The following is a 57,671-nucleotide window of genomic DNA, read 5'->3' on the forward strand; positions in this document are numbered from 1 at the left end:
GCCAACTTCATGGGATTCGTCAAACTCGCAGCCATCGCCATCTGGCTCAAATAGCTAAATCGTCACTACCGCCTAGAGCACTTCCGGTAAACTCGGGGTCATTCTGACGGAGCGATTTTGTGACGAGATCAGGCCGAGACACGAAGGGCATATCCTTTGATACTGTCGAGTGGCTCGGCGCCGGTATCGGCGCAAAAGCGCCCGTCCCACCGATCGCTTCGCTTCGCTCTGGCGAAGCGGCAAAGGCGATCGGCAGGTTTGTCCGTGTGCGCGTTTGCCAAAGGCAAACGGCGCGGCGGGGTTTCCGATTGGCGGACGCCCGACGGCGAACCGGTCTTGCCCGATGCGGGAGCATCGAACTTCACCCGTTTCACCACCGGATCGCATGCGCCAATCGAGAAACAGAACTGACCCGGAGTTTGCCGGAAGTGCTCTAGAACTCGAATGAGCGGCGCAACGGAGCGCTGAATCGTTTCACAAAATCTCTCCCGATATCCGTCGGAAGCGTATCCGCAACGTGGTTATTGTTGTGTAGAGTTTGTCGCCGTTATTGGCTTTCCAACACGATACCTGCTGCGCTGATGCCAGCCAATCTGCCAAATGCGGTCGCACTCAACAGGCCGTTGCCGGACAGATAGCCGTAGTTGGAATGGCCAGACACGCCACGGGCCGCACCACCACCCGCCATCAGGTTCGGAAGCGGCGTTCCGTCCTCGCGTAGCACTCTGGCCTCCGCATCAATGACCAGCCCACCCTGGGTGTGGAACAAGGCACCGTTCACCTTGACGGCGTAGTAGGGCGGCTTGAGCAGTTGCTCCTGCGAGAAATTCCGCCCGAAGCGATCCGGCTCACCCGTCTGCGCGGCGAGTTCAACCGCCTCCAGCTCAGCCGCGACCGCCTCGAGGGGAAGACCGGTCACGGCGGCCAGCTCTTCCACGCTGTTGGCGGTCTTGACCACGCCCAGCTTGCGCAATTCCCGATAGTCGTGGAAGCCCATGGCGGCCTCCTCGCCGCCGGAACCGTATATATCCCAAGCCACATTCCCTGGCTGGGATGCCACTTCCGCCGCATTTTCCGAATAGCCGCGCATTTCGTTCGAGAAGCGGCGACCTTCCAGATTGAGCAGGATTCCGCCTTTGGTGATGACAGCCCAGGTCAGCGGCAGACCATGCGGATGGGCCACAGAACCGTGGCCCTGATAGGCGCCCATATCGGCCAGTCCCGCACCAAGTGCTTCGCCCCATTTCACGGCATCCCCGGTGTTGGAAAGGTGGCCGCAGCATTCCGCATCCGCAATCTCTGGAATGTATCGGCGAACCATTTCAGCATCGCCTGCAAAGCCGCAGCAGGCCAGAACCAGCGCCTTGCAGCCCAGCATTTCTTGCGCGCCGTTAGGTCTGCGGAAACGAACGCCGGCCACGCGGCCAGCGGTATCGACATACAGATCTTCGACAGAGGCCCCGGTGATGAGATCGATGCCCGCATTGGAAACGGCAGAAAGCAGGTTCTGCTCAAGATCCGCACCTGTACGGCTTTTCGGCCCGTGCATGCGCAGGCGCGAATGGCCGGGATAGAGAAAGCCTCTCACCAGCTCGAACTCGACCTGATGCTTCTCCATCAGCCAGTCGATCATTGGCCCCGCCGCCCTGGCTGCCGCCAGCGCTTGATCGTAAGGCGTGTGATCGTGCGTCTTGGCGACGAGATCCTGCGCGAAGAGTTCCGGACTGTCCTCGATACCGGCCTCTTTCTGCAGCCTGGTGCAGGGTGCCGGAATGAGACCTGCCGAAAGCGAGGTGGAGCCGGTCGGGTTCTCATCCCGCTCCAGAACCAGGACCTCCTGCCCCTCATCATGAGCGGCAAGGGCCGCCACCAGCCCGCAAGCCCCTGCCCCGACGACGACGACTGGAACTTCGAAATCGAACTCAACGCCTTCAGCGGAAAGTACGGCCATGATCATTCTCCTCCGCTTATCGTATCAGTAGGTCGTTCGGTTTTCTTCCGGCGTGCCGTACCGCGCTTCCAGCTCCTGAATTTCCGGCATGCGGGCCATGTCGAAGAACTCCTTGAAGTTCATGACATTAGGCGCGATCGAAGCGATCGTTTCCTCGGTCTTCAGCACTTCCAGCGTCTTGCGGGCAGCTTCGCAGGCCGAAAGCAAAAGCCAGTTCGGATAGATGATCAGCTTGAACCCAAGCGCTTCGATTTCAGAGCGGGTCAGGAACGGCGTCTTGCCCGAGGTCGCCATGTTGTAGAGCAGCGGAATACCTGGGAAGCGCGGCGCGATGTGCGGAAGATCGTCCGGGCCGGGGCTTTCAACGAAGATCACGTCGGCTCCAGCCTCGCGGTACATCTCGGCGCGGTCGAAAGCGGCGTTTCGTCCATGAAGTGCCAGCGCGTCAGTGCGGGCAATCACGACGAAATTTTCGTCGATGCGCGCATCGACGGCAGCCTTCACTTTGGCGACCATGTCCTCCGCAGAGATCAATTGCTTGCCCGCCAGATGGCCGCAACGTTTCGGCAGCACCTGATCTTCCAGATGCACGGCTGCGACGCCGCCACGCTCATAAAGCTGGATGGCGCGACGCACATTTAGAGGCCCGCCGAAACCGTTATCGGCATCAGCAATCAGTGGAACATCTGAAGCATCGGCGATGCGGGTCGCGTTATCCACCATCTCGGTCATGGTCAGCAGACCGACATCAGGATAACCGAGCCGCGTGGCAGACGTTCCAGCGCCAGTCATATACATGGCCTGAAAGCCAGCTTCCGATACAAGACGCGCATACATGGCATCGACCACGCCAGGGGCCATGAGGGCTCGTTCGCCTGCGAGAGCCTGTCGCAGGCGTTGGGTCCGGGTAAGAGACATCGTATTCTCCGTTTCTCCGTAAAATCAGAAGGTTCCGGCCAAGCTTTAAGAGGCCGGAACCCCGTTCACATTCCGAGATAGGCCTGACGCAGCTGCGGATCGGCCAGTAGTTTGGCGGCCTCCCCCTGCATCACGAACCGGCCTTGCTCGATCACATAGGCACGTTTTGCGACCGTCAGCGATTGCATGACGTTCTGCTCGACCAGCAAAACCGCAACGCCTTCGGCATTGATCTTGGTAATCAGCCCGAACATTTCCTCGACCATCAGCGGGGACAGTCCGAGTGACGGTTCGTCCAGGATGATAAGTTCCGGCTCGGACATCATGCCGCGCCCGATAGCCAGCATCTGCTGCTCACCACCGGAAAGCGTGCCTGCCAACTGATCCAGGCGCTCTTTAAGGCGTGGGAAGATCGCGCAGATATGCTCGAAATTCTTCTTCACATTGCCGGAAGCTCGACGGAATGCACCGAGCTTCAGGTTTTCTGCGACCGAGAGGTTCGGAAAAATCTTGCGGCCTTCCGGTACATGGGCAATGCCCATCGAAACCACGTCGCGCGGCTTTTTGCCGGTCAGCGTCACGCCCTTGAAGGAAACGCTGCCCGCCGTCGGGCGAATGAAGCCGGAAATGACATTGTTCAACGTCGTCTTGCCGACACCGTTGGAACCGAGAAGCGCGACGATCTCGCCCGCTTCCACCCGCATGTCGATGCCCTGAAGAACGGACATCGAGCCGTAACCAGCCTTGATGCCGGAGATCTCAAGCATGATTTTCCTCCTGCAGGCGTGCGGCGGCGCCATGGCCGAGATAGGCTTCCACGACGGATGGATCTCGCACCAGTTCACGTGGCGGACCGTGGGCAATCATCTTGCCCTGGTTCAGTACATAGGCCGTTTCAGCAAGGCTCATCACCGCCTGCATGACATGTTCAATCATCAGGAACGTATGCCCCTCGTCGCGGATCTGACGGATGATGCCGACGATCTCGGTGATCTCAGAGGGAATGAGCCCTGCCATGACCTCGTCCAGAAGCAGAAGCTTCGACCCTGTCGCCAGCGCGCGTGCCAGTTCCAGACGCTTGCGGCCTGCTATGGTCAGCGAGGACGCGGGCCGATCCAGCATCGCGCCCATGCCCAGACGTTTGCCCACATCGCGTGCCACAGACATGGCTTCGTTACGATTGTGGTGGTGGAGATAGGCTCCGACCGCAATGTTTTCCTGCACCGTCAAACCGGCAAAGGGCTGCACGATCTGGAATGTGCGGATCATGCCGAGTGCACAGATGCGGTGCGGCGGCAGGCCGGTGATATCCTGGCCCTTGAAGCGCACAGAGCCTTCATCGGCCTTGGTGAAGCCTGCAATCATGGTGAAGCAGGTCGTCTTGCCCGCACCGTTCGGTCCCAGCAGACCGACAATCGAACCTTCCTGAACATCCAGCGAGGCATCGGTGACGGCCTTCAGGCCGCCGAAGCTCTTCGAGAGATTGCGAACCTCAAGCATCTTCTGCCTCCTTTTTCTTCGTGAAGGCACCAAATTTTCCTGCAAGTCCGACCAGACCCTGCGGCAGGAAGCGCAGTGCACAGATGAGCACCACCGCATAAAGCACGAAGTTCAGACCCGGTGCGTTTGGCAACAGGTGCTTTGCGCCTTCGCCCAGCAGATGCAGACCAAGCGTTCCCAGCAGCGGACCCCAGACGGTACCAGCGCCGCCGATGATCGGGCCAATCAGCGCTTCAACGGAAATCGCGCTGCCATAGACAACCGTGCTGTCGATGAACAGCCAGAGCTGAAGATAAAGGACGCCCGCCAGACCACCAAAGGCACCCGAGATGGCCATGGCCTGCACCTTGATGCGGTAGGTATCGATCCCCAGAGCGCGCGCTGCATCTTCATTTTCGCGCACGGCGATGAGATAGGCCCCGAAGCGGGAATATTTGATGAGGGCGGTCAATATCATCACGACGGCGACGACCACCAGCAAGGCGGTGTAAACGACAGTGCGATCGGCAAATTGCAGGTTGGCAAGACCGGGGGCGAGCTTCAGCTGAAGGCCACTGCCGCCGCCGGTAAATTCGAAGGATGATGCGCAGATACGCAGCACTTCTGCGAAAGCCAGGGTGACGAGTGCGAAATAGGAGCCGCGGAGACCATAGCGGAACGCCAGAGCCCCAATGAAGGCACCCATGGCGGCACCAGCCAGAATGCCAGCGGCAAAGCCGACCCAGGCATTCACGCCATACTTCACCTGAAGGATTGCCGAGGCATAGGCACCCGTGCCGTAAAGCGCCGCATGACCGAAGGAGGAAAGACCTCCGAAGCCGCCGGTAATGTTCCATGACATGGCCACGACGGCGATGATCAAGGCATTGATGGTGAAGCCCATCCAGACCGGAGATGAGGCGAAATAGACGCCAATGAGATAGGCGACAGCGGCGGCGGCAAGCGCCAGCTGGCCGATGGATTGGGATTTCATCAACGCGCCCTCCCCAGAAGACCTGACGGTTTGAACAGAAGGATGAGGATGAAGGCGAGGAAGATGCCGATCTGGCCAAGGCTTTCACCGAGAAACAGGCCGCAAAGGGATTCGATGACACCCAGCAACAGACCTGCAATCAGCGCACCGGGCAAACTGCCCATGCCACCCAGAACAACCGTGGTGAAGGCAACGAGTACGAAGGTATAGCCAACCTGTGGCGTGATGTAGAAGGTCGGCAGCAGCAGGCAGGCGGCAAGCGCCACGCAGGCCGTGCCAATGCCGAAGCAGATGGCATAGGTATGGTTCACATCAATGCCGACGAGTTCAGCGCCACGCTTTTCGATTGCAACCGCGCGAATGGCCGAGCCGGTTTTCGTGTATGCCATGAAGCACCATAGCAGCGGTGCGACAGCAATAGCTGCGCAGAACGCAATCACACGACCAAGAGGCAGGAATGCACCCAGGATCTCAACTGTGTCATAAGCATAGGCAATGTCAGCGGTGCGGGTGTTGGAGGTCCAGAAGTAGAGGGCCAGATTGTCGATGATCATCGAAATCGCGAGCGTAATCAGCAGAACATTCTGCTCGGAGCCGCTGCTCATCGGCGCAATCAATCCACGTTGCAGCGCATAGCCCAGTGCGAAGAAGGCTGGCAGTACGATCGGTATCGCCAGATAGGGATCGATGCCCAGATGATACCAAAGAAAATAAACCGCATAGAGCGCCAGCATCAGCAGGCTTCCATGCGCAAAATTGATGATGTGGAGCACGCCGTAAATGAGGGTCAGGCCCAGCGCCACCAGCGCATAGACTGCTCCCATCATCAGGCCGCTCAACACAGCGGGAAAGATCAGACTCGACATCAGGGCTCGCCTCTCCGTCTCAGGAAGAACGCCTCCGGCCAATGCTGTTGACCGGAGGCGGGATCACATCACTTCTTCGCCGGGATCGGGAAGACGGCTTCTGCGCTTGCATACTGCTTCGGGAAGACGAGCTCGATCTTCTCGCCGCGGATCTGCGTGTTGACCGGCTGCGAGTTCACGTTATCGCCGTTGACGAACTTCGTCGGGCCATAAGGCATGATCGACTTGTCGAATGTCGAGGCAGAGAGCGCTTCGATCATCTTCTGGCGATCATCCGTAGCGGCGCGCTCGAGTGCATCGGCAATGACCTGGATGGTGGCGTAGGACACCATGACGTCATAGGTCAGGTCGAGCTTGGCCTCTGCCACCTTGGCAGCCAGTGCCTTGGACTCGTCCTTTGTCGGATCGTACCAATGGTTGCAGTCCATCACATACTGGGCGACTTCATTGTTCTCGCGAACAAACTTGATGTTGGATGCCGCGCCACCGAGGATCGAATAGATTGCCTTCAGCTCGACACGCTGCTGATTGAGCGCACGCGCCATCAAAGTGTATTCGTTCAGGTAGTTGGACGGGATCAGAATGTCGGCCTTCGACGCCTTCACGCGCAGCGCGATGTTGGAGAAATCGCGCTGTGGGGTTGGGTGCGAAATGGTTTCCACAACCTGGATGCCCTGCTTTGGAAGCTGTTCGGTCAGGATCTTCGCCATGTTCGAACCGAAAGGTCCGTCTTCATGAACGATGGCAGCAGTCTTCACCGGATTGCCTGCGCCCTGGTTGAGCAGCTTCAGGTTTTCAAGCGCCACACTCGTGCACTTGTTCACACCCGGCGTGAAACGGAATACGTTTGGTAGGCCGCGAGATACGACGGTTTCAGCCGTACCGATCGAGAAGACCTGAGCAAGATTGTATTTCGCAGCAGCCTGGGATGAGGCAAGACCGAGAGCGGAGGCTGTTGCACCGGTGAAAGCGCAGGCTCCTGCCTGAACAAGCGTATCAACGCCGGAGGCTGCGGCTTCCGGACGGCTCTGCGCATCCACGACGACCAGTTCGATCTTGCGGCCACCCATGCTCTTGATACCGCCGGCAGCGTTGATTGCTTCTGCGGCAAACTTTGCGCCGGCAGCACTCTGGGTGCCGTTATAGGCAAGGTTGCCCGTCAACGGCTCGATCACGCCAACCTTGATGGTGGATGTTTGTGCACGCAGGATGGAAGGTGCGGCAAGGCCTGCAACCAGTGCGCCGGATACCTTCAACAGGTCGCGGCGATCAATCTTGTAGCTCATCTTTTTATGCTCCCAGTTTTTTTTATGACGGCGAAAGTTACCTGCTGATCCGCCCGTCAACGGGCCAGCCAGGCATGCGAAGCCATTCGTTCTGTCTCGAACGCCTTGATTTTTTCCATGTAGGTGAAGGTCATCTCGATCTCGTCGAGACCCTGCAAAATGCATTCCCGTGCAAAAGCATCTATGACGATGGGATGACGGCGCAGATTGCCCGGCAGAACGAGTTGAGCATTCTCAAGATCAACCGTCACTTCGGCATCAGGAAAGCGCGCGAGATAATCCGCCAGACCGTCGCATTGTTCAGCAGACAGGCGAACCGGCACCAGCCCGTTCTTCAGCGCGTTATTGAAAAAGATGTCACCAAAGCTCGGTCCAATCACCGCACGAATGCCATGGTCCACCAGCGCGTAGACCGCACCCTCTCTCGACGATCCGCAGCCGAAATTATCCTCGACCAGAAGAATGGTCGAACGCTCGGCACCTTCCCTATTCAATGGAAAGGCTGGATCGAGTTCACCCGCCTCATCGCGCCTGATGTCGTGAAACAGGAATTGACCATATCCCTGCGCACGGTCTGCTTTCAGAAAACGGCCGGGGATGATCTGGTCCGTATCGCAATTCACGCCGGGGACGGCGACAACGGTAGATGTCTCTTTCGTAAAAGCCTTCATCACCATCTCCTCACACCCGCCGAACATCGGTCAGACAGCCTGTAATGGCTGCCGCCGCCGCCATTGCAGGGCTGACGAGATGCGTGCGTGCGCCCGGTCCCTGTCGACCCACGAAATTGCGGTTGGAGGTGGAGGCACAGCGCTCGCCGGGTCCAACCACATCGCCATTCATGGCAGCGCACATGGAACAGCCGGAATCGCGCCATTCGAAGCCTGCCTCGCGGAAAATCGCTGCGATGCCTTCTGCCTCAGCCTGTTCCTTCACCTGGGTTGAACCAGGAACAACGATCGCCTGAATCTTCGCCTTGCGCCCCTTGAGGATGGCAGCTGCCGCACGCAGGTCCTCGATCCGGCTGTTGGTGCAGGAGCCGATAAACACCTTGTCGAGCTTCAGGCCGGAAAGCTCTGTTCCCGGTGCAAGCTCCATATATTCCAAAGACTTGGTCGCGGCCTTGCGTTTGTCCGCATTGTCGAAGGTGGATGGATCCGGCACGCGGCCCTCAATGGATACCGCATCTTCCGGGCTCGTGCCCCAGGTCACCATCGGCGCAATATCAGCGCCTTCGAGCACAACTTCCCGATCGAACACCGCATCGGCATCGCTCACCAGCTGACGCCAGTGGTTGACTGCTGCGTCCCACTCCTGCTCGTTCGGCGCAAAGTTGCGCCCACGCACATAGGCGAACGTCGTCTCATCCGGTGCCACCATGCCGAAGCGGGCTGCCGCCTCGATGGACATGTTGCAGAGCGTCAGCCGCCCTTCAATAGACATGTCCCGGACGACCTGTCCTGCGAATTCTATGGCATGACCGCCAGCACCGGCAGCACCAATCTTGGCAATCAGCGCCAGCATCACGTCCTTTGCGGTAACGCCCTGCCCCAGTGTCCCATTGATCGTGACCCGCATGGTTTTCGGACGCAGCTGCCAGACGGTCTGCGTGGCAAGTACATGCGCGTTTTCGGACTGGCCGATGCCGAAGGCAATCGCACCCAGTGCCCCTTGCGTCGACGTATGGCTATCGGAGCAGACTATGGTCAGGCCGGGAAGCGTTATGCCCTGTTCCGGTGCAACCACATGCACGATACCCTGCGACCGGCTGGAGAGACCGAAGTGGCGAACGCCGCCCCATTCCATGTTCTCGTCGAACGTATCGATCATACGCGCAATGGCTGGGCTGGCAGCATCCTTGGAGGTGCGGCCAAGCGTCGGGACATAGTGATCCGCCACGCCGAAAATCTGCTTGGGCCGGCGTGGCTTCAATCCACGCCGCTTCAGGTCGGCAAACGCGTGGAAGCTGCCTTCATGGATCATGTCCCGGTCGATATAGAGCAATGAGGGGCCGGAGGGATGACGCAATATCTCATGCTCATCCCAGATTTTGGCCAGCATTGTTCGTGGTGCATTCATATGCGCCATGTTCAGATCTTTCGGTTCTTTATCGTAGCTCCAGACCGGGCGTTGCCATCCGCGCCTGAGCGGTCAGGCCGGCTGACCAGCCTTCATGAAAGCGGCACAGATTTCGCCAGCCGGCGCGTTCCACACGCCTTCGTGCGAGAGAATGTAATCAAGCACTTCCCGCAGATATTCGACGCGGTAGGGCATGCCGGAAACCCAGCTGTGGATCGGCAGGCTCATCACACGACCGCCGTAATCGGCACTTTCGCGATAGAGCACATCAAAGCGATCCTTGACCTGCTGAACCCAATCCGCTTCGGACTGGAAGTATTCGTCCGCGACCACCCGGTCGTCGGTTTCATATGCCATCGGCATGGCAATCAGCACGCCGTTCTTCGTACGCATCTGGTAAGGCAGATCGTCGTTCGCCCAATCGAGGCCATAGGTCACGCCGTTCTTCGCCAGCAGATCCGGCGTATTGAACCCTTGCGCGCGGCCCGGAGAAAGCCAGCCTTCAACCTTCTGGCCGCTGGCTTGTCGCAACAGGCCAAGCGCTTCGGCGATGATGGCGTTTTCGTCCTCTTCAGATAGACCGGAATGGTGCACCTTGCCCATATCGAGCCCGTGGGCGACCACCTCGTGCCCGCCTTCAACCACTGCATCCAGCAGCGCCGGATAGCGGCTTGCGATAATGCCATTGATGGCGAAGCTTGCCTTCAATCCCTTCTCGCCCAGCAGCCTCAGAATGCGGAAGATGCCGACGCGATTGCCATAATCGCGGTTGGTGTAATAGCGGAAATCCGGATAGGGCATCGAAAGCGCGCCCGGAGCCTTGAACGGCTTCGAGGGCATATCGAGCGGGAAGTGCTGCACATGCGTGACAATGGAAAGCGCAATCCGGGCACCATTCGGCCAGACAACGGGAGCACGCTGAAACAGGTCGCTCCAGTCGTAACGGTCGTGATCCATGCCATAGTGGCGCTCAGGATATTTCAGATAATCCTCGGGCATCGACATCAGCGTGTCTCCTTCCCAGCACTTTTTGGCCCAGCATCTTTTGGCCCAGCATTATACGCAGCGATCGCTGCGCTCATCGCGTCATATGCTCCGGTGGAGTGATAGGCGGCTGCAATCTCGCGACCCGTCGTCTGCCAGACACCGTCGTGACCTGCGATATATTCGATAGCTTCGGCAAAGGCGTCGATACGATGCGGCTGACCAACGAGATAAGGATGCAGCGGAATGCACATGACAGTGCCGCTCTCATCGCCTTCCTTATAGAGTTGGTCGAACTGCCGCTTGATGATTTCGCCATAGTGGCGCGGCGTGACCTTTTGCGTGTTATAGACGATCACGTCATTCATCTCGAGCGAATAGGGCATCGAGATCAGCTTGCCAGACTTCACCTTGACCGGCATCGGCTGGTCATCGTGGAACATGTCGCAGGTGTACTGAATGCCCGCCTCGGACAGGATATCCATGGTCCAGAAATTGTTGGAAAGCGCCGGTGAAAGCCAGCCCGCCAGTTCCTGCCCCGTATGCTTGCGCACAGTATCGAAAGCATCACGGATGATTTCCCGCTCTTGCTCGATATCGAGATTGTAGACATAGCGGGTGTTGTAAATGCCGTGGGAGAAAAACTCCCAGCCGCGATCGGCGCAGGCCTTGATGATTTCCGGATGGTGATCGCAGAGCGCCACGTTCAGAGAGACGGACCCACGGAAACCGGCGCGATCCATCGCCGCCATCATCCGCTGCCAGCCCGCACGGTTGCCATAGTCGCGGTGCGAATACTGCAGCACATCCGGGTTGGGCCGCGCCCAGGGCGTGCGGGTCGGATTGTTCGGTGGGTTATACTCGTAGAATTCGATGTTCGGGGCGATCCACACCGCGATCTTCTTGTTGCCCGGCCAGACGATCTTCGGGCGGTTTGGCCACGGAAGATAATCATAGAGCCCAAGATCGGATTTCATTGGTTCGGCAGACATATCAGCGCGCCTCCGGCTGATAGGCCTCGTACCAGGCAATGGCATCCGCTACCGGGATCACGTCGCCGTATTTGATCGCGATATCATAAAGGTTGGCGAAGTGCGGGCTTTCATGCTTGTCGGCGACGCATTCTTCCGGAACGATAACGCGATAGCCACGGGAAATGGCATCCACCACGCAAGCACGCACGCAGCCAGATGTTGAGCCACCCGTCAGCACCACCGTGTCGCACTGGTGCCAGACCATCAGCGACTGCAAATTGGTTTCGTGGAAAGGAGAGGCCATGCGCTTGTTGATGATGATGTCCTTGACATGATCGATCTTCAGACGCGGATCGAACTCTGCGCGACGCGAGCCAACCTTGATGTTCTGCAGAGAGTCCGGCGTATTTGTCCGGGTGCCCCACACGCCGCAGTCCTCGCCGGACTCCATATAGGCAACATAGGTCCAGGTGACCGGCAAACCCTTTTCCCGCGCCAGACCAGAAAGTGTATTCACATAGTCCAACTGCCTGGGATCAGTCTCATAGGCCGTTACGAACTCGCCGAGGCTGGTATAGGCGCATTGCAGATCTATGTTGATCAGCATCGGCTTTTTTCCAAACCCGAACCGCTTGCGCGTAGGGTTGGCCTTGGCCTGCTCATACAGTTGACGAGCGGTAAGCGACGACAATTCCATTTGGGCCTCCTGCATTTCATGCGCCGTCCGCATCATTGCCCATTCGGGCTTATCCCCAACGGATTGGCCTTTCATCAATTCCTATTGTTATCACGTTATATCATTTGTAAAGTCTGTTTTGAGTTGCTGATGTCGCGTTCTTCGGAGTTGCTCCCGCTGGTGCAATTGCTAAAGGAAAAGCTTCGCTTTGCCGCCCATTTCAGCAGGCAGGCACCTAGAAGGAGAAGCAAAAAGGATTACGCTTTCACCATGTCCACCACTTGGCGATGACCAGTGACCCAATTCGGTCGAAGACTTGCGTTCAGGTTTTGCCGGGCATTTGAACGCCTACCGAACCATGGCACACAATGCCGCACTTTTGTGGGCGTGCGCTCCGTTGCGCCAGCATCCGGTCAAGGAAGTCCGCTGGGGCCTCAGCGTTCCGATGTAGTCCTTCTTCGCACGGGCCACCGCCTCGGCTCGGATTACGAATGGGCGCATAAGCGGCGATGGCGCGCTGCAAAGATCCGCTGCTCAGAGCTCAGACGACAAGGGTACCAATTTGATTGCCAAAGGCCCACGGTCAAGAAGGAACCAGCAGCCAAGCGAGGAACAAGTTGAGATGCCCGCCTCAGCACGGGCACCGGAGGTACTGTCTACTGGTACGACCACTGTCCCCAGTCAGAACTCTTCCCAGCTTTCTGCTGCCGCGGACGCACCAACGCCAACCCCGACAGCGCCAGCAACCTTAGCAAGCATACGACGGGCCGGTGAGACAATTGGCTTGTGATTTGACTTGGCAGCCACTGGCCTGCCCAGGTCCGCCTCGCCGTTAACACCGATGCGGAAATCGGAGATGATGTCGCGCAGACGCTGAACTTCGCTGGCGAGAGATGCGCTGGCTGCGGTGGACTCTTCGACCATCGCCGCGTTTTGTTGCGTAACTTGGTCCATCTGGTTGACGGCTGAATTGACCTCAGCCAGACCAGTAGACTGCTCCCTTGCTGAGGTTGCGATTGCATCAAGTTGACTATTGATCGTGACGACATGTTCCTCGATGATCTTCAAAGCATGGCCGGTTTCTTCCACCAGCTTAACGCCTGTGCTGACCTCCTCGACTGAATTGCGGATAAGATCCTTAATCTCCTTGGCGGCCTGTGCCGACCTTTGGGCGAGTTCGCGGACTTCCTGAGCAACCACGGCAAAGCCCTTGCCCGCTTCGCCGGCACGTGCGGCTTCGACACCGGCATTCAAGGCCAAAAGGTTGGTCTGAAACGCAATCTCGTCGATGACCCCGATTATGCTGGAAATCTGGTTCGACGACTGCTCGATACGCTGCATAGCGGTGACCGCATTTTGGACCACCTCTCCGGAACGGCGCGCCGATTTGTTGGCCTCAATAGCGACATGACGCGCTTCCTCCGTGCGCTGCGAAGAATTTGCCACATTTGTTGTAATCTGGTCGAGTGCAGCCGCTGTTTCCTCAAGCGATGCGGCCTGCTGTTCGGTGCGTTTGGAAAGATCTTCAGCACTATGGCTGATTTCACGGGCACCACTGTCGATAGAACCTGTCGCATGGGCCACTGACGACAGACTCGCAGCCAACTGGTCGACTGTCGCGTTGAAATCCGAACGCAAGGCTTCAAAGTCTCTGGCAAAGGGCTCAGTCAGACGAAAAGTAAGATCACCACTGGAAAGGTGCTTCAGGCCTTCGGCAAGCCCCGATGTTGCCTGCGCCATTTCCTTGGCACGCTGGCTTTCCTGCTCGGCGATCCGTAGGCGCTCCGCCTCGCTAACAGACCTTGTTCTGGCGGCTTCCTCTTCGAGCGCAAGGGCACGCAGACTATTGTCCTTGAACACCTGGACGGCCTTTGCCATCGCCCCTAGCTCATCGCGTCGGTCCGTACCGTCAACATTTGCGCTGAGATCGCCATTGGCAAGGACATTCATGGTCGCGCAGGTCCGCTGGATTGGCCGAACCAGCCAAACACGAATTGCAAGGAAGCCAGCGAAGAGAACTATGATCAGACCAATCACAACCGCCGCCGAAGTGGTTGATACGGTATTGCTGGCTTGAGCGGAAAGCTCATCGCTTTCCGTCGCGGCGGCATCAACCATTTCGGCGGTGATCGCTTGGAGCTTCGGTGCAATCGCTGCGAAAGCTGGCTGACACTGAGTTAAAAAAAGCTGCTGAGAGGCCACCACATCCGCCTCAGAGGTCGCGTTGCGTGCTGCAGCAATGGTCGCGCCGCATGTACTATTGATAACCTGAAGGCCTTCCTGCTTGAGTTGGGGAATTTCCGGGCGCTGGGGTATCGCTGCGGCTACACGGTCCATAAACTCAACGAAGTCGGTTGTAGCCGCTTCGATATCCTTCGCGGAGTGCTCGTTTAAGTCTGCCGAACGCGACATCAAAAGGTCACCAATGGAGGCCCGCACTGCCTGCAAAGACCGATTGGAGCGTGCAAGATTGATGGCTGCGGTCGACTCGTCGTCTAGAAGCGCACTGTAGCTTTCGTCGATCCTTGAAATCTGTTGTCCTGAGTAAAGCGCCATCCCCACGGTGAATAGGCCAAAGCAGGCCATGATGATGAGGAACTTTCCAAAGATTGATACGTGTTTCACGTTGCACTCCCGCAAGAAGCTTGTTTTTCGCTAGCGCGTGTCGCGAGCTTTCAGATTCGCACCTGACGCTTTATCTCTTTGTTTCGTCGCATGTCGTTACCGCAAAACCGCTGCACACTTTTGCGTGGACCATGCTTCAAGAGATGCCACGGGCAAATCATTCGCCGGGCATTCCGACTATCGAGCAGACCAAGATTACTTCTTGGCCGCAGCCTGCTAACAGAGCCGCGTTTGGTATGTTTCTTTCAACGGTCGGAATCTATGGGATTAATATTTAACTTTAGTTAATTAGTATATTAACACGAAATAGTGATCCTGTGCTGTGTGAATCTTCAGGAACAGATATCCTCAGCTGGACGCGTGAAGTTGTGCCGCTATTCAAACACAATCTAAAATACTACTGACCTGAGGCATCAGAACAACGCGGAGAGACTTTCCATGTCGCACCTGCTCATCAGTAGCTACTACGATCACAAGCTGATGACCTTGCAGCAGCTGGCCGGATGGTCGGCGAATTCTGGATGTCGATGGGCGGCCCTGCTCTCGCCGTCGTGACTGTAAAAGCGCGTCTACCTGGCAGCTCTTCCTCATTTGCTGGATGAGCGCCCTTTCGTTCAGGGCATGTGTCTTCAGAAGAAATCTTTGCAACGGTCGCGCAGCGCCTTGTTTCCACGCTTGAAAGTAGAACGCACAAAGATCAGCGAGGAGTCGCCTTGCCGGAAGATGTGATAGCGACCTAATGTAACCTCCAACGTGCGTGCTGCGCCGTAAGACCGCGCATCGCCATGACCGAGAGGAGACATTCGTGAAGCCAAAGGCAGCCCACCCAGCGCCAACCGACGCACTCCAGCGCAAATCGGTCAAACCGGTCGTCTGCTATCCGACAGACACGCTTCCCCGCCCGAATATAAGCACCTACCAGGCACTGCGCGGTGACCTCGAACTCATCGAAACGGTTGTAATCCCCCCGCGTGAAGCCAAGACGTGGGAAGTTCCGGCCGGTCACTTCTGCCGCATGGTCTGCACGGAAGGGCCGCAGGTCGGCGATCTCAACCTGTTCAATTTGCGTGATCTTTCAGAGCGTTTCTATAGCGGGAAGACACGCGCGCTGAACGGCACACATGTCGGCGTCGGCGATCAGCTTTTCTCAAGCTTTCCCTATCTGCGGCCGATCGCAACCATTACCTACGATACGCTGGACTGGTATGGCTTCGATGAATTCGGCGGTTCCGTGCATGATGTGATCGGAACGCGTTGCGATCCCTATTCGCACAATTTGCTGAGTCATGGCGGGCATTATCACCACTGCTGCCATTCCAACCTGACGCGTGCTCTGGCGGAGAAAACCGGGCTATCCATTGGGGAAGCTGAACCGCACGTGCATGACGTTCTGAACGTTTTCATGTGTACTGGCTTCACCCGCGATACCGGCCAATATTTCATGAAGGCGAGCCCCGTGCGTCCAGGAGACTATCTGGAATTCTTCGCAGAGATCGATCTGCTCGGATGCATGTCGGCTTGCCCCGGCGGCGATTGCTCGTCTGAACATTCGTCGGATACCGCTGCCTGTTACCCAATGATCGTTGAAATCTATCGCCCACGCGAGGCACCAGCCGGATGGAAGAGTCCGGCTCTCAACGGTTATGACCGCAGCCACGGGGCATGATTTGATTTTCACGTATCCTGCTGAAGGATGCCATGATAGGAGCGGCTCGTTCTGGAACAAAACGGGCCGCTTGGACTATGACACCTGCCTTCTACGCCGATTACATCGCAGACCTTCAATCTTTGCTGGGGCAAGTCGATGTTTCAGCGGATGATTTGCAGACATTTGATGTGCACATCGAACTGGCGGCTGCTGGAAGCCTGATCGTTTATGAAAGCAAGCGGCGCAAAGGTTTGACGGACAGCCTGTTTTACGGTCGCCCCAAGGGCAGCGCTTCGAACCAGAAGATTTCGAAGGAAACGGCTTTCAATGCAGTGAGCCGCTTTTTCTCGCTTGGCCAGTTTTTGGCTTTGACTGACAAGGCATCGGATACACTTCGGCTCAGTGACGAGTTTCCGCACTGCGCCGTCAGAATCTCCTATCGCAGGAAGGGCAGTCCGAAGGCTCAATCCATGGTCATGATTTTCATTGGCTTCAACGACGAAGCTGATGCACTGGCCTATGCCAAGTCCATCGATTCGCCGGAAATGCTGATCGCTGACCGTCCCTATAACGGCAAGCGTATCTACGAATGGAAGTAGCCGCTTTCAGGCTTTTTCAGAATCGGATGCTGAACTGAACGCGATCCGCCGGAAACCGGGTGATGGAATACTGAATCGGTTGATCGGCGAGATCGGTGTTCAGGGATCTGGTCACCAGCATGATAGCACCTGGCGTAAGCCCCAGAAAATCGAGATCCTCCTGATCGGCATGGACGGCGGAAACCTCAGTCGATTTGCGCAGATAATCCGTAACGCCAAAATCCAGAAATGCTTTGGTGATCGATTGTTTGCGCCTGAAAGCGTCCGCAAACCCTGCGAACCGCTGACCCGGCAACCAGGTGGTGGAGCGGCCCACCGCCTGTCCGTCAGCGCTGCGGCGCGTTTCCAGCCGGCAAACATCTGCACCGACCGATAAGCCAAGATAGGTCGCCACTTCGGCATCCGCTTGTTCCATGCATTCCCGCAGGAGTTCGCCGCTGAATTGCTGTGCCTGATCCGCCAGCCCCGCCGTGAAGCGCGTGCGCGGACTAATGGGGAAGTCAAAGCGATCTTTGCGGGCAATGCGGGTGCCCTTCCCCTTTTCCACCAGCAGCAAGCCCTCGTCTGATAGCGCCGCAATCGCTGCGCGGACGGTGTGGCGGTTGACGCTAAATTCCGTCGCCAACTGCATTTCAGACGGCAGCGCGCCAGTTTGATCGTAGGTGCCCGCCGAAACATTTGCGCGAATACGATCCGCGATCTGTCGCCAGATGGCGACCCCCTTCTGACGCTGCAACATGCCCACCCCTGTCATATGCGTGTCACGCACAGGTTCTAAAACTCTGATCAGTTGTCTAGATGTCTAGATAACTAGACAAGTGGAGTCAAGCGCTGTGATCGAAACCGCAGAAACTCATCCCTCCGGTCAGTTGGATGCCAAGCGCGCTCTGGCGCTGCTGGCCCGCGCCGACCATCAGACTTTGAAGCAAGTCTGGGACGGCCTTTCGGCGAAACCGCATTTTCGCAAAATTCGCGGCCCGGAAGTCGGGCTTGTTATGGTCAAGGGTCGCATTGGCGGCGGTGGCGACCCGTTCAATCTGGGCGAGGCAACCGTTTGCCGCGCATCAATCGAGACGGATGCTGGCGTGGTTGGCCATAGCTATCGACTGGGAACAGACAAGGCAGCAGCAGAACTCGGTGCTGTTCTGCACGCTCTTTGGCAAAGCGACGAGTACCGCCAGCATATCGAGAGCACGCTTCTGAGCCCGATCGAACAGCGTGCTGAAGCGGAAGCCCGCACCCGCAGCCAGCAAACGGCGGCCACGAAGGTCGATTTCTTTACAATGGTGAGAGGCGAAGACTGATGGTCGCAACCGCAACTCTTATTCCCGGATTTGCAGATCCGGTTTTCGACGCCCAAAGCAGTTTTCGCGCAGCCATGGATGCCTTGTCGCGTCCCGGTACTATCCAGCAAATAGGCTGCCCGCTGACCCCGCCGAAAGGCCTCAGCGCCGCGTCTGCAGCCCTGATGCTGACGCTTTGCGATTACGATACGCCTGTCTATCTGTCCGCTGCGTTGGCACAGGGTGCCGTTCCCGGCTGGCTCGGTTTTCATGCCGGAGCCAAGGTCACGAGTGACAAATCCAACTCCGCCTTCGCCTTCTTCGACAAGAGCAGCCCCCTGCCTGCGTTCAGCCAGTTTTCTCAGGGCACGCAGGATTATCCGGACCGCTCTACGACGATTGTTCTCGAAGTTGCCAGTCTCGAGGGCGGCGCACGGCTTTCGCTCTCCGGCCCCGGCATCAAGGGCGCGAACGAGATTTCGCCGGTCGGACTGCCTGCCACTTTTCTCGATCAATGGCGCGCCAACCGCGCGCTGTTTCCACGCGGCATTGACCTGATCCTGACCTGCGGCAACCGTCTGATCGGCCTGCCACGCACGGTCAATATCAAGGCTCTGGAGGTCTGAACCATGTATGTTGCCGTCAAAGGTGGGGAAACCGCCATCGCCAACGCCCATCAACTTCTGGCCGACCGCCGCCGGGGCAATCGCGATCTTCCAGCAATCACCATCGAGCAGATTGCCGAGCAGCTGGCGCTCTCGGTCGATCGCGTCATGGCGGAAGCATCGCTCTATGACCGTTCACTTGCAGCATTGGCTGTGAAGCAATCCCGAGGCGACCTGATCGAGGCAATCTTTCTGCTGCGGGCCTATCGCACCACGCTGCCGCGCTTCGGTACATCAGAGCCGATCAATACCGCCAGGATGCAGATCGAGCGGCGCGTTTCCGCCACCTACAAGGATCTGCCGGGCGGCCAGCTTTTGGGGCCAACTTTTGACTATACGCACCGTCTGCTGGACCCTGATCTGCTTCACGATACGCCCGTTGAAGCGCCTGTCGGGCGGTCTGATGCGGACGAGCCGGTCATGCGCGTCAGCGAAATTCTGGCGGGCGAAGGTCTGATCGAAGCGGATGGCGAGCTTCCATCAGAGCACATCGCTGGCGACCTGACCCGCGAGCCGATGGAATTTCCGATGCCGCGCGATTTGCGCCTTCAGGCGTTGGCACGCGGTGACGAGGGCTTTCTGCTAGCTCTGGGCTATTCCACGCAACGCGGTTATGGCCGCACCCATCCCTTTGTCGGTGAAATCCGCATTGGTCTGGTGGAGGTTGAACTGGATGTGCCGGAACTGGGCTTTGCCGTTTCTCTCGGTGAAATCCGCGTGACGGAATGCCAGATGGTAAACCAGTTCAAGGGTTCCGCCAAGGCACCGCCACAGTTCACCCGCGGCTATGGCCTCGTCTTCGGCCAGAGCGAACGCAAGGCCATGTCCATGTCGCTGGTGGATAGGGCGCTCAGAACGCAAGAGTTTGGCGAAGATGTCGTTGCCCCGGCGCAGGACGAGGAATTTGTCATTTCCCACTGCGACAACGTGCAGGCAACCGGCTTCGTGGAGCACCTGAAACTGCCGCATTACGTGGATTTCCAGGCCGAACTGGATCTTGTGCGCCGTATGCGCGCCAAGCACGCCCAATCTCAGCATCATCAGGAGGCCGCCGAATGACTGCGCTGGCAGACTATAACTTCGCCTATCTGGATGAGCAGACCAAGCGGATGATCCGTCGGGCCATCCTGAAGGCCATTGCCATTCCCGGCTATCAGGTGCCGTTTGCCAGCCGCGAAATGCCCATGCCCTACGGCTGGGGAACCGGCGGCGTGCAGGTGACAGCCGCCATTCTGGGGCCGCATGATGTGCTGAAGGTGATCGATCAGGGCGCCGACGACACCACGAACGCCGTCTCCATTCGCGCCTTCTTCCAGAAGGTCGCCGATGTTGCGGTGACCACGAAAACGTCGGAAGCAACGATCATCCAGACCCGCCACCGCATTCCCGAGGAAACCCTCGGCGAGAACCAGGTGCTGGTCTATCAGGTGCCGATCCCCGAACCTTTACGCTTTCTGGAGCCGCGCGAAACCGAAACCCGACAGATGCATGCGCTGGAAGAATACGGCCTGATGCACGTCAAGCTGTATGAAGATATCGCCCGCCATGGCCGCATCGCTACGACCTATGCCTATCCGGTGAAAGTTGCCGGACGCTATGTCATGGACCCGTCGCCGACGCCGAAATTTGACAATCCGAAGATGAACCAGTCGGCGGCACTTCAGTTGTTCGGTGCGGGACGCGAGAAGCGCATCTATGCCGTGCCGCCCTATACCGATGTCGTGAGCCTCGATTTCGAGGATCACCCCTTCGAGGTGCAGACATTCGAAAAGCCCTGTGCGCTCTGCGGTGCGCGCCACGTCTATCTCGATGAGGTGGTTCTGGATGATAAGGGCGGCCGCATGTTCGTCTGCTCCGACACCGATTATTGCGAAACCCGCCGGGAAGAGGGCCAACGCGGCGAGATGCTGGCAGACATGAAGGAGGCAGCGGAATGAGCGACCAACCTCTTCTGAATGTGCGTGGCGTTTCCAAATTCTACGGCAGCCGCATTGGCTGCACGGATGTGAGTTTCGATCTCTGGCCCGGCGAAGTGCTCGCCATTGTCGGAGAATCCGGTTCCGGCAAGACAACACTGCTGAATTGCCTCGCAACCCGGCTGATGCCAACCACGGGCTGCGTTCAGTACCGCATGCGTGACGGCAACCTTCGCGATCTCTACCAGATGAGTGATGCCGAGCGACGCTTTCTGATGCGCACTGACTGGGGCTTCGTGCACCAGAACCCGGCAGATGGTCTGCGGATGACGGTGTCCGCCGGTGCCAATGTGGGCGAGCGGCTGATGGCTGTCGGCAACCGCCATTATGGCAATATCCGCAATACGGCCAGTGACTGGCTGGAGCGGGTGGAGATTGCGCAAGACCGCATAGACGACCAGCCGCGTGCCTTTTCCGGCGGCATGCGCCAACGGCTGCAGATTGCCCGAAATCTCGTGACCTCGCCCCGCCTCGTCTTCATGGATGAACCGACCGGCGGTCTGGATGTATCCGTGCAGGCGCGTTTGCTTGATCTGGTGCGGGGGCTGGTCAGCGATCTTGGTCTAGCCGTCATTGTCGTGACGCATGATCTGGCCGTAGCCCGTCTCCTGTCCCATCGCATGATGGTGATGAAGGGTGGACGAGTGATCGAGCAGGGCCTGACAGACCGTGTGCTGGACGACCCGCGCGAGCCCTATACCCAGCTTCTCGTTTCTTCGATCCTTCAGGTTTAGGAGCTTTGTTGTGACCACTCCCCTCATCGTCTCCGACGTTTCGAAAAGCTTCACCATGCATCTGCGCGGGGGCTTGCGCCTGCCGGTCGTATCCAATGTCAGCTTCTCGCTGGCAGCGGGTGAATGCGTCGTTCTGGGTGGCCCGTCCGGTATTGGCAAAAGCTCGATCCTCAAAATGCTCTACGGCAACTATGCCGTCGATACAGGCCAGATCCTCGTTCGCAACGGTGAGCAGATCATCGATCTGGCCTCTGCCGAACCGCGTGTGGTGCTGCAAACCCGCCGGGATGTACTGGGCTATGTCAGCCAGTTCCTACGCACCGTTCCGCGTGTTTCCGCCCTTGATGTGGTGGCCGAACCGCTGGTTGCGCGGGGTACCCCTGTGTTGGAAGCCCGTGAAAGGGCGGAGGCTTTGCTCGCTCGCCTGAACCTGCCTAAAGATCTCTGGCAACTGCCCCCTGCAACATTCTCCGGCGGTGAGCAGCAGCGTGTCAACATCGCCCGCGGCTTCATTACCGATCATCGGGTCCTGCTACTCGATGAGCCGACGGCTTCGCTCGATGCCGCCAATCGCGCCATCGTGGTGGATATGGTCCGCGCCAAGAAGGATCAGGGTGTCGCGCTTCTCGGTATCTTCCATGATGAGGAAGTGCGCGAAGCCGTGGCAGACCGCATTCTGGATGTCTCACAATTTTCGCCGCGGAGGGCCGCCGCATGAGCCAAGTATTGAGCGAAGCGCCAAGCATTCATGAGACGGCGAAAGTCGAAAACACGACTTTCGGTCGCTATACAGAAGTCGCGGAGTTCTGCCGCATTCGCGACTGCGCGATTGGCGATTATTCCTACATCATGGAACACGGCCATCTCTGGAATGTCGAGATAGGCAAGTTTTCCAACATCGCAGCCTTCGTGCGCATGAATGCCACGCATCACCCCATGGAGCGGGCGACACTTCACCACTTCACCTATCGCGCCGGCAACTACTGGCCCGGACAGGCTGAAGATGAGGAAGACTTCTTCGCCGCCCGCCGCGCCAACCGCGTGGTGATCGGCCACGACACCTGGATCGGCCACGGTGCAACGCTGTTGGCTGGCGTGAAAATTGGCAATGGTGCCGTGGTCGGCGCAGGCGCGGTGATCTCGAAGGATGTCGCCCCCTATACCGTGGTCGGCGGCGTGCCCGCAAAGCTGATCCGCGAGCGCTTTCCGGCTGGCGTGGCGGACCGGATGGAACGCCTCGCCTGGTTGGACTGGAGCCATGATCGTCTGTTCGAAGCTTTGGACGATTTCCGCAGTCTGGATGCTGACGCATTCCTGCAAAAATACGCATGAAAGCAAGTAAAATCCGCGCATTAGCAGATTTTACATTTCTTACACAAAACGGACATCGGCACTTTACATTAGCGCAGTATGGCTTGGTTCGAGTTCGCCGGATCAATCGGGCGGAGCCGATAGGGTGAGCGAGGCTTTTGTTTTCGCATCGGACCGAAAACCGGTTCCCACTTTGCGGTCCGATGCTCTGGCGTCAATGAAGGACGAAGGACAAACCATGCACTTTCAGCTGGAAAACCTGACACGAAAATTCGGCACAAATACCGCCGTGGACAGGGTTACCCTGGATATCCCATCGGGCCAGATGGTCGGCATCATCGGGCGTTCGGGGGCTGGCAAATCCACCTTATTGCGCATGATCAACCGATTGGTCGATCCTTCCGAGGGCAGCATTCGCTTCGGCGAAATGGAAGTATCCACGCTGACAGGTGCGCCACTACGGCGCTGGCATCGCGACTGCGCCATGATCTTCCAGCAGTTCAATCTGGTGCCGCGTCTGGATGTTCTGACGAATGTGCTGCTGGGTCGCCTGAACCATCGCTCCACCGCGCTCAGCGTGCTTGGCCTTTTTACCCGTGAAGAGCGATTGATGGCGATTGCGGCGCTTGAGCGGTTGGGGATAGAGCAGGCCGCACTGCAACCGGCAGGCACACTTTCCGGCGGCCAGCAGCAACGCGTTGCCATTGCCCGCGCCCTGATGCAGGCACCGAATATGGTTCTGGCCGATGAGCCGATCGCCTCGCTCGATCCGCTGAACGCCAAGATCGTGATGGATGCGCTGCGCGAGATCAATGAGCGTGAGGGCATTACCGTCATTACCAACCTGCACACTCTCGATACTGCGCGCAACTACTGCGAACGCATCATTGGCATGGCGAAGGGCCAGGTGGTGTTTGACGGCACACCGAACGAACTGGATGCCGATGCCGTGCGCCGCATCTATGGCTCCGAACATGGCGGCATTGACGAGGCCATGACCTCGACCTCCATCTCTCTTCCCGATGCTGCAAGTGGCAGCACGAAGACATCTGCGGGGCAGATACGCTGGGCCACGGGCACAGCGTAATCCGCAACGATCGAGAGCCCGCGTCAAGGGCAAGTGCTTTCAATTCCGACCAATCCATCCGTTACAGGGGATCGAACCATGTTGAAGAAAACCCTCCTTGCCGCCGCAGCGCTTCTTTCGCTGGTGGGTGGTGCATCTGCCGCAGACATGAAGGAATTCCGCATTGGCCTCATCGGCGGCGAGAACGAAGCAGATCGCCTGCGCAACAACCAGTGCCTTGTCGATCACCTGAAGAAGGAATTCGGCTTCGAGAAGGTCTCGCTCTTCCCGGCAGCGGACTATGACGGCGTCATCCAGGGCCTGCTTGGTGGCACGCTGGACTACGCAGAGCTTGGTGCTGCTGGCTATGCCAAGGCCTATCTGGCAGATCCGAAGGCCGTAGAGCCGATCTTCACCACCGTTCAGACCGACGGCTCCATGGGCTATTACTCGATCATGGTTGCCCGCAAGGATAGCGGCATGACCAAGGTCACCGACATCAAGGGCAAGAAGCTGGGCTTTGCCGATCCGGACTCCACCTCCGGCTACCTGATCCCGACCGTCACACTGCCTGCTGCCATCGGTAACGTCCCCGTGAAGCAGTATGTCGGTTCTACCGGCTTTGGCGGCGGTCATGAGAACCTCGTTCTCGAAGTGCTGAAGGGCAATTTCGACGCCGGTACGACCTTTGGTTCTGGCGTGGGCAATTTCAAGGACGGCTACACTTCCGGCAACCTGCGCAAGATGGTGGAAAAGGGCATCCTGAACATGGATGACCTCGTCGAGCTCTGGAAGTCGCCGCTGATCCCGAATGGCCCGATCGTTGTTCGCAGCTCGATCACACCGGACATGAAGAAGAAGATCACTGCCTTCATGATGGACCTGCCGAAAAAGGACGCAGCCTGCTTCTCCGCCATCCAGGGCGGGGCGTTCAAGGGCTATGCCGAAGTAAACGTCGACTTCTACAAGCCGATCATCGACGCTCGCAAGGCGACCATCGGCGGCTGATCAGCCAACCAACCAGGCGGCGGCCTCGCTGGTCGAGGCCGCCGTTCCCTTTTCGCGCAAGAAGAGCCAGATCATGAACAGCAGCAAAATGTCCGGTCCTGTGCTTTCGCAAAGCGGTCAGCTCGTCGAGCAGCATTGGCGCGAGCTGAATGGCCGCCGCCGGACCTATACGGTACTTGGCAGCCTTGCCCTGTTGATCGCTCTTTCAGGTTCGCTCTGGTATGCCAACGATGCCAATTCCGGCAAATTCTTCGATCGGCTGCCGCATCTGTTCGATTTTCTGCAGGTCTTCGTTCCTCGCGACGGTATGGAAATCTTCCGCGCGATGTTCGACCTGCCCTCCCCTTACGATGATGGCAGTCTGAAATACGACTATCCAGATGGCCGTCACTATCTGACCGACAGCTTTTACATTCCGGAATACTTCTACCGCATGCTGGAGACGGTCAACATTGCCATCTTCTCCACGATAATCGGCGCATTGGGCGGCTTCTGCCTCTGCTTTCTGGCTGCACGCAACATGACGCCAAGCCGCTGGCTGCGTTGGCCGGTGCGCCGTTTCATGGAGGTTTTGCGAGCATTTCCGGAAGTCGTCATTGCCGGTTTCATTCTGGCGATCTTCTCCATCGGCCCCATTCCAGGCATTGTCGCCATCTCCGTCCACACGATCGGTGCGCTGGGCAAGCTGTTCTTCGAAGTCGTCGAAAACGCTGACATGAAGCCCGATGAAGGTCTGCGTGCCGTCGGCGGCAACTGGCTTGAGCGGCTGTGGTTCGGCATGGTTCCGCAGGTGATGCCGAACTTTTCCAGCTACATTCTTCTTCGCCTCGAGATCAACGTGCGCGCCTCGACCATCATCGGCGCTGTCGGTGGCGGTGGTATCGGTGAGGCTCTGCGACTTTCGATCAGCCGGGGCGATGCGGCGAAAACCATCGCCATGATCATTCTTCTTCTCCTGACCGTGATTGCTGTGGACCAGTTTTCCGCCTGGCTGCGCAAGAAGCTGGTGGGCGAGCAATCTTTCCAGATGAGTGCGTGACCGCCATGACCCTGCTTTCGACACCCGAATACGAACGTCTGGCGGCCCGCCACGAGCACCTTCTGACGCAGAGCACCTGGAAGACCTGTCGCGCTCCGCTGCTCGCCACGGGCCTGATTGTCTACTTCATGTTCTGCTGGTGGTTTTTCTCCATCGGCAAGGTTCTGGGAAGCGCCAACTACAGCATTGCCGGCAATTATCTCGCGGACTGGGTTTCCTACGAAATCCGCCCGGAACTCAACATAGATCGTGATGGTGCCATCACCATCACCTATTCGCGGTTCGATCCCATCGGGCCGAACCCGAACCCGGACTGGATCAAGTCCGAAACCGCAACCGTGACCCGACAGCCCGTTGCGAGTGCGCAGCCGGAGGCTCCTTCCGCATCAGCCCCCGCGCCTGCACCTGCACCGGCGGTACCTGCCTTCAACTTCATGGCAAACGCGCCAAAGGCAGAAGCAGCAACCAGCATCACGACCATTGCGAAAGCTCCGGTCACGGAAACAGCCATCGTAAAGTCCAGCATCGACCTTGGTCGCAGTGCCAAGATCGTGGTGGATCATCAGTCTGTCATTCTTACGCGCGGCAGCGAAACCGTGGAACTGAAGCTGGATAATGCCGCCGGTACAGTAACAGCGCAGGCGCCACTTCCGACGTGGGTAGAGCAGCGGATGGCCGGTGGTCGCGCCTATGCCTATTTTGGCTTCGCCGGCTGGGCGGAAGTATCTGCGGACCGTGTGCGTATTCACAACCGCTTCTTTGGCTGGGCGAACTTTTTCTTCGACATCAACTCCGCCTTCTTCGGCAAGTCTCCCGGTGAGATCCTTACCCTTGTGACAAGCGGCCCGCGCATCGATTCGAGCCAAAGCAACCTTTCGCTCGCCTGGAACGACATTCTCTATAACCCGTCCTGGCAGCATCTGGACGTGTGGAGCAAGCTGCTTCAAACCCTGGTCATGGCTTTTGTCGGCACGGTGCTGGCCACGCTGCTTTCCTTCCCGCTTGCCTTTATCGCGGCCCGAAACATTACCCGCAACCGAGTGCTGAACCAGTTCACCAAGCGGCTGTTCGACTTCCTGAGGTCGGTGGACATGCTGATCTGGGCGCTGTTCTTCACCCGTGCCTTCGGTCCCGGACCTCTGGCCGGTATCTCGGCCATTTTCTTCACCGATACGGGCACGCTCGGGAAACTCTATGCCGAGGCGCTGGAGAACCTGGATGACAAGCAGCGCGAGGGCGTAAAGTCGGTTGGTGCCTCACCGCTCGTCATCCAGCGTTATGGTGTCGTGCCACAGGTTCTGCCGATCTTCGCATCGCAGGCGCTCTACTTCTGGGAATCGAATACACGCTCGGCCACCATCATCGGTGCTGTCGGCGCGGGCGGGATTGGTCTGAAACTCTGGGAAGCCATGCGCACGAACTCCAACTGGGAGAACGTTTGCTACATGGTGCTTCTCATTCTCCTCGTCGTTTTCATCTTCGATGCCATCTCGAACGCGCTGCGATCCCGGCTCATTGGCACGGTACGCCACTAAGCGAGCCACACACAATCCCGCTGCGCAAGCAGCCCATGCAAGGTCAAACTCATGTCTGAAACCGTTTTCACCAACGCCCGTATCGTTCTCGAAGATCGCGTCCTGAACGGCTCTCTTCGCGTCCGGGATGGGAAAATCCTTGAAATCGACGACCATCTAAGCCAGCTAGGAGAAGATCTGGACGGCGATTTTCTGATCCCCGGCCTCGTGGAGCTGCACACGGACCATCTGGAAACGCATTATTCGCCCCGTCCCGGCGTTCGCTGGCATACGACGTCAGCCATTCAGGCGCATGATGCACAAGTGGTGACATCGGGGATCACGACGGTGTTCGACTGCCTGCGCATGGGCTCCGATGAAGACGGAGGCTTCGAGCATGGCGAAATGCGCGAGCTCGCAACAGCCATTCAGCAGGCCCAGAAAGATGAGCGCCTGCGCGCCGACCATCTGTTCCATCTACGTTGCGAGGTATCCTCCAACAATGTTCTGGAGCACTTCGCAGATTTTGCAGAAGACGATTTCGTGCGCCTCGTCTCGCTGATGGATCACGCGCCCGGACAGCGCCAGTTCCAGTCGATGGATCAATACATCCTCTACTACAAATCCAAGCGCGGCCTGACGGATGCGGAGTTTGCGGAGTTCGTGGCGCGACGGGTTGCTCTGTCAGAGCGTTACGCAGCGCCCCATCGCCTGGCACTCGTCGAACAGTGCCGTGAACGCGGCATAACCATTGCGAGCCACGACGATGCGACGCTGGACCATGTGGATGAGGCAATCGAACACGGCGTGCGCCTTGCGGAGTTTCCGACCAGCCTTGAGGCAGCCGAAGCATCGCACAGGGCTGGCATGAGCGTGTTGATGGGGGCGCCGAATATCGTGCGCGGCAAATCCCATTCCGGCAATATTGCAGCCAAGGAACTGGCGCATCTTGGCGTGCTGGACGTTCTGTCTTCCGATTACGTACCGCTCAGCCTGCTTCACGCCCCGTTCATTCTGGCCGATGAAGTTGAAACGATTTCCCTGCCGCAAGCGCTTGCCATGGTAACATCTACGCCAGCACGCACGGTTGGGCTTGATGATCGCGGTCGGATTGCCGAAGGGTTGCGTGCAGACCTCGTTCGGGTTCGCAGACACGAAGGCGTACCGGTGGTGCGGTCTGTATGGCGTGAAGGAAAGCGAGTAGCCTGATGGTTTCGAGTGGCGCGAACACGGACGGCACTTTGCTGGCAGTCGTTGGGCCGAGTGGCGTTGGCAAGGATAGCCTGATCAATGCTCTTCGAGACCGCTTGCATGCGGACGCAAGCGTTCATTTCGTGCGACGCGTGATCACAAGACCGGCGGATGCGGGCGGTGAAGACCATGAGGCCGTAACCGTTTCCGAGTTCGAAAGGCTTTCAGCCGCAGACGCATTTGCCGTCCATTGGCAAGCACATGGCCTCTCCTACGGAATTCTGCGCTCCGCCGCGGAAGCCTACAATGCGGGTCAGACGGTTATCGTCAACGGTTCTCGCGCCGCCCTGCCTTTATTTGGCGGATGCTTTGCCAATACAATCGTGGTCAACATCACAGCCGACCCGGATGTGATCGCCCAACGGCTCGCATCTCGCGGACGAGAGGATGCCGAGCAGATTGCCCAGCGCCTGAAACGAGGCGCAGATCTCTGCATCCCCTGTCATCTGCCGGTTCACGATATCGACAACAGCCGCGATCTGGAGGCGGCTGTCGACGCGTTTCTCAAACTGATTCAGCGGTTGAACCTGAGATCAGTCAAAACCGCGTAATGACACTGATACCGGTGCCCTTGGCCTGATCGAGCGTGATCAGTTCCGGAATGGCCTCTTCGAGGCTGATCCGTCTCGAAATCATCTGCTGCGGCTTGACCTTGCCTGACAGGATCATGGCCATCATCGCATCGTAGCGCCATGCCTGCATGCCATGGCTGCCGTAGATCTCCAACTCGTGGCCAATCACCTGAGCCATGGGGATCTTCGGCGTGGCATAATCATCCACCATGAGACCAACCTGCACATGGCGGCCACGGCGTCGGAGGTTCTTGATGGAATTAAAGCAGGTGGTTGGATGGCCCAAGGCGTCGATGGACACATGTGCGCCGCCCTTGGTGATCTCACGCACAGCCTCGACAACATCCGTTACATTTGTAGCATTGATGCAGGCAACAGCGCCGCACTGGCGCGCTGCTTCCAGCTTTTCTTCAGAGAGATCGATGGCGATCGGGTTGGCACCCAGAGCCGCTGCTATCATGATGGCAGACAATCCAACGCCGCCGCAGCCGTGGACGGCGACCCAATCCCCGGGTCCGGTGCGGGCCTGATCCACAACGGCACGAAACGACGTGGCAAAGCGGCAACCAAGGCTCGCCGCCGTTGCATCATCGACTTCTTCAGGCAGGTGTACGAGATTGGTATCGGCGTAGTCGATGCCGACGAGCTCAGCGAAGGAACCCCAATGCGTAAAACCGGGCTGGAACTGGCTTGGGCAAACCTGCTGGTTGCCGGAATGGCATTCCGCACAATGGCCGCAACCTGAGACGAATGGCACTGTCACGCGGTCACCCACCTTGAAGCGCATGACGCCCTTGCCGGTCGCCACGACCTTACCCGCCAGTTCGTGGCCCGGAACATGCGGCAGGTTGATATCGGAGTCATGCCCCTTCCAGCCGTGCCAGTCGCTACGGCACAGACCGGTTGCCGCGACCTGCAAGACCACGCCCCCAAATGTCGGCTCCGGATCCGGCACATTACGGATTTCCGGTGTTTGCCCGAACTTTTCGAAATACATGGCCTTCATGATCGTCTCCCGTTTGGAGAATCGGTTTAGCGACCAACCTTGGACGACTCAAGCACGCTGGTTAATCATGGCGGGGCAATACAAGCGTAGCGTTCTTAGTGAAGCCTGCCGCATTTTTTGATCATGTAGGCCTCAAGGTCGGCAACCTGTTCCGGCGTCAGGAAAAGGCCCTGCTTTGTGCGCCGCCACAGAACGTCTTCTGCAGTCCGCGCCCATTCCTTTTCAATGAGCCAACGCACTTCGCATTCGTAGAGCGAACCGCCGAAATGGCGACCGAGGTCAGCCGGTACACCGGCAAGGCCAACAATATTGCCTGCATCGGTGCCGTAGCATCGAACCAGACGTTCCGCATGGATCTTCTCCAGGAACGGAAAGCGGGAGCGAAGCTGCCGAACCTGCGCTTCGTATCCATCGACCGGAAAATCAGCGCCGGGAAGCCTGCTGCCCGCGGTCCAAGCCGGGCCCTTCAGTCCGATCTTCTCGCCGATTTTTTCGAGAGCATGTTCTGCCAGACGTCGATAGGTCGTCAGCTTGCCGCCGAAGACGTTAAGCAGCGGAGCATCTGTACCTTCGCCCTCGATTTTCAGCACGTAGTCGCGTGTTGCCTCCTGCGCCTTCGATGCGCCATCATCGAACAGCGGGCGAACAGCAGAATAGCTCCAGACGATATCCGATGGGCGGACCGGCTCGGCGAAATACTCGCTGGCCGCATTGCAGAGATACGTAATTTCTTCCGCACTGATACGAACATCCTTCGGATCTTCCTTGTAGTCGCGATCTGTCGTGCCGATCAGCGTGAACTCGCCCTCGTAAGGGATCGCGAAAAAGATGCGGTTATCCGGATTCTGGAAGAAGTAGGCGCGAGAATGGTTGAATTTCTTGCGGACGATGATGTGGGAGCCCTGCACAAGGCGAACATTGTGCGCATTGTTCTTGCCCATTACACCGTTCAGAACCTGATCGACCCATGGCCCCGCAGCGTTGACCAACATGCGAGCCTGGATGGATGAGGTCTCGCCGGTTTCGGCATGTCGCAGCGTAACATTCCAGATGCCGCCGTCGCGGCGCGCCGAAACGACCTTCGCGCGGTTGAAGATGCGGGCGCCACGATTGGCGGCGTCGCGGGCATTCAGCACCACCATGCGGGCATCATCGACCCAGCCATCGGAATATTCGAAAGCGCGTCCAAAAATCGGCTTCAGCGCCTTGCCGGCCTCGTCCTTCTTCAGGTCCAGCGTCTTCGTTGCAGGCAAAAGCTTTCGACCACCAAGGTGATCATACAGGAAAAGACCGAGCCGGATGAGCCAGGCCGGACGCACGCCGCCCTTCTGATAGGGCAGCACGAAACGCAAGGGCCAGATAACGTGCGGCGCCATGGCCCACAAGACTTCACGCTCCATCAGCGCTTCCCGCACCAGACGAAATTCATAATGTTCGAGGTAACGAAGACCGCCGTGAATGAGCTTGGTTGCGCCAGAGGAAGTTCCGGACGCGAAGTCATTCATCTCGGCAAGTCCAACGGAATAGCCGCGTCCGGCCGCGTCGCGTGCAATGCCGCAGCCGTTGATGCCGCCACCGATGACGAAAAGATCCAGAACTTCGCTCACAACCCGTCTCCAACATTTGTTGTTCGCACATGCGAAAACATCGATATTAAAATCGCATCAAAAACGAATGTCAAACGAAGATTAAGCGAACTAGTTCCGAAAGTGCCTTATTCTGAGGTTTCGATGAGCCGAACGTCGTTCTCCAGGCAGATTGTACGGATTCTCTCCAACGGGCATTGATCCGTTATGAACGTATGAACCTGCGATAGATGCCCTATGCGCACCGGCGCTGTCCGCTCGAACTTCGTTGCATCCGATACCAGGATCACATGGCGTGCATTGGCAATTATGGCCTGAGCAACTTTCACTTCGCGAAAATCGAAGTCGAGAAGTGCGCCATCTTCATCGATTGCAGACACGCCGATGACAGCGAAATCCACCTTGAATTGGCGAATGAAGTCGACCGCAGCCTCGCCCACAATGCCGCCGTCAGAGCCGCGAACGACGCCGCCTGCAATGACCACCTCGATCTGCGGAAAAATCCGCAAGCGATTGGCGACATTGATGTTATTCGTAATGACCATGAGGCCGTTGCGTTCGGTGAGCGCCTCGCCCACAGCCTCGGTGGTAGTGCCGATATTGATGAACAGGGACGAATTGTCCGGAATGAGCCCGGCGGCAGCGCGTCCGATATCCTGCTTTGCTCCTGATGCGATTGCCCTGCGGGCTTCGTATTCGACATTTTCGTTGCCGCTCGGAAAAATGGCGCCGCCGTGGACCCGTGTGAGCGCGCGAGCATCGCAAAGATCGTTCAGATCCTTGCGAATGGTCTGTGGCGTGACCGAGAAACGCGCTGCGAGATCCTCAACGGACACGCGCCCTGCCGTCTTGGCCAATGCCACGATCTCTTCCTGCCGGGGGGTGAGCAGCATTTTCGCTTCGCTTTCCTTTGTTTCATCTAGATGGAAAGCGAAGATTTATGACAAGTCAAGCGAAAGAGGCGGAGCCGTTGCCAGCTCCGCCTCCCAATTTGCGCCTGGTCGATGGATCTTATTTGATCATCGGCAGCAGTTCATTCACCGACTTCTTCGCATCACCGTAGAACATGCGGGTATTCTCCTTGAAGAACAGCGGGTTCTCGATGCCGGAATAGCCCGTGCCCTGACCGCGCTTGGACACGAAGACCTGCTTGGCTTTCCACACCTCCAGAACCGGCATTCCGGCGATGGGCGAATTCGGATCTTCCTGGGCCGCAGGATTGACGATGTCGTTCGAACCAATGACGATGACAACATCCGTATTCGGGAAGTCATCGTTGATCTCGTCCATTTCAAGAACAATGTCGTATGGTACCTTCGCCTCAGCCAGCAGCACGTTCATATGCCCCGGCAGACGGCCCGCAACAGGATGGATTGCGAAGCGCACTTCCTTGCCTGCCGCACGCAGCTTGCGGGTTAGTTCAGACACGGCACCCTGTGCTTGGGCAACCGCCATGCCATAACCCGGAACGATGATGACGCTATCGGCATCGTTCAGCGCGTTGGCCACGCCTTCCGCATCAATGGCAATCTGCTCGCCGCTGATTTCCATGGCAGGGCCAGTCGTTCCGCCGAAACCACCAAGGATGACCGATACGAACGAACGGTTCATGGCCTTGCACATGATGTAGGAGAGGATGGCACCGGACGAACCGACGAGCGCGCCGACAACGATCAGCAGATCGTTGGAAAGCGAGAAGCCGATGGCAGCTGCCGCCCAGCCGGAATAGCTGTTGAGCATGGACACGACAACGGGCATATCAGCGCCGCCAATTCCCATGATGAGGTGATAGCCGATGAAAAAGGCCAGCAGCGTCATCAGAAGCAATGTCCAGATGCCCGCCCCGCTGACATAGAGAAACAGCAGGATGACAGACAGGATTGCAGCGCTTGCATTGAGCAGGTGACCGCCGGGAAGCTTGGTCGCCTTGCCGTCCACTTTGCCCGCCAGCTTGCCGAAGGCAATGACCGAGCCAGTGAACGTGACCGCACCGATAAACACGCCGAGGAAGACTTCGACCTTCAGGATGACCTGCTCGACATGCGTTTTATGGGCCAGAATTGCGGCAAAGCCTTCCAGCGAATGGCGCGCCGTCTCGTCCATGGCCAGAACACGGCCTAATTCGATATGCGCATTGAAGCCGATGAACACTGCCGCAAGACCGACCAGCGAGTGCATGGCCGCGACAAGCTGTGGCATTTCCGTCATCTGTACGCGTTGCGCCACGACCCAACCGATGGCGCCGCCCGCGGCAATCATGACCAGCGACAGGAACCAGTTGCCAGCGCCTGGGCCATAAAGCGTGGCCAGAACGGCAAGCCCCATGCCGACAATGCCATACCAAACCGCGCGCTTGGCGCTTTCCTGGCCGGACAACCCGCCCAGGGACTGAATGAAGAGAACCGCCGCAACGACATAGGCGGCTGTTGTAAATCCGTATTCCATGTGGCTCCCCCTGCCCTCAAGACTTCTGGAACATGGCGAGCATGCGCCGGGTGACCATGAAGCCACCGAAGATGTTGATCCCCGCCATGAAGACGGAGAGTGCGGCCAGGATAATCACCAGAATGCTGCCCGAACCGATCTGCATCAGTGCGCCCAGGATGATGATCGATGAAATCGCGTTCGTGACCGCCATGAGCGGGGTATGAAGGGAATGCGACACATTCCAGATGACCTGGAAGCCGACATAGCAGGACAGCACAAAAACGATGAAGTGGCTCATGAAGCTGGCAGGCGCATAGAGCCCGGCCAGCAAAATGAGCGCACCGCTGACGGCAAGCAGGGTGAACTGGTTACGGGTCTGGGCCTTGAAAGCTGCAGCTTCCGCCGCACGCTTTTCCTCAGGCGTCAGTTCCTTGACTTTTTCCTTCGGCTTGGCCGCGGCAATCGCCTGAATCTTCGGCGGCGGTGGCGGATAGGTGATGGCACCCTCCTTCGTCACCGTTGCGCCGCGGATCACGTCATCGTCCATGTTGTGGACGGGCACACCATCTTTGGCGGGCGTCAGATCCGTCATCATGTGACGGATGTTGGTCGCATAAAGCGTGGACGCCTGCGTTGCCATGCGGCTGGGGAAATCCGTGTAACCAATGACGGTCACGCCATTTGGAGACACGATCTTCTGGTCAGCCACAGTCAGATCGCAGTTGCCGCCGCGCTCTGCGGCCAGATCCACGATCACCGAGCCCGGCTTCATGGCCGCGACCATATCCTCCAGCCAAAGCTTTGGTGCATCGCGGCCAGGAATGAGGGCGGTCGTAATGACGATATCGATGTCGGGCGCGAGTTCACGGAACTTCTTGAGCTGCGCCTCGCGAAATTCTGGCGACGACGGTGCGGCATAGCCGCCCGTTGCGGCGCCATCCTGGGCAGGACCGGCGAAATCGAGGAAGACGAAATTAGCGCCCATGGATTCGATCTGCTCGGCCACCTCCGGACGAACGTCGAAGGCATAGGTGATCGCGCCAAGCGAAACCGAGGTTCCAACGGCAGCAAGACCGGCGACGCCGGCGCCAATAACGAGCACCTTGGCAGGCGGGATCTTGCCTGCCGCCGTAACCTGACCAGTGAAGAAGCGGCCAAAATTGTTACCGGCCTCAATCACCGCGCGGTAACCGGCGATGTTTGCCATGGAGGACAGGGCATCCATCTTCTGTGCGCGGGAAATGCGCGGCACCATGTCCATGGCAATGACGTTCGCACCCTTGGCATTGGCAGCCTCGAGAAGCTCCTTGTTCTGGGCGGGATAGAAGAACGAGATCAGCGTTTTGCCAGGCCCCAGAAGCTCCACTTCGGATTGCTCCGGCGGACGCACCTTGGCAATGAAATCCGCCGAGCCATAGAGAGCGGCGGCGTTCTCTACTACAGTCACACCTGCCTTGGCATAGGCTTCGTCGGAAAAACCGGCGGCTTTACCCGCGCCCGTCTCGATGAGGCATTCATATCCCAGCTTTTGAAGCTGAAGGGCGCTGTCAGGCGTCATTGAGACCCTGGCTTCGCCCGGAAAAATTTCTTTCGGAGAACCGATTTTCATCTCTATATCCCGCTCCCAAGTATCCGGCATAATCATGCCTGGATAAGTGCGTCTGCTATCAATCCCCACGCAGACTTTAACCGGCCAACAAATTCGACCGTGATATAGGGGTACACGTCACCAGCATCGCTGACTAGTCTGAGAAATGCCACTGCGGTACGCCTAGAGACCGATCAGTGCGATTTTCCACTGGTCGGTAATTTAGTGTGATTTTTAATTAGAATGGGTAGTGCTGGTTCGGATTCTCAACAGGTGCCAAGCGCAGGTCTGTGAACTCGGCAACTGTAACCGCGCTGTCCTTGGTATGGAAAGCCTTACGCAGAAGGGCGCGACGCTTAACCGGACAGGTCAGACTCAACAGAATTAAGGCCCAAGATGGCAGCGCCAATCAGGCCCGGCTCAATCTTGCATTGCGCAGGAACGACAAGCGGACGCTGAAACTTTCGCAAGATGCGGGCGCGGACAGCGCGATCGATAGCCTCGACCAAGGCAATCGAATTCGAAAGACCGCCGCCCACCGGAATGATTGTCGTGCCGGTGACATTCGCGACAAGCGCCAGCGGCCCTGCCAGCACATCGAGGTAAACGTCCATCGTGCGGGAGGCGCGCACCTCCTCCGCTTGCCAGTTCGCGACAATGCTCTCGCTAGACAGGTCTTCACCGTGCAGATGCCTGTGCAGTTTCTCCATGCCGCGCGCACTGCAAATCGCATCGATACAGCCGCTGAGCCCACAACCGCAGGCAAATCGGGGCAGATGAACGGGAGGGTTGCCTGCTTCCGTTGCCGCCACAGGGCCGTGGCCCCATTCGCCAGCAAAGCCACCTTCGCGGTTGATCAGCTGTCCATCAATAACCAGTCCACCACCCACGCCGGTGCCGAGTATGACGCCGAAAACCACGAGGTGACCCTTGGCGGCTCCAATGCCCGCTTCCGCCAGTACGAAACAATCCGCATCATTGGCAACAAGAACCGGCAAGCCGAGTGCGGCTTCCAGATCCTGTCCCAGGCGGCGTCCGTGAATGCAAGGCACGTTGGCAACCACTGCTCGACCCGATTCAGGGTCAATGATGCCCGCAATGGAGAGCGCAACGCACTCAGGCTGTTCGTCGCTGAGGGCGATGACAGACTTGAGAACGGCCACGAAGGCATCAAAATCATGGACGGGCGTCGCCTGCCTTGGCACGGGCCGAATATCATCCGCAGAGAAGGCAAGCGCGCCCTTGATCGCCGTCCCTCCGATATCGAAACAGACAATCATGGAGCCACCACTTCGATTGCATTCGCGCCGCCAGAGACGAGGGACCCGTCGATCCACGTCGAGTGCCAACCCAGGTCACGATCCAGAATGACAAAATCCGCGTCAAAACCCGGCCGCAGTTGTCCCTTGTTGATTAAACCCAAGGCTTCTGCCGGATAACGGGCCGCCAGGCGCAGCGCCTCAACAAGCGGCAGGCCAAGCGTGAGATGCGTATAACGGACACAGGAAAGCATATCGATATCCGCTCCTGCCAGCGTGCCATCCGCCAGTGTCAGGCGTCCACCATTGCGATAGATCCGACGCCCATTGAGTTCAAATCCATCATCATCAGTGCCGACGGTCGACATGGAATCGGTGACGAGAAAGATGTGAGACGGCCCGCCCTTGCCGCGAATAGCGACCCGCATCGATACCGGATCGACATGAAATCCGTCGGCAATCAGGCCACAGGACAAACGCCCATCGTCCAGAGCGATACCGACAAGTCCTGGCTCGCGATTTCCCATCTGGCTCATGGCGTTGAATAGGTGGGTAACCATCGACGCCCCGGCCTCGACATAAGGGGCAATCGCATGCGCCTGTGCATCTGTGTGGCCCAGGCTGACGATGTAGCCGGCCTGCACCAATGAGCGGACCTGGTCGCTGGTGACGCTCTCGGGCGCAATGGTTGTGATCGCCTGCCCGAAAGAGCCACCGGCTTCGACCAGCACGGACAGGTCATCCGGCTGCATGGGGCGGATCAGCGCCGGATCATGGGTGCCCTTTCTGGCGTGTGAGAGATGTGGCCCTTCAAGATGAAGGCCGAGATAACCCGGCACCTGCTGTTCGAACGCAGCCTTTCCAGCCGTCAAAGCCTGATCGCGAACTTCAGGCGTATCGGTAATCAGCGTGACCATGACCGAGGTTGTGCCATAGGCGGCATGAGCCTTGCAGATCGTCTCGATACCAGCCACGTCCGGTTGGTTGTTGAAAAGCACGCCACCGCCGCCATTGACCTGAAGATCGACAAATCCCGGTGCCAACAGGCGATCTCCCGCCTGACGCAAAACGAAGCCATCCGGCACATCCGATTGCGGCACGATGTCATTCACGGTTCCGCCCTCGATCAGCAAGGCATGATCGTGAAAGAGAGCTTCACCATCGAAAATACGCTGGCAGGCGACGGCAAGCGACTGTTTCATCGGGTTTCCGTCACCTTCTGAAGGGCCGCGGGCTTGTCTGGATTGAAGCCGCGCTGGCGCGATAGCTGCTCAACCATGCCATAATAGGGGATAATAAGGCACAAGGCATCCGTCAGGTGATGACCCGTGGTTACAAAAGGCAATTGCTCCGCACCGGTTGCAAGACGTGAGGTAACAAAGGTCTTCGCATTCTTGGCAACCAGCTTGGACGCTGTTTCCGCAATCGATGCTTCGGCAGCGTCACGCGCGGCAAAAGCGATCACAGGAAATGCAGGCGCGACCAGCGACACCGGTCCATGCAGAACTTCCGCAGACGAATAGGCTTCCGCATGCAATTCGCACGTTTCCTTGCATTTCAACGCCGCTTCAGAGGCGATGGCAAGCGAAGGGCCGCGACCCAACATGTAAAGGGACTCGGCCGTTGCAAGAGGATCGAGAATAGCGCTCCAATCCAGTTTCAATGCAGCCTCGAAATGTGCTGGAAGAGCCGCCACCGCGTCGATAAGTGCGGCATCGTTCTTCCAGTGGGCGATGATTGCAAGACCGGCCACGATGGAGTTGACGAAGGATTTCGTCGCGGCCACAGCAAGCTCCCGCCCCGCAGCGATATCGACAGCGACCGTCGCCGCCTGGCTGAGTGGGGATGGCACCGTGTTGGCCAAGGCAATCGTCAATGCGCCACCTTCAACCGCCGTCCTCGTCAAGGCCACGATATCCGGACTTGCGCCCGACTGTGACACGGCGATTGCGGCGCCGCGCGAAAGCTTCAAAGGTGACTGGTAAATGGAGGCCAGCGATGGGCCAACGGAGGCAACCGGGATACTGAGTTCCAGCTCGATCGCGTATTTCAGAAAGTGGGCTGCATGGTCGGATGAACCGCGGGCAATGGTGACAACCACCGCAGGATCGCGCGCTCTCAGTGCTTGACCAGCATCTGCCAGAACAGCAGCCTGTTCACCCAGCAGCCGTGCGGTTACCGCCGGGATCTGATCGATCTCCTGTCGCATAATCGATGTCATGATTGACCTTTCAATTCCTTTGCGCCTTCAGGCGCCGATCGTAAGCTCTGCGACGAGATCGTAAGCGTCGCTGCGATAAAGGGCGGTCGAGACTTCCATCACCCGACCTGAGTCAAGATAGGCGATACGCTGAACGCTAAGCGCCGCAGAGCCCGTCGGCACCCCCAGCAATTCCGTTTCCTCCTCCTTCAGAAGGACCGCCGAAATACGCTGGTTTGCCCGAACCGGCTGGATGCGGCGTCCGGACAGTGCCTGGTATAGCGAGTTTTCGACAGCATCCGGATCCGGGAGAATGTCGTCCGGAAGACTTGTACGCTCCAGAGCGATCGGCATGTCATTGGCCGTACGCAGGCGCACCAGGCGCGCAACACGGGCGTTACCACTCAATCCGAGCGTCATGGTCTCCTCCGGAGTCGGATGAAACAGACCTCGATCCAGCCAGCGCGAACCCGCTGTCATGCCGCGCCTGCGCATGTCTTCCGAAAACGAGGTCAGCCGCGTCAGCGATTGCTGCATGCGAGGAACCGGCTTGCTGACGAAGGTGCCAGAGCCACGTCTGCGCACGAGAAGCCCCTGATCAACGAGATCGTCGATGGCCTTGCGCACAGTGACACGTGAAATCGCCGCTGCATCCGCGATATCACGCTCAGCCGGCAAGGCATCGCCATGCTTCAAACGACCATCCTTCATGGCCTGTTCGATCATATTCTTGAGCTTGACGTAGAGCGGTCCGCCGCTTGCTGCCTGCAATTGCTCAAGAGGCAAAGCCACCTCGTTCAAACACCCCTCCTGGTGCGGCGCGCAAGAGCGAGAGCCTGCGACCGCGATAGCGCGTTCCAATAATCGAGCGCACAATACCAATCAAATTCCAAATAGGCAATTGGTTCTATCTGCAGCAAAGAGAGAAACTGGAGTCGCGATCCTATCGCTCTCTTTTTAAACGGCTTTTTCTAAATCGAATGCAAAAATTCTTAAACAGAAAAGATTCATCTAGACGATTGGACTGTTTTTGGTATTAAATGTTAACAAAAAGTTTGATGAGCGGAACAGTTGTCGGAGAACCGGGCGGCGATCCTCAAGAAACATCGCAACAGGTGAATTCTGAAAATGAATTTCATGAAAGCGATATTTCTCGGATTTTCGGTTGACGAAACCACTTCCGTAAAACAATCTGTGAAAAATAATTACGCAGTGGGGAATTGACCATCATGAAGGTCGCAATCATCGGGCTGGCTTCCGCCTCGGATATCTTGGCCAGGTTTTCAATCAGATGGATCCGGATTTCGAAATCGTCGGCTATGTGGATCCGGCGCCTGCAGGCATGGAACGTCTTGACGAAGCCGGTATTTCGCCTGGTCGGTCCTATGAAACGCCGCAGCAATTGATTGAGAGCGAAACTTTCGATCTCCTGATGATCGGTTCTCCAAATCATTTGCACCTCGAACACATCCGCATCGGACTCGAAGCAGGCCTTACGGTCTTTACCGAAAAGCCGATCGTCGTTTCGATCGAAGAGAGCTATGCCTTGGCCGCGCTTCTGCACAAGCACGGCCACGACCGCCTGCTGGTTGGTCTCGTTCTGCGATACTCGCCGCTCTATAAGGATCTGAGGCAGGCGCAGGCGGACGGCCTGCTGGGCGATGTTGTGTCCATCGAGGCGTCCGAGCACATTGCACCCTATCACGGTGCCTTCTTCATGCGCGACTGGCGACGCTACAGCCGTTACGCCGGCAGCTTCATGCTCGAAAAGTGCTGCCATGACCTCGATCTGTACAACGGCGTCGTTGGCGCGCGGCCTCGTTTCGTGGCGAGCTTCGGCGGCCGCAAGAGCTTTACGCCGGAGAATGCTCCAGAAAGCACCGGCGTCAACGATTTGCATGTCTATCACCGCAAGCCGAGCGGCTGGCTGGGTTCCGACAAGGTCTTCGACAGCGATGGCGATATCATCGATTACCAGACCGCGATCGTCGAATACGAGAACGGCGCTTCGATGACGTTCCATACGAATCTCAACGTGCCGGATGAATTCCGCCGGTTCTGCGTGATCGGCTCGAAGGGCATGGCCGAAGGCGATTTCGTTCGCGGCTTCATGGATGTGCATGACGCGCATTCGAGCGAGAAGCGTATTGCGAACCGTTATCAGGCTCCCTCGCTGACCTCCCATCACTACGGCGCGGATGAGCAGATGGCGGCCGATGTGTTCGCACATATCACCAAAGGCACGCCGCTTCCCGTTTCAGCTCTGGATGCGATCGAGGCGGGCATTCTTGCGCTGGCCATGGATGAAGCGCGCAACGGACGCAAGGTCGTGGACCTTGCACCCGTATGGTGCCAGTATGACGCCTACCTGCATGGCTCCGGATCAGCCCAGGCAAAGTCTGCGTGATGGGGGTCGCCATGGATGCCCGCAAAAGCGCCGTCATCTTTGCCTGGCTGCTGCTCGCTCCGGCACTGCTCTACGTCCTGACCATTGTCGCCTACCCGCTCGTTGACACGTTCATCCTGTCGTTCACGGATGCATCGCTGAAGCGGACGACCGAATGGGTTGGCTGGGCGAATTATGAGAAGATCTTCAACGCGAGTTTCGCTGAAGTCATCATCCGCACCTTCGTCTGGACTTTCTTCTCCGTCGCCATAAAGATGATCATCGGTACCTTCGGCGCAACAATGCTGAACGCTGCCGTGCCCGGCCGCGCGCTGTTCCGTGTTTTGACCATGCCGCCTTGGATCGTGCCGATGGCCATCGGCATTTTCATGTGGGGGTGGATGTATAACGGCCAGTTCGGCATGATTTCGGGCATGCTGCAGCGTGCCGGCTTCACGGATGGCCCCATTGCCTTCCTGGCGCAGGGTTCGACAGCCTTCTGGGCAACGATCATTACCGACGTGTGGATCGGTGTGCCAATGGTCACCCTCTATATGCTGGCAGCCATGCAGGCAATTCCGCAGGATCTCTACGAGGCAGCATGGACCGATGGCGCTGGGCGTTTTTACCGCTTCCGCCGTATCACCCTGCCGCTCCTGGTGCCATCGATGATTACCATGTCGATGCTGTCCCTGATCGCCACGTTCAACTCGTTCGACATCATCTGGATCCTGACCCAGGGTGGGCCGAACGGCGAAACGACGACCATGATCATCGACACCTACCGGACCGCCATCGGTTCCAAGAAATACGGCGAAGGCGCCGCCCGCGCGGTTCTGATCTGCATCTTCCTGTCGATCTTCTGCCTTTGCTACTTCCGCGTCACCAGCCGTCTCGCATCGGGAGAGAAGCAATGAGAGAGCCTCCTCAGCTTATCAACCGCTATCGCTGGTATGAGATCATTGGCATCTATTGCGGCATCGGTGTGTTTCTCACCTTCGTGCTCGCTCCCTTCGTCGAGGGGTTCCTTGTCTCGTTGAAGCCCTTGAGCCAGTTGTTCTCCTCGCCTTACCGCTTCATTCCGGAGAACGGCTCCTTCCGCGCCTATGTCACGATGTGGGAGAGCGTGCCCGGCTTTGGCCGCTACATCTTCAACTCGTTCTTCATCTCCACAATCGTTACTGCGGTCGTGCTTTGCATGGTCGTGCCCGCGGCCTATGCCTTTGCACGGTTCGAGTTCAAGGGGCGCGGCACGCTTCTGGGCGCCTTCCTCGCCGTCAATATGTTCTCCGGCGCGGTGCTTCTCATTCCGCTGTTTCGCCTGATGCGTTCGCTCGGGGTTCTGAACACCTATTTCGCCATGATCGTTCCGGGCGTTGCCTTTCTGATCCCCTCGGCGATCTGGCTTTTGCGAACCTACATGATGCGCATTCCTAAGGAACTGGATGAAGCCGCCTACGTGGATGGTGCCAGCCACTTCTATACGCTGCGCCGGGTAATCCTACCGATTGCGATGCCCGGCATCACGGTCGTTGCGATCACTACTTTTATCGGGTCCTACGCGCAGCAATTCATCTTCGCCCTGACCTTCAACGCCAAGAGCGAATACATGCCCCTTCCAGTCGGGCTCTTTGCCTATTTCGGACGCCAGGAAGTTGTTTGGAACGAGTTGATGGCCGCAAGCTTCGTCGGCATCGCGCCCGCCATGATCGTGATCTTCTTCCTGCAACGCTATCTCGTCAGCGGCCTGACCGCGGGCGCGGTGAAACAATAAAACAACCACCAGAGAATGGGAGACTAACCATGAGCAAATCAGTAAAGACTGGGCTTTACGCAATGGCACTGGCCGCTTCTACAGCGCTCGGCACGCTAGCCGCACAGGCTGCAGACAAGGAAATTTCCTGGATCTATTGCGGCGACAAGATCGACCCGATCCATGAAAAATACATCAAGGAATGGGAAGGCAAGAACGCAGGCTGGAAGATCAAGGCTGAAGTTGTCGGCTGGGCGCAGTGCCAGGACAAGGCCACCACGCTTGCAGCAGCCGGCACGCCGGTTGGCATGGCCTATGTGGGTTCGCGCACTCTGAAGGAATTCGCCGAGAACGACCTCATCGTTCCGGTTCCGATGACGGACGCCGAGAAGAAGAGCTATTACCCCAATATTGTTGACACCGTAACGTTCAACAACAACCAGTGGGGCGTACCGATTGCCTTCTCGACCAAGGCGCTTTACTGGAACAAGGACCTGTTCAAAAAGGCTGGCCTTGATCCTGAAACGCCGCCGAAGACCTGGGCTGAAGAGATCGCATTCGCCAAGCAGATCAAGGAAAAGACAGGCATTGCCGGTTACGGCCTGCCAGCCAAGACCTTCGACAACACGATGCACCAGTTCATGCATTGGGTTTACACCAACAACGGCAAGATGCTCGACGGCGACAAGGTCGTGGCCAACAGCCCGGAAGTTCTGGCCGCCTTGCAGGCCTACAAGGACATCACGCCCTACTCCGTTGAAGGTGCAACCGCTTACGAGCAGAATGAAATTCGCGCCATCTTCCTTGATGGCAAGGTCGGCATGATCCAGGCCGGTTCAGGCGCCGCATCGCGTCTCAAGAAGACCAACATCAACTGGGGCATTTCAACTCTTCCATCTGGCCCATCCGCAAAGGGTCCAGGTACGCTCCTGATCACCGATAGCCTTGCCATCTTCAAGGGCACCGGCGTCGAAGAAAAGGCGACCGAGTTTGCCAAATTCATCACCTCCCCCGGCCCGCAGGGTGAGTACGAACTTCAGGGCGATGCCGGTTTGACGCCACTTCGTCCTTCCCCGAAAGTAGATGAATTCGTTCAGAAGGACCCCTTCTGGAAGCCACTTATCGAGGGCATCAATTACGGCGGTCCGGAGCCACTCTTCAAGGATTACAAGGGCTTCCAGAACGTTGTGATCGAGATGGTGCAGTCGGTGGTCACCGGCAAGGCTGAGCCTGCCGCAGCGCTGAAAAAGGCGGCTGCCGACATGGAGCAGTACAAGTAACAACCGGGTTCAGGGCGCGGTCAACCTTTACGCCGCGCCCAGCCACCCTTCCTCTTTCCGCGAAAGCCGCTCGTTCCGGCGAACGGAGAATATGTTTTGGGACAGCTCTATCTCGACAAAGTACAGAAGTTCTACGGAGACTTCGAAGTACTGAAAAGCATTGGCCTTGAGGTGAAGGATGGCGAATTCGTCGTCTTCGTCGGGCCGTCCGGCTGTGGAAAGTCCACGCTGCTTCGCATGATTGCTGGTCTGGATTCCACCAGCGCGGGCGACATCGTCATCGATGGCGTGCGCGTCAATGACAAGCCGCCGGTCCAGCGCGGAATTGCCATGGTTTTCCAGTCCTACGCGCTCTATCCGCATATGACCGTTTTTGAAAACATCGCGTTTCCTCTCCGCGTCGAAAAACTGCCGGAGGAAAAGATTCGCGAGAAAGTGGGAGCGGTCGCGAAGATCCTTCAACTCGACAAGCGGCTGCAGCAAAAGCCGGGCATGCTTTCCGGCGGCCAGCGCCAGCGCGTCGCAATCGGGCGAGCGATCGTTCGCGAGCCAAAGATCTTCCTGTTCGATGAGCCGCTTTCAAACCTTGATGCGGCCCTGCGTGCAGACATGCGCATCGAGCTTTCGAAACTGCACCGCGACCTCAAGGCGACCATGATCTACGTGACGCATGATCAGGTGGAAGCCATGACAATGGCTGACCGGATCGTGGTTCTCAATGCCGGGGATATCGCTCAGGTCGGCGCACCGCTGGAGCTTTATCACAAGCCGCAAAATCTGTTCGTGGCGGGCTTCATCGGCAATCCGAAGATGAACTTCCTGCCTGTTACCTGCGAAGCGGTTGACGCTGGTGGGATAACCGTATCCTTCGAAGGTCAACGTATTACGATACCGGTGACCCCGCGTGACGGTATCGTCGGGAAGACGCTGACCCTCGGTATCCGCCCGGAACATATCAGCCTCATCTCGGGAGATCTGCGCATTACGGTCACCCCATCTGTGATCGAAAGGCTTGGCGTCAACACGGTGGCCTACGCATCATTGTCCAGCGGTGAAGGCTTCTGTTCGCTTCTGCCGGGCTCGGCCCCGATCAGGGTGGATGAACCCATGCCAGCTGGTATTCGCGCCGCCGATTGCCATCTGTTCGACGCAAACGGCATTGCGTTCGAGCGTCATGTTGACTGGCAAAAGCTTGAAATGCCGGAAGTTACTGCTGCCTGATACAGGCGCTCGCGTCGTCCCCCAACCGTTGACGCTCCGTCAGGCACCGGCGCCCGCCTCCCTCGCGGGCGCCGCTTTTTATTAAGACACGATCATGCTGGTTTCAGCCAGCACCGCAAGCATGCACAGAACCGGAACGCCTGCAGCGAGTTCATGCGCCATACGGCAAACCTCCCTGCGAAGGTCTTCGGAAGCCACGTAGCCGGTCAAAACGATATGTTGGCCATCCTGCGCAATTTCCACCTCTTCGAACTGACCTGAAAGGGCGTAGCGCAATTCCGCCGCCAGAGAGTAAGACAGGAACATGCTGCGTTTACCTCGCGAATACACTGGTTCCAATGCGAACAAAATTTTCCCGCTTAGGAACATTCATATGACGTTCAGGATTCAATCGCTAAAGGCAGATCGTCCGCTCACGTAATTTCAGCTTGCAATTCGATCGATGCGGAACCGATCCGATACATATTTTGTTTTGGACCGGTATTTGTGACGTTCAATAAAACTACACAAGAACACCGCCTCAATGATGATTAAGCGCGGTAAGATGAGGACGAGATGGCAGCTTTTAGCGTAGAAAAATCGAACCTTAAGATTTCCGTCATTAACTTCGTCTGGATGGCCTTTGTCCTAGGCGTTGCTGCTATCTCTGTGATGAGCAACCAGGTCTGACGAGCAGTGGTCGTCTATCGACGGCCTGTTCCTTTACCAGACGAGCCCGCGCGCTGCGACAGCCTCTACGCGTGTAACAAAACCCTCTCGATGAAATGTCATCGTGTCGAAGAGGTTCGAGACGACACAGGTGTGATTGGGCACAATCCTTATGCGCTCGCCAATATCCGGGCGAATTCCGTCGACGCGAGACAGATCGACCGTCGCATGCTCTTCTGACAAGCCAACGATCCTGGCATCCGGATATTCCAGAATAAGCCCGTAATCGCCAAAGCCCAGCAGATCAGATGTCAGCGCCTTCGACCCTGCATCGAGTATGGCCCTCTCCGGCGTTGGTCGAGAAACGACCGTCGCGAGAATATGCATCGCACAATCTTCCAAAGCACAATGCCCCGCCCGAACCATGGATCGATCATTATAGATGTAGGTCCCGGCGCGGTGTTCGGTTGCTGTGGGAACCAGATGGGCATTAAAAAGGCTGGGTGTACCGCCATTCGAACGGATCGCGCAATCTATCCCGTCGACCGCGAGGTAAGCCATGGTTGCGATGAAGAAGTGCTCGACCGCCTCTTCCGTGTTCGCCTTCGGATAGGTCATCAGTCCGCCGAACTTCAGGCTTCGGCTCGCGACGATCCCCCGCGCCAGAGCAGCGGCCTCGTCCGGTGTCTGGACGCCGCAGCGCCCGCCGCCAGTATCGCATTCTACCAGTACGGTCAGCGGCTTACGTCCCGTAAAGTAAGCGGCAAGACCGGTGACGGTAACGATACTGTCCGCAACGACCTTCAAGTCCGAGATGCGTTCATTCAGCGTCGCAAGCCGCGCCAGTTTCTGCTCACCCAGAATATTGAAGGTAATCAGGATATCTTCAAATCCGGCATCGGCAAAAACTTCTGCCTCCGTAATCTTCTGGCAGTTGATGCCTCTGGCTCCCGCCGCGATCTGCTGGTGCGCAAGACCCGGAATCTTGTGGGTCTTGATATGGGGTCGAAAGGCAAGACCATGTGAATCCATGTAGGATTGAACACGCTCGATATTCGATGCCAGTACATCCTCATCGATGACCGGCAGCGGCGTGGAGAGCGTTGAGAGCAGATCGCCCGGCTTCGGCAATGGCGGTTGAGCAGACGATTGCTTTGCGAAATCCATGTCAGGCAGCCTCTATTGAATGCGGATTGGCCATGATCGGCCAGATATCGCGTCGGGCGCGGCGATAGGGATTCGTCGCGGGATTGTTCGGATAGGGCGTCCCGGCAGAGCAGTAAAGAATCTCGGAGGCAATCTTTGAGAAAGCCGCATAGAAATGGTTCGTCGATTTGATAACCAGTATATGCTTCGTTAACGGATCCACGCCGAGCGCCGTGAAAAGAGACGGATCATAGCTCTGCACACGTACCGAACTCAGGATGATGTCAATTCCGTTCAGCCGGATATGCGCCGCATCTCCGAAGGGTGCGATGCTATCCCCAAACCTCATTTCGGCATTCGGCTGAAGTTTGACCACCGTGACCAATCCGTCAATCGGATTGCCGGTGCCCGGAGCGGATTTTGCACCGAACCGAAGCGGGATCTCAGCCCCCTCACCTGCCGCCATGCAGATCTGGACCGCGATCGGATCCCAGATCATGCCCACGGCCACGTTCGTCACACCTTGTGAAAGAAGTTCGGCCAGAACAACGGTCGCGTCGCCTGCCGTGCCGCCGCCCGGATTATCCCACATATCGGCAATCACCACGGGACCGACCGCGCTAGCCCGCGCTTTCGCAACCGCCTCCTTCTCATCGATCCAAGGCATCATGAACGTTCCGCGCCTGGAAAACAGCTCAAGGCCCAGCTTCTGCGCCAGCGCCTCGCCCTTTTCCCGCTTGCCGTTGGTGACTGCTATCATCTTCGTCCCAATTTCCGGTACATCGCCCGCCATGAAGCCGTGAATGACCGAGAGTGAAAGCACGTCAACATCGCTTTGCTCTATCTCCGTCAACCTGTCGACGAAGGATCGCATCGGCTCGCGTGAAGTGGGAAACACGTCGATCATCCGGCAGTCGAACACGGACATGACCGGACTGACGCGCCCCTCAAGGGTATCGACGGCAATCCGCCACAGATCCTCCGCCCGCTCGACGAAATCCGTGTGGGGAAACTCCTTGAAGACGACGAAAAAATTGGCCGCCGCACAGCGCTTTTCAGTCAGGTGACTATGCGGATCAAGTTCGGCACAAATGAGAACGTCCGGCCCGACCATCTGCCGAATGCGTGCAAGCAGGTCTCCTTCCGGATCGAGATAGCCATCAGCGACCATGGCACCGTGCAGGCCAAGAACCACCGCGTCTACAGGCATTGCCTCACGCAATTGATCCAGAATTTCATCGCGCAGACTTTCAAAGGCACGCCGATTGATGAGACCTGCCGGATCTGCCCACGCGGCGGTTCCCTCGATCAGTGTCCAACCTTTCTGCGCGCAAACCTTGCGGCCAACGGTAATCGGTGCCGTACAGAGCGTGGGCGTAACCGGATGCTGCCCCGGAGGCGCATACAAGGATTCCTCGAAGGCACGTCGATCGATGCAGATTGGGGCGAATGTATTGGTTTCCGTTGCCAGAGCGGCGGTAAAGATGCGCACAGTGGTCTCTGCTCTCGTTCATCAATCGATCGGTAAAAGGTTCAACCCATAGGATTGGGCAAATAGCCGGTAAAACCGGAAATTTTCCAGCGCCCTTCATGCAGACGACAATAATACAATGTCTGCCATTTCATGATGTCCAGCGTACCATCTGCTTTCTTGATGCCACCATCGAATTTCTTGCGAACCAGTGCGGTCTCACCTTCGATCTCGATCTCCTCAAGACGAGTCGTGGAGAAGATCGCGTGGCGCGGATCTTCTCCATATTCGTGACGAGCGAAATCCTGCGCTTGCCGCAGCCACTCGTCGCGATAGGCCGACAGACTGGGGAATGCCAGACGCCAGTTATCCGGATTGGGATCCCGGTTACCGGAAATTCCAAGGAAGCCTTCCTCCACGAAATCGTCCGCGACCATGGACCAGTCCGCCGCAAGGAATGCGTCGATGTCACGCGTGACCAGCATCTCCCAGATCGAATGGCGTGCAGTATCCGTTTGCGGGAAGGGATTGAGGTATGGATCGCGCATGGATTGCTCTCGTCTAAATAATTTTCACAATGCTTGAAAAGCTCTGGCCAAAATCCCGCGAATATGGTCCAGTGTCAACGATCCAAGAAAATAATTTCCATGGAGTGTCATGTCGATCAAACGTTATGGAGCTGAAAAGGCGGGCGCTGGCGGCCAACGCCTTCCCTTCGCTCGCGCAGTAGAAGCAGACGGCTGGCTTCACGTGTCCGGTCAGGTTGCCATGGTGGATGGAGAAATCATCCATGGTGGCATTGTGGAGCAGACACACAAGACAATCGAAAACGTCATCGCCATCCTGCACGAAGCGGGCTACGGCGTCGAACACGTTGTGCGTTGTGGTGTATGGCTGGACGATCCGCGCGACTTCTGGACCTTCAACCGGATCTACCAGAGCTATTTCGGCGAGCATCCACCGGCACGCGCCTGTTTACAGGCCAGCATGATGGTTGATTGCAAGGTGGAAATCGACTGCATAGCCTACAAACCAAAAGTTTGAGGCTATGGAATCAATGGATATTTTCGCTACTCTTCAGGAAGAACGCAGCCAGTTTTCGGCCTCCGAACAGCGGATCGCCGACATCTTGCTGGGTGATTTCGATTTCGCGGTCAACGCCTCGATCATCGAGCTTGCTGAAAAAGCGGAAGTATCTCCCCCGACCGTCACGCGTTTCTGCCGTCGCCTGGGGTGCCAGAGCTTTGCGGATTTCAAGGTGAGACTGGCCAAGTCTGCCTTTGTCGGTATTCGCTATCTGAACCCGGAAGCCAAGAGCACAGAGCCCGCCGATGTAGCGGAGGACGTGATCACCAAAGCGCAAAATGCATTGTTTCTCATCCATCGCACGTTGGATCCTGTCATGCTGGAAAAGGCCGCTGACCGGCTTTCGCGCGCGGACATGGTCTATGCATTCGGATCTGGAGGCAATTCCTCGCTGATTGCCAGCGAAATCCAGAACCGCTTGTTCCGCCTGGGCTCACGCGTGACGGCGAGCAGCGACCACAACATGCAATTGATGTTCACGGCTGCCGCGCACAGCAATGATGTCCTGATCGGCTCTTCTTTCTCCGGTCGAAATCAGGAGCTGGTCCGTTGCTTCAAGCTCGCTCAGGACAACGGCATCAGCACGGTGGCTCTGACGCAGAGCGGTAGCCCGGTTGCTGACGCTGCCGAAGTGGTCATCGGCATAGACCTGCCCGAGGGCGATAATATCTATCGACCGACATCGACACGTTTTGCCTTCCTCGCAGTCGTCGACATTCTGGCGAGCCTTGTGGCCTACCGAAACCGCAAGCTTTCCACCGTCACACTGCGCCACATCAAACAACAATTGGTCGAGCACCGCGATGGCGGCGACGACCGGCAAATACTTGGAGATTAGCCATGCCCCGCTCCGTCGCAGTTGTGACAGGCGCCGCTGGCGATATCGGCCGCGCCATTGCCCATCGACTGGCGGATGCGCACGATCTCGTCGCTCTTGTGGATATTGATGCGGCAGCTCTGGAAGTGGCTTGCGACACGTTTGGGGGCTCTGAAAACTTCGTACCGATTGTCTGCGACATTACAAACGAGGCAGACGTCGCTCTTTTGGCAAAACGGGTCGACGATCTAGGATTAACGAAGACGCTGGTAAACAATGCTGGCGCCGCACGCGCCGTATCTCTTCAGGATACGACAGCCGACATCTGGCGGCAGGATGCGAGCCTGAATCTTGAGGCGGCGTTTCTCACGTTCCGTGCGTTTGAAGATGCGCTGAAGTCTACCAGCGGGTCGGTCGTCAACATCGCCTCTGTCAATGGCATGGCAGTCTTCGGTCATCCGGCCTACAGCGCCGCAAAGGCTGGGCTCATCCACTTCACCAAGCTTGTCGCAGTCGAATATGGCAAATTCGGCATCCGATCGAATGCTGTTGCGCCGGGAACCGTACGTACGCAGGCCTGGGAGGCGCGCGCCGCTGCAAATCCGCACGTGTTCGAAGAAGCAAAGCGCTGGTACGCCTTGCGTCGCATCGCTACCGCACAGGATGTCGCCAATGCCGCGTATTTTCTTTCCAGTGAACAGGCTGCGGCGATTACCGGAGTATGCCTGCCAGTCGATTGTGGACTGACTGCCGGGCAGGCCGAATTGGCGCGCACCTTTTCTCAATCCGAACACTACTGATCGATCACAAACTCAGAAACCGGCCGACCAAGAGCCGGAACCGGACGCGATCCGGAAAGGGAACCATCATGAACATTCCACTCTTTCGCCTCGAAAACAGCTGGGAGCCCGTGGACGGCGACGCCTGCGGCCGCTTCGTCTTCAATCTCGTCAACCTGTCGAGGGCGCCACTCAGCGGCTTCAAGCTGGCCTATACGTCGCTCACCCGCATCAAGGATTCGGAAGTGCCACGGTGCGACAACGCGGTCTTTCTGCGACGCAATGCCAACTTTCATCAGTTTGCGCCAACTAAAGGTCTGGTGCTGCAGCCGGGTGAGAGCTGGCAATTCACGGTCGCGCCACTTTGGCGGCCGGCCCGCCATCGAACCGACGGGGCAAAGTCTGCCTATTTGACCTTGAGCGACGGAACGCATCTACCGGTCAGCGTTGACGATACCCTATTGGCAGGTCGTCCGCCCGAGCCTGCGCCGGTTCTCATGCCGAAAGGTGAAGTTACCCAGCCATTTTCGCTGCTGCCGTGGCCAGCATTCTGTGAACTGTCCCCAGCATCCGTGGTGCCGGTCGCGCTCTATCCGGCAGAGGGCACAGCGGTGGCCCACAAACAGGCAATGCTACGCCTGGGATCACTATACCGTAGACTGTTTCAGGTGGGACATCAGCCTTTCGCTTTGACGCATGTTCATGAAGGCAAGGCCATTCATTTCGAAGAAGACACAGGCCTTGCGCCGGAAGCCTATCGCCTCAGCTTCGATGATGAGATCACCTTGGCATTTTCAGACAATGCCGGATGCCAATATGGTCTGACCGCCCTCGCCCATCTGCTGCACGGCGCGCGGACCGAGCCGGAAACCTTCCGCTTCCCGGGATCCGGCATCATCGAGGATGCGCCGCGCTATGGCTGGCGCGGCTGCCATCTGGATGTGTCCCGCCAGTTCTACCCGGTGGCCGATGTGACCCGGTTGATCGACATACTGGCCTGGATGCGCCTCAACATCTTCCATTGGCACCTGACGGATGACGAAGCATGGCGGTTGGAGATCAAGGCCTATCCGCAACTGACAACACTTGGCGTATTGCGCGGACCGGATGAGCCGATGCCGCCGCAACTGGGCAATGGTGCAGAGCCGGTAGGTGGCGTCTATTCTCAGGCCGATGTGAAGGCGATTGTCGCTCATGCGGCAAGTCTTAATGTCGAGGTTGTGCCGGAAATCGATATTCCCGGCCATAGTACCGCGACGCTTGTGGCCTTGCCGGAACTGGTTGACGGACAGGAAGCCCGCGACAGTTATCGTTCAGTGCAGGGCTATCCGAACAATGCGCTCAATCCGGCAATCGAACTGACTTACGATTTTCTCGGCAAGGTATTCGATGAGATGGTGGAGCTATTCCCCTCCAAGCTCATTCACATCGGTGGGGATGAAGTGGCGGCCAATACCTGGATGGCATCGCCGCTAGCTAAAAAGCTTATGGAGAAAGAAGGCATTCAGGGCACCTTCGGGCTTCAGAGCCATTTTATGAAACGCATTCAGGGCATGCTGTCCGAGCGCGGCAGGCAACTCGCCGGATGGGATGAGGTATCCCACGGTGGCGGTGTTGACCCGAACGGTACTCTACTGATGGCGTGGCAGAAGCCGGAGGTCGGCGTCGAACTGGCCCGTCAGGGTTATGACGTGGTGATGACACCCGGGCAGGCCTATTACCTCGATATGGTGCAGGACGAAGCCTTCCAGGAACCAGGGGCAAGCTGGGCAGGCACCGTGCCTCCCAAACACACCTACACCTATGAAGCGGTTGGTGAGTTTCCGGCAGAACTATCGTCTCGCATGCGCGGCGTACAGGCCTGCATCTGGTCGGAGCATTTCCTCAATCGCGACTACTTCAACCATCTGGTTTTCCCGCGCCTCGGGGCAATCGCCGAAGCCGCCTGGACGCCGAAAGACAGCAAGAACTGGCTTCGCTTTGCTGCGATAAGCCCGCTCATGCCGAAGCTGTGAGGACGTAAACGAGATGACCCTTCGTATTGCCGTCGGCGGCATTCATACCGAATGCTCCACCTCCTCACCCGTCCTCATGCAGCCGGAGGATTTCCGGGTGCTGCGTGGCAGGGAGCTTCTGAACGCCGATTATTTCAGCTTTCTCAATGCGGATGGTGTCGATCACCTGCCGCTTCTGCATGCTCGTGCAGTTCCGGGCGGCCCCGTGGCTCGCCATACCTATGAGGCATTCAAGGCAGAGTTTCTTGAATTGCTGAGAGCCAGCCTTCCGCTGGATGGTCTCTATCTGGCCATGCATGGAGCCATGAATGTGGATGGAATGGATGATGCGGAAGGCGACTGGATTTCAGCAGCACGCGCCGTGGTGGGTCCGGAATTGCCGATTGCAGCCAGCTACGACCTGCACGGCAACGTAACCCAGAAGATCATCGATCAGCTCGATATCTTTGCCGGTTACAGGACAGCACCGCATATCGACGTTCGCGAGACGATGGTCCGCGCCTGGTCGATGCTGATCCGCACTCTGACCACAGGAGAAAAACCGGGTGTTGCCTGGGCACCCGTTCCAGTTTTGCTGCCCGGCGAGCGGACATCAACGGAAGATGAACCGGCCAAGAGCTTCTACGCCCGGCTGCCTGATCATGACGCCGCTGAGGGCATCTGGGACGCCAATCTGATGGTCGGCTATGTATGGGCAGACGAACCGCGCGGGACAGCCTGCGCGGTGGTGACCGCCACAGACAAGGCAGCCGCCAAGGCAGCTGCCGAAAGCATCGCGCAATCCTACTGGCAAGCACGGCAGGATTTTCAGTTTGGACCTGTCACAGCGCCTCTGGAAGAGGTGCTTGAACTGGCGGAAAAAGCAGAAACGAAACCGGTTATTCTGGCCGATTCCGGTGATAATCCGACCGGTGGCGGCGTTGGTGACCGCGCAGATGTTCTAAAAGCGCTCCTTGCCAGAAACTTCGAAGGTGCGGTCATCGGCGGTATAACGGATCGGCCCGCTGTAGAAGCCTGTTTCAAGGCGGGCGCAGGGTCTACTCTGAGGCTCACGATCGGGGGCTCGCTCGATCCCGCAAGCCCCAGTGTCGAAGTGGAGGCTCAGGTGGTAAGCCTCGACGATCCCAGCTCCGAACCCGAGCGTCAGGCCGTCGTGAAGATTGCAGGTGTTACCGTGATCCTCGCCGCTCGCCGTCGCCCCTATCACAACATCGCGGACTTTACGCGTCACGGCATAGATCCGGCAACGGTGCGTCTATTGGTCGTCAAATCCGGCTATCTCTCTCCCGAGCTTGCCCCTATCGCGAACCCCAACCTCATGGCGCTGACCGATGGCGTGATCAATCAGGACATCGAGCGCATATCCAACAAGCGTCGCCAGAGGCCGTGCTATCCCTTCCAGAAGGATTTCGAGTTCACAGCCGAAGCGAGATATTCAAGCCGGTGGATTGATCGACCGTGAGCAATGCGCTGAAAACGACTTGGGCAGACAAAAGCCTCAGGACCTCTGCCCTTGCCATCTTCTTCTTCGGAACGACCGGCGCGGCAACATCGCCCTATCAATCCCTGATCGGCATTCAAGAGCTGGGTCTGAGCGATAGCGGCTATGCGGCGCTGATGTTCGCAGCCGCCATCATCAATGTCTCCGCAAGCGTCATGATGGGTATCCTCGCTGACCGGATGGGCGATTATCGGACCTCCATTCTCTACGTGTCGCTCTTCGGCGTCCTTGGCTTCGGCATCGTCTATGCTTTCGCCAATGTTCCGGCCTTTGTCGTTTCAAAGCTCCTGCTTCTACCGATCTTCGGGGCATTGAACTCGCTGATTTTCGCCAATGTTCGCGCCAATTCTTCCCGAATATCGAGCAGCCAGCTGATCGGCGTTAACTCTACAATCCGGGCGACGATATCGCTCTCCTGGGTTCTGATGCCGGGGGTTGTCGGGGTCATGCTGGCAGGCGCCAGTTCCATGCTTCCGGCCTATCTCATTGCGACACTGGCGGCGATCATCTGCTTCCTCCTCGGCGCCTTCTTCCTTCCTCCGGCTCCCAAGATTGAAATAGAAGGCGGTGAGGCCCGCTCGCGATTTCTGGCCTCATTGGGAGAGGTGCTGGATCCTCGTGTCGCCATGCGGGTTCTGGCAATCGCGCTGATCTGTTCCATGCTTCATATCAACGATGCCGTCCGTCCGCTTATCGTCACAGGCAAGGCAGGCGGCACGGTCGCCGATCTTGGCATCATCGTCGGCATTGTTGCCGCTCTGGAAATTGTCTTCATCCTCTTCTGGGGCAAGGCCGAGACTTGGATGAAACCGGTACGGGCACTTGCGCTGGGAGCCGGTCTTTATGCGCTCTATCTCGTGCTTCAGGGACTTGCGACCGAGCGATGGCACGTTTACGCCCAGACCGTGATCAGCGGAATCGCTGCAGCGGCGATCATCAGCCTTCCCATCACCTATCTGCAGGATTTGATTAGCGATAGACCAGGCCTCGGAAGCTCGCTGATTGCGGTGAACATATTCCTCAGCGCCGGTCTCAGTGCGGGGATCTTCGCAATTGGCACGAGGATCGGGGACTACTCATTCGCCTCCATCCTCGGGGCTATTGTCGGCAGCTTCGGCATCATCCTCCTTTTTGTTCTGGAAAGCGGCAAGACAAGGAAGACATCATGATTGGCACCCAGCCATCAAAGCCCGTTCTGGAAATCTGTGTCGATAACGCAGAAGGGCTCTTTGCTGCCATAGAGGGTGGAGCCGACCGCATCGAACTCTGTTCCGCCCTATCCGTTGGCGGGTTGACGCCCTCCTTCGGACTTATGGAACTCGCAGGCAAGCAGACCGTGCCGGTGACGGCCATGATCCGTCCGCGCGCAGGCAGCTTCGTGTTCTCGAACGAAGAGGTCGATATTATGCGGGCCGACATTGATGCAGCCCGGGCCGCCAATCTCAAAGGCGTGGTACTGGGGGCAAACCGGCCGGATGGGACGCTGGATATCGAGACCCTGCAATGGCTCTGTAGCGATGCAAAAGGCCTGGACCTGACCCTCCATCGTGCATTCGACATGGTGAATGACAAGGCGGCAGCGCTGGAGGATGCAATCGACCTCGGCTTCTCGCGAATCCTGACATCCGGCGGAAAGCCCACTGCGCACGAAGGAATGGAGATGTTGGAGCAGCTCATCAAGCAGGCTCAGGGTCGGATTATCATCATGCCCGGCTCCGGTGTGCGGCCACAGAGTGCTGCCGAGCTTCTGAATCGCCTACGGGTCACGGAATTGCACGCCTCCTGCTCCGTTCGATTCACCGAGGGTGACGCGCAACTGGTTGAGTTGAGTTTCGCATCACGGGAAATGCTAAGAACAGACGCCTCGACCGTTCGTCAGCTGAAGCAGATCCTCTATTCGCACGTAGAAGTACGCTTGGCTTCCAGTTGATTCGGGCTAGCGCCGTCGCCCGCGCGCTGTCAAAGCGTTGCGGATGGAGAAGCTCGAATGAATGCGCGTGACGC

The 57,671-nt window shown here is 57.8% G+C and carries 54 protein-coding genes and 1 pseudogene (1 of these 55 running past the window's edge); 27 read left to right on the forward strand and 28 right to left on the reverse strand.

Going from position 1 to position 57,671, the window contains the following annotated elements:
• Positions 1-547: 547 nt before the first annotated feature.
• The 13 genes from MUU53_RS07720 to MUU53_RS07780 form a co-directional block, all read right to left on the reverse strand.
• Positions 548-1,951, reverse strand: a complete 1,404-nt coding sequence (locus MUU53_RS07720) for an FAD-dependent oxidoreductase (RefSeq protein WP_247260387.1) — start codon at positions 1,949-1,951, stop codon at positions 548-550.
• 24 nt (positions 1,952-1,975) lie between these two features.
• Positions 1,976-2,869 carry an isocitrate lyase/PEP mutase family protein gene (locus tag MUU53_RS07725; protein WP_247260388.1) on the reverse strand — a complete coding sequence of 298 codons (894 nt, stop codon included), beginning with the start codon at positions 2,867-2,869 and terminating at the stop codon, positions 1,976-1,978.
• Positions 2,870-2,934: 65 nt separating this feature from the next.
• Entirely contained in the window at positions 2,935-3,636 is a 702-nt protein-coding gene (locus MUU53_RS07730) for an ABC transporter ATP-binding protein (RefSeq protein ID WP_062556681.1), read from the reverse strand.
• A complete protein-coding gene (locus tag MUU53_RS07735) occupies positions 3,629-4,369 on the reverse strand; it encodes an ABC transporter ATP-binding protein (RefSeq protein ID WP_247260389.1) in 741 nt (246 codons plus the stop codon). The genes MUU53_RS07730 and MUU53_RS07735 overlap by 8 nt, the downstream gene beginning before the upstream one ends.
• A complete protein-coding gene (locus tag MUU53_RS07740; RefSeq protein WP_247260390.1) occupies positions 4,362-5,342 on the reverse strand; it encodes a branched-chain amino acid ABC transporter permease in 981 nt (326 codons plus the stop codon). Before MUU53_RS07740 ends, MUU53_RS07735 begins: the two co-directional genes overlap by 8 nt.
• Entirely contained in the window at positions 5,342-6,208 is an 867-nt protein-coding gene (locus MUU53_RS07745; protein ID WP_247260391.1) for a branched-chain amino acid ABC transporter permease, read from the reverse strand. Before MUU53_RS07745 ends, MUU53_RS07740 begins: the two co-directional genes overlap by 1 nt.
• Positions 6,209-6,276: 68 nt before the next feature.
• Positions 6,277-7,494, reverse strand: coding sequence for an ABC transporter substrate-binding protein (locus MUU53_RS07750; RefSeq protein WP_247260392.1), 1,218 nt, complete (start codon positions 7,492-7,494; stop codon positions 6,277-6,279).
• A gap of 56 nt (positions 7,495-7,550) precedes the next feature.
• Complete coding sequence (leuD, locus tag MUU53_RS07755) at positions 7,551-8,165, reverse strand: 3-isopropylmalate dehydratase small subunit (RefSeq protein ID WP_247260393.1); 615 nt, start codon at positions 8,163-8,165, stop codon at positions 7,551-7,553.
• Between the two features lie 10 nt (positions 8,166-8,175).
• Positions 8,176-9,582, reverse strand: a complete 1,407-nt coding sequence (gene leuC, locus MUU53_RS07760; protein WP_247260394.1) for a 3-isopropylmalate dehydratase large subunit — start codon at positions 9,580-9,582, stop codon at positions 8,176-8,178.
• A 63-nt stretch (positions 9,583-9,645) separates the two neighbouring features.
• Positions 9,646-10,578: a polysaccharide deacetylase family protein gene (locus tag MUU53_RS07765; protein ID WP_247260395.1), complete on the reverse strand. Its 933-nt coding sequence runs from the start codon at positions 10,576-10,578 to the stop codon at positions 9,646-9,648.
• A complete protein-coding gene (locus MUU53_RS07770) occupies positions 10,578-11,549 on the reverse strand; it encodes a polysaccharide deacetylase family protein (protein ID WP_247260396.1) in 972 nt (323 codons plus the stop codon). Before MUU53_RS07770 ends, MUU53_RS07765 begins: the two co-directional genes overlap by 1 nt.
• 1 nt (position 11,550) lies before the next feature.
• Positions 11,551-12,228 carry an isochorismatase family protein gene (locus MUU53_RS07775; protein ID WP_247260397.1) on the reverse strand — a complete coding sequence of 226 codons (678 nt, stop codon included), beginning with the start codon at positions 12,226-12,228 and terminating at the stop codon, positions 11,551-11,553.
• Between the two features lie 660 nt (positions 12,229-12,888).
• Positions 12,889-14,832: a methyl-accepting chemotaxis protein gene (locus MUU53_RS07780; RefSeq protein WP_247260398.1), complete on the reverse strand. Its 1,944-nt coding sequence runs from the start codon at positions 14,830-14,832 to the stop codon at positions 12,889-12,891.
• An 805-nt stretch (positions 14,833-15,637) separates the two neighbouring features.
• On the opposite strand from MUU53_RS07780, the gene MUU53_RS07785 reads away from it, so the two are divergent.
• Complete coding sequence (locus MUU53_RS07785) at positions 15,638-16,498, forward strand: DUF1989 domain-containing protein (protein WP_247260399.1); 861 nt, start codon at positions 15,638-15,640, stop codon at positions 16,496-16,498.
• 77 nt (positions 16,499-16,575) lie between these two features.
• Positions 16,576-17,079, forward strand: a complete 504-nt coding sequence (locus MUU53_RS07790) for a hypothetical protein (protein WP_247260400.1) — start codon at positions 16,576-16,578, stop codon at positions 17,077-17,079.
• A 16-nt stretch (positions 17,080-17,095) separates the two neighbouring features.
• Here the strand turns inward: MUU53_RS07790 and phnF are convergent, their stop codons facing one another.
• On the reverse strand, positions 17,096-17,833 hold the full coding sequence (phnF, locus tag MUU53_RS07795) for a phosphonate metabolism transcriptional regulator PhnF (protein WP_247260495.1): 738 nt from the start codon (positions 17,831-17,833) through the stop codon (positions 17,096-17,098).
• A gap of 79 nt (positions 17,834-17,912) precedes the next feature.
• Between phnF and phnG the strand changes: the two genes are divergently transcribed.
• The 13 genes from phnG to phnN all read left to right on the forward strand — a co-directional run bounded on the left by phnG (position 17,913) and on the right by phnN (position 29,477).
• Complete coding sequence (phnG, locus tag MUU53_RS07800) at positions 17,913-18,383, forward strand: phosphonate C-P lyase system protein PhnG (protein ID WP_377307339.1); 471 nt, start codon at positions 17,913-17,915, stop codon at positions 18,381-18,383.
• Positions 18,383-18,988, forward strand: coding sequence for a phosphonate C-P lyase system protein PhnH (gene phnH, locus MUU53_RS07805; protein ID WP_247260401.1), 606 nt, complete (start codon positions 18,383-18,385; stop codon positions 18,986-18,988). The genes phnG and phnH overlap by 1 nt, the downstream gene beginning before the upstream one ends.
• A gap of 3 nt (positions 18,989-18,991) precedes the next feature.
• Entirely contained in the window at positions 18,992-20,086 is a 1,095-nt protein-coding gene (locus MUU53_RS07810; protein ID WP_247260402.1) for a carbon-phosphorus lyase complex subunit, read from the forward strand.
• Positions 20,083-20,964, forward strand: a complete 882-nt coding sequence (locus MUU53_RS07815; protein ID WP_247260403.1) for an alpha-D-ribose 1-methylphosphonate 5-phosphate C-P-lyase PhnJ — start codon at positions 20,083-20,085, stop codon at positions 20,962-20,964. Before MUU53_RS07810 ends, MUU53_RS07815 begins: the two co-directional genes overlap by 4 nt.
• Positions 20,961-21,737 carry a phosphonate C-P lyase system protein PhnK gene (phnK, locus tag MUU53_RS07820; protein WP_247260404.1) on the forward strand — a complete coding sequence of 259 codons (777 nt, stop codon included), beginning with the start codon at positions 20,961-20,963 and terminating at the stop codon, positions 21,735-21,737. The genes MUU53_RS07815 and phnK overlap by 4 nt, the downstream gene beginning before the upstream one ends.
• A 10-nt stretch (positions 21,738-21,747) precedes the next feature.
• Entirely contained in the window at positions 21,748-22,455 is a 708-nt protein-coding gene (gene phnL / locus MUU53_RS07825; protein WP_247260405.1) for a phosphonate C-P lyase system protein PhnL, read from the forward strand.
• Positions 22,452-23,069: a DapH/DapD/GlmU-related protein gene (locus MUU53_RS07830; protein ID WP_247260406.1), complete on the forward strand. Its 618-nt coding sequence runs from the start codon at positions 22,452-22,454 to the stop codon at positions 23,067-23,069. The genes phnL and MUU53_RS07830 overlap by 4 nt, the downstream gene beginning before the upstream one ends.
• 217 nt (positions 23,070-23,286) lie before the next feature.
• The gene (phnC, locus tag MUU53_RS07835) at positions 23,287-24,135 is read left to right on the forward strand and encodes a phosphonate ABC transporter ATP-binding protein (RefSeq protein WP_247260407.1); all 849 of its coding nucleotides are present in this window, start codon (positions 23,287-23,289) and stop codon (positions 24,133-24,135) included.
• A 78-nt stretch (positions 24,136-24,213) separates the two neighbouring features.
• Positions 24,214-25,122: a phosphonate ABC transporter substrate-binding protein gene (gene phnD / locus MUU53_RS07840; protein ID WP_137133161.1), complete on the forward strand. Its 909-nt coding sequence runs from the start codon at positions 24,214-24,216 to the stop codon at positions 25,120-25,122.
• A gap of 73 nt (positions 25,123-25,195) precedes the next feature.
• On the forward strand, positions 25,196-26,161 hold the full coding sequence (phnE, locus tag MUU53_RS07845; RefSeq protein ID WP_247260408.1) for a phosphonate ABC transporter, permease protein PhnE: 966 nt from the start codon (positions 25,196-25,198) through the stop codon (positions 26,159-26,161).
• Positions 26,158-27,696 (forward strand): phosphonate ABC transporter, permease protein PhnE, encoded by a 1,539-nt coding sequence (gene phnE / locus MUU53_RS07850; RefSeq protein WP_377307338.1) that lies wholly within the window; start codon positions 26,158-26,160, stop codon positions 27,694-27,696. The genes phnE (MUU53_RS07845) and phnE (MUU53_RS07850) overlap by 4 nt, the downstream gene beginning before the upstream one ends.
• A 51-nt stretch (positions 27,697-27,747) precedes the next feature.
• Positions 27,748-28,884, forward strand: coding sequence for an alpha-D-ribose 1-methylphosphonate 5-triphosphate diphosphatase (locus tag MUU53_RS07855; RefSeq protein ID WP_247260409.1), 1,137 nt, complete (start codon positions 27,748-27,750; stop codon positions 28,882-28,884).
• Entirely contained in the window at positions 28,884-29,477 is a 594-nt protein-coding gene (gene phnN, locus MUU53_RS07860) for a phosphonate metabolism protein/1,5-bisphosphokinase (PRPP-forming) PhnN (RefSeq protein ID WP_247260410.1), read from the forward strand. Before MUU53_RS07855 ends, phnN begins: the two co-directional genes overlap by 1 nt.
• Here phnN and MUU53_RS07865 read toward each other — a convergent pair.
• The 9 genes from MUU53_RS07865 to MUU53_RS07905 all read right to left on the reverse strand — a co-directional run bounded on the left by MUU53_RS07865 (position 29,464) and on the right by MUU53_RS07905 (position 40,365).
• Positions 29,464-30,504 (reverse strand): zinc-dependent alcohol dehydrogenase family protein, encoded by a 1,041-nt coding sequence (locus MUU53_RS07865; protein WP_247260411.1) that lies wholly within the window; start codon positions 30,502-30,504, stop codon positions 29,464-29,466. The two genes, phnN and MUU53_RS07865, sit on opposite strands and share 14 nt — an antisense overlap.
• A 95-nt stretch (positions 30,505-30,599) precedes the next feature.
• Positions 30,600-32,111: a glycerol-3-phosphate dehydrogenase gene (glpD, locus tag MUU53_RS07870; RefSeq protein ID WP_247260412.1), complete on the reverse strand. Its 1,512-nt coding sequence runs from the start codon at positions 32,109-32,111 to the stop codon at positions 30,600-30,602.
• A 107-nt stretch (positions 32,112-32,218) separates the two neighbouring features.
• Entirely contained in the window at positions 32,219-32,983 is a 765-nt protein-coding gene (locus MUU53_RS07875) for a DeoR/GlpR family DNA-binding transcription regulator (protein ID WP_247260413.1), read from the reverse strand.
• Between the two features lie 118 nt (positions 32,984-33,101).
• Positions 33,102-34,535: an NAD(P)(+) transhydrogenase (Re/Si-specific) subunit beta gene (locus tag MUU53_RS07880; RefSeq protein WP_247260414.1), complete on the reverse strand. Its 1,434-nt coding sequence runs from the start codon at positions 34,533-34,535 to the stop codon at positions 33,102-33,104.
• A 16-nt stretch (positions 34,536-34,551) separates the two neighbouring features.
• Positions 34,552-36,126 carry a Re/Si-specific NAD(P)(+) transhydrogenase subunit alpha gene (locus MUU53_RS07885; RefSeq protein ID WP_247260415.1) on the reverse strand — a complete coding sequence of 525 codons (1,575 nt, stop codon included), beginning with the start codon at positions 36,124-36,126 and terminating at the stop codon, positions 34,552-34,554.
• A gap of 335 nt (positions 36,127-36,461) precedes the next feature.
• Entirely contained in the window at positions 36,462-37,385 is a 924-nt protein-coding gene (locus tag MUU53_RS07890) for an ROK family protein (protein WP_247260416.1), read from the reverse strand.
• The gene (gene nagA / locus MUU53_RS07895) at positions 37,382-38,566 is read right to left on the reverse strand and encodes an N-acetylglucosamine-6-phosphate deacetylase (protein ID WP_247260417.1); all 1,185 of its coding nucleotides are present in this window, start codon (positions 38,564-38,566) and stop codon (positions 37,382-37,384) included. The genes MUU53_RS07890 and nagA overlap by 4 nt, the downstream gene beginning before the upstream one ends.
• The gene (locus MUU53_RS07900) at positions 38,563-39,585 is read right to left on the reverse strand and encodes an SIS domain-containing protein (RefSeq protein ID WP_247260418.1); all 1,023 of its coding nucleotides are present in this window, start codon (positions 39,583-39,585) and stop codon (positions 38,563-38,565) included. Before MUU53_RS07900 ends, nagA begins: the two co-directional genes overlap by 4 nt.
• 27 nt (positions 39,586-39,612) lie before the next feature.
• On the reverse strand, positions 39,613-40,365 hold the full coding sequence (locus tag MUU53_RS07905) for a GntR family transcriptional regulator (protein ID WP_165130987.1): 753 nt from the start codon (positions 40,363-40,365) through the stop codon (positions 39,613-39,615).
• 428 nt (positions 40,366-40,793) lie between these two features.
• On the opposite strand from MUU53_RS07905, the pseudogene MUU53_RS07910 reads away from it, so the two are divergent.
• The 5 genes and pseudogenes from MUU53_RS07910 to MUU53_RS07930 all read left to right on the forward strand — a co-directional run bounded on the left by MUU53_RS07910 (position 40,794) and on the right by MUU53_RS07930 (position 46,204).
• Positions 40,794-41,971 (forward strand): annotated as a pseudogene (locus tag MUU53_RS07910) (Gfo/Idh/MocA family protein).
• A gap of 11 nt (positions 41,972-41,982) precedes the next feature.
• Positions 41,983-42,867, forward strand: coding sequence for a carbohydrate ABC transporter permease (locus MUU53_RS07915; protein WP_247260419.1), 885 nt, complete (start codon positions 41,983-41,985; stop codon positions 42,865-42,867).
• Positions 42,864-43,724, forward strand: coding sequence for a carbohydrate ABC transporter permease (locus MUU53_RS07920; protein WP_247260420.1), 861 nt, complete (start codon positions 42,864-42,866; stop codon positions 43,722-43,724). Before MUU53_RS07915 ends, MUU53_RS07920 begins: the two co-directional genes overlap by 4 nt.
• Positions 43,725-43,753: 29 nt before the next feature.
• On the forward strand, positions 43,754-44,983 hold the full coding sequence (locus MUU53_RS07925; RefSeq protein ID WP_247260421.1) for an ABC transporter substrate-binding protein: 1,230 nt from the start codon (positions 43,754-43,756) through the stop codon (positions 44,981-44,983).
• A gap of 96 nt (positions 44,984-45,079) precedes the next feature.
• On the forward strand, positions 45,080-46,204 hold the full coding sequence (locus MUU53_RS07930; RefSeq protein WP_247260422.1) for an ABC transporter ATP-binding protein: 1,125 nt from the start codon (positions 45,080-45,082) through the stop codon (positions 46,202-46,204).
• 81 nt (positions 46,205-46,285) lie between these two features.
• On the opposite strand, the gene MUU53_RS07935 is transcribed toward MUU53_RS07930, so the two are convergent.
• From MUU53_RS07935 to MUU53_RS07950, 4 genes are all read right to left on the reverse strand, one after another.
• On the reverse strand, positions 46,286-46,510 hold the full coding sequence (locus MUU53_RS07935) for a hypothetical protein (protein ID WP_247260423.1): 225 nt from the start codon (positions 46,508-46,510) through the stop codon (positions 46,286-46,288).
• A gap of 396 nt (positions 46,511-46,906) precedes the next feature.
• A complete protein-coding gene (locus tag MUU53_RS07940; protein ID WP_247260424.1) occupies positions 46,907-48,019 on the reverse strand; it encodes a D-TA family PLP-dependent enzyme in 1,113 nt (370 codons plus the stop codon).
• Position 48,020: 1 nt separating this feature from the next.
• The gene (locus MUU53_RS07945; RefSeq protein ID WP_247260425.1) at positions 48,021-49,490 is read right to left on the reverse strand and encodes a M81 family metallopeptidase; all 1,470 of its coding nucleotides are present in this window, start codon (positions 49,488-49,490) and stop codon (positions 48,021-48,023) included.
• Positions 49,491-49,531: 41 nt separating this feature from the next.
• Positions 49,532-50,017 (reverse strand): hypothetical protein, encoded by a 486-nt coding sequence (locus MUU53_RS07950; protein WP_247260426.1) that lies wholly within the window; start codon positions 50,015-50,017, stop codon positions 49,532-49,534.
• A 109-nt stretch (positions 50,018-50,126) separates the two neighbouring features.
• Between MUU53_RS07950 and MUU53_RS07955 the strand changes: the two genes are divergently transcribed.
• From MUU53_RS07955 to MUU53_RS07985, 7 genes are all read left to right on the forward strand, one after another.
• A complete protein-coding gene (locus MUU53_RS07955) occupies positions 50,127-50,513 on the forward strand; it encodes a RidA family protein (RefSeq protein ID WP_247260427.1) in 387 nt (128 codons plus the stop codon).
• A gap of 13 nt (positions 50,514-50,526) precedes the next feature.
• Positions 50,527-51,393 (forward strand): MurR/RpiR family transcriptional regulator, encoded by an 867-nt coding sequence (locus tag MUU53_RS07960; protein ID WP_062556918.1) that lies wholly within the window; start codon positions 50,527-50,529, stop codon positions 51,391-51,393.
• Between the two features lie 2 nt (positions 51,394-51,395).
• On the forward strand, positions 51,396-52,172 hold the full coding sequence (locus MUU53_RS07965) for an SDR family oxidoreductase (RefSeq protein ID WP_247260428.1): 777 nt from the start codon (positions 51,396-51,398) through the stop codon (positions 52,170-52,172).
• Between the two features lie 68 nt (positions 52,173-52,240).
• Positions 52,241-54,166, forward strand: a complete 1,926-nt coding sequence (locus tag MUU53_RS07970; RefSeq protein WP_247260429.1) for a beta-N-acetylhexosaminidase — start codon at positions 52,241-52,243, stop codon at positions 54,164-54,166.
• Between the two features lie 13 nt (positions 54,167-54,179).
• The gene (locus MUU53_RS07975; protein ID WP_247260430.1) at positions 54,180-55,628 is read left to right on the forward strand and encodes a M81 family metallopeptidase; all 1,449 of its coding nucleotides are present in this window, start codon (positions 54,180-54,182) and stop codon (positions 55,626-55,628) included.
• A complete protein-coding gene (locus MUU53_RS07980) occupies positions 55,625-56,836 on the forward strand; it encodes an MFS transporter (protein WP_247260431.1) in 1,212 nt (403 codons plus the stop codon). Before MUU53_RS07975 ends, MUU53_RS07980 begins: the two co-directional genes overlap by 4 nt.
• On the forward strand, positions 56,833-57,597 hold the full coding sequence (locus MUU53_RS07985; protein WP_247260432.1) for a copper homeostasis protein CutC: 765 nt from the start codon (positions 56,833-56,835) through the stop codon (positions 57,595-57,597). Before MUU53_RS07980 ends, MUU53_RS07985 begins: the two co-directional genes overlap by 4 nt.
• Before the next feature lie 6 nt (positions 57,598-57,603).
• Here the strand turns inward: MUU53_RS07985 and MUU53_RS07990 are convergent, their stop codons facing one another.
• On the reverse strand, positions 57,604-57,671 hold the 3' end of the coding sequence (locus tag MUU53_RS07990) for an Lrp/AsnC family transcriptional regulator (protein ID WP_247260433.1). The gene runs 397 nt beyond the window's last position; 68 of the gene's 465 nt are visible here — the last part of the coding sequence; its start codon lies beyond the right edge, outside the window; it ends in the stop codon at positions 57,604-57,606.

The sequence above is a fragment of the Affinirhizobium lemnae genome (assembly GCF_022968395.1).
In the GTDB taxonomy this organism is placed as follows: domain Bacteria; phylum Pseudomonadota; class Alphaproteobacteria; order Rhizobiales; family Rhizobiaceae; genus Neorhizobium; species Neorhizobium lemnae.

Bases quoted from the DNA above. Each gene is read 5' to 3' on its own strand.
- MUU53_RS07720 (WP_247260387.1), bottom strand. From the start codon at position 1,951: ATGGCCGTACTTTCCGCTGAAGGCGTTGAGTTCGATTTCGAAGTTCCA.
- MUU53_RS07725 (WP_247260388.1), bottom strand. From the start codon at position 2,869: ATGTCTCTTACCCGGACCCAACGCCTGCGACAGGCTCTCGCAGGCGAA.
- MUU53_RS07730 (WP_062556681.1), bottom strand. From the start codon at position 3,636: ATGCTTGAGATCTCCGGCATCAAGGCTGGTTACGGCTCGATGTCCGTT.
- MUU53_RS07735 (WP_247260389.1), bottom strand. From the start codon at position 4,369: ATGCTTGAGGTTCGCAATCTCTCGAAGAGCTTCGGCGGCCTGAAGGCC.
- MUU53_RS07740 (WP_247260390.1), bottom strand. From the start codon at position 5,342: ATGAAATCCCAATCCATCGGCCAGCTGGCGCTTGCCGCCGCCGCTGTC.
- MUU53_RS07745 (WP_247260391.1), bottom strand. From the start codon at position 6,208: ATGTCGAGTCTGATCTTTCCCGCTGTGTTGAGCGGCCTGATGATGGGA.
- MUU53_RS07750 (WP_247260392.1), bottom strand. From the start codon at position 7,494: ATGAGCTACAAGATTGATCGCCGCGACCTGTTGAAGGTATCCGGCGCA.
- leuD (WP_247260393.1), bottom strand. From the start codon at position 8,165: ATGAAGGCTTTTACGAAAGAGACATCTACCGTTGTCGCCGTCCCCGGC.
- leuC (WP_247260394.1), bottom strand. From the start codon at position 9,582: ATGGCGCATATGAATGCACCACGAACAATGCTGGCCAAAATCTGGGAT.
- MUU53_RS07765 (WP_247260395.1), bottom strand. From the start codon at position 10,578: ATGTCGATGCCCGAGGATTATCTGAAATATCCTGAGCGCCACTATGGC.
- MUU53_RS07770 (WP_247260396.1), bottom strand. From the start codon at position 11,549: ATGTCTGCCGAACCAATGAAATCCGATCTTGGGCTCTATGATTATCTT.
- MUU53_RS07775 (WP_247260397.1), bottom strand. From the start codon at position 12,228: ATGGAATTGTCGTCGCTTACCGCTCGTCAACTGTATGAGCAGGCCAAG.
- MUU53_RS07790 (WP_247260400.1), top strand. From the start codon at position 16,576: ATGACACCTGCCTTCTACGCCGATTACATCGCAGACCTTCAATCTTTG.
- phnF (WP_247260495.1), bottom strand. From the start codon at position 17,833: ATGACAGGGGTGGGCATGTTGCAGCGTCAGAAGGGGGTCGCCATCTGG.
- phnH (WP_247260401.1), top strand. From the start codon at position 18,383: ATGGTCGCAACCGCAACTCTTATTCCCGGATTTGCAGATCCGGTTTTC.
- MUU53_RS07810 (WP_247260402.1), top strand. From the start codon at position 18,992: ATGTATGTTGCCGTCAAAGGTGGGGAAACCGCCATCGCCAACGCCCAT.
- MUU53_RS07815 (WP_247260403.1), top strand. From the start codon at position 20,083: ATGACTGCGCTGGCAGACTATAACTTCGCCTATCTGGATGAGCAGACC.
- phnK (WP_247260404.1), top strand. From the start codon at position 20,961: ATGAGCGACCAACCTCTTCTGAATGTGCGTGGCGTTTCCAAATTCTAC.
- MUU53_RS07830 (WP_247260406.1), top strand. From the start codon at position 22,452: ATGAGCCAAGTATTGAGCGAAGCGCCAAGCATTCATGAGACGGCGAAA.
- phnC (WP_247260407.1), top strand. From the start codon at position 23,287: ATGCACTTTCAGCTGGAAAACCTGACACGAAAATTCGGCACAAATACC.
- phnD (WP_137133161.1), top strand. From the start codon at position 24,214: ATGTTGAAGAAAACCCTCCTTGCCGCCGCAGCGCTTCTTTCGCTGGTG.
- phnE (WP_247260408.1), top strand. From the start codon at position 25,196: ATGAACAGCAGCAAAATGTCCGGTCCTGTGCTTTCGCAAAGCGGTCAG.
- MUU53_RS07855 (WP_247260409.1), top strand. From the start codon at position 27,748: ATGTCTGAAACCGTTTTCACCAACGCCCGTATCGTTCTCGAAGATCGC.
- phnN (WP_247260410.1), top strand. From the start codon at position 28,884: ATGGTTTCGAGTGGCGCGAACACGGACGGCACTTTGCTGGCAGTCGTT.
- MUU53_RS07865 (WP_247260411.1), bottom strand. From the start codon at position 30,504: ATGAAGGCCATGTATTTCGAAAAGTTCGGGCAAACACCGGAAATCCGT.
- MUU53_RS07875 (WP_247260413.1), bottom strand. From the start codon at position 32,983: ATGCTGCTCACCCCCCGGCAGGAAGAGATCGTGGCATTGGCCAAGACG.
- MUU53_RS07880 (WP_247260414.1), bottom strand. From the start codon at position 34,535: ATGGAATACGGATTTACAACAGCCGCCTATGTCGTTGCGGCGGTTCTC.
- MUU53_RS07885 (WP_247260415.1), bottom strand. From the start codon at position 36,126: ATGAAAATCGGTTCTCCGAAAGAAATTTTTCCGGGCGAAGCCAGGGTC.
- MUU53_RS07890 (WP_247260416.1), bottom strand. From the start codon at position 37,385: ATGATTGTCTGTTTCGATATCGGAGGGACGGCGATCAAGGGCGCGCTT.
- nagA (WP_247260417.1), bottom strand. From the start codon at position 38,566: ATGAAACAGTCGCTTGCCGTCGCCTGCCAGCGTATTTTCGATGGTGAA.
- MUU53_RS07900 (WP_247260418.1), bottom strand. From the start codon at position 39,585: ATGACATCGATTATGCGACAGGAGATCGATCAGATCCCGGCGGTAACC.
- MUU53_RS07915 (WP_247260419.1), top strand. From the start codon at position 41,983: ATGGATGCCCGCAAAAGCGCCGTCATCTTTGCCTGGCTGCTGCTCGCT.
- MUU53_RS07920 (WP_247260420.1), top strand. From the start codon at position 42,864: ATGAGAGAGCCTCCTCAGCTTATCAACCGCTATCGCTGGTATGAGATC.
- MUU53_RS07925 (WP_247260421.1), top strand. From the start codon at position 43,754: ATGAGCAAATCAGTAAAGACTGGGCTTTACGCAATGGCACTGGCCGCT.
- MUU53_RS07935 (WP_247260423.1), bottom strand. From the start codon at position 46,510: ATGTTCCTGTCTTACTCTCTGGCGGCGGAATTGCGCTACGCCCTTTCA.
- MUU53_RS07940 (WP_247260424.1), bottom strand. From the start codon at position 48,019: ATGGATTTCGCAAAGCAATCGTCTGCTCAACCGCCATTGCCGAAGCCG.
- MUU53_RS07950 (WP_247260426.1), bottom strand. From the start codon at position 50,017: ATGCGCGATCCATACCTCAATCCCTTCCCGCAAACGGATACTGCACGC.
- MUU53_RS07955 (WP_247260427.1), top strand. From the start codon at position 50,127: ATGTCGATCAAACGTTATGGAGCTGAAAAGGCGGGCGCTGGCGGCCAA.
- MUU53_RS07960 (WP_062556918.1), top strand. From the start codon at position 50,527: ATGGATATTTTCGCTACTCTTCAGGAAGAACGCAGCCAGTTTTCGGCC.
- MUU53_RS07965 (WP_247260428.1), top strand. From the start codon at position 51,396: ATGCCCCGCTCCGTCGCAGTTGTGACAGGCGCCGCTGGCGATATCGGC.
- MUU53_RS07970 (WP_247260429.1), top strand. From the start codon at position 52,241: ATGAACATTCCACTCTTTCGCCTCGAAAACAGCTGGGAGCCCGTGGAC.
- MUU53_RS07975 (WP_247260430.1), top strand. From the start codon at position 54,180: ATGACCCTTCGTATTGCCGTCGGCGGCATTCATACCGAATGCTCCACC.
- MUU53_RS07985 (WP_247260432.1), top strand. From the start codon at position 56,833: ATGATTGGCACCCAGCCATCAAAGCCCGTTCTGGAAATCTGTGTCGAT.